The sequence below is a fragment of the Vibrio sp. zbq_1 genome (assembly GCF_043102935.1).
Classification (GTDB): domain Bacteria; phylum Pseudomonadota; class Gammaproteobacteria; order Enterobacterales; family Vibrionaceae; genus Vibrio; species Vibrio parahaemolyticus.
In genome coordinates this window covers 1-57671 of the sequence record NZ_JBICJH010000042.1, presented here as the reverse complement: position 1 = coordinate 57671, position 57671 = coordinate 1, and the positions used below count along the sequence as shown (strand labels likewise).

Below are 57671 nucleotides of genomic sequence, written 5' to 3'. Positions count from 1 at the left end.
CTGTCATTGCTGGTATCGATACCGACCAGCTTTCGCCGCACGTTTTACGCCACGCGTTTGCAACGCATTTATTGAACTATGGCGCAGATCTCAGGGTCGTACAGATGCTGCTAGGGCATAGTGACTTATCGACCACGCAAATTTATACTCACGTGGCGACTGAACGATTGAAGCAGATCCACAGTCAACACCACCCAAGAGCATAATGATGGCTTGCTTCATCCTTTTTGATTGGATGAAAAGAATTTATTTAAAGGTGACTTTAATGAGCGTATTACGCCGACTAACTCTGCTGACTTTACCATTCTTTATTACCGCGTGTGGTGCGGAAGAAAGTCAGGCAAAAACCGAAACTCCTGCACAACAGGCTGCGCCAATGGCGCAACAACACTTTGATGAAGCGGCGCTAAAAGCGAAGTTCTCGAAACTAGGTCTGTCTATTATTGATATTCAACCTTCAGACGTGGCGGGCCTGCTAGAAATTCAAACCAACGGCGGCATATTGTTTGCGTCAAACAATGGCGATCACTTTATTGCAGGTACGCTATACGCGATTGATGACAACGGCGGTTACAAAGACGTACTTGCAGAACGCCAAGCGCCTTTGAATGCTGAGAAAATTGCTAAGTTTGCAGACAGCATGATCGAATACAAAGCGGACAACGAAAAGTACGTGGTGACGGTATTTACTGACATCACTTGTGGCTACTGTGTTCGTCTGCATAACCAAATGCAGGGCTACAATGATCTAGGTATTACTGTGCGTTACATGGCATACCCTCGCCAAGGTGCGACAGGGCCTGTTGCTGAGCAAATGGCAACGATTTGGTGTGCAGAAGATCCAAAAGCGGCGATGCATAACGCGAAAGTGAGCCGCACTTTCGATAATCCAGCGAAAGATCTTGAGCAATGTAAAGAGACCATTCAAGCGCACTACAACGTTGGTCGTCAGTTAGGTATTTCAGGTACGCCTGCAATCTTCCTTCCAAACGGTGAGATGGTTGGTGGTTACTTACCGCCAGCTGAACTACTGAAACGTTTAGAGCAACTGTAATCCTTTAAGGAGCAGAGCCGACGCAATAGTCGGCTCTTTTCAAGCATGATAGAAATTCAACGACGTCCCGAACCGGATCTTTCCCTTCTCCCAGATTCCATTCCTCCGATCTTAAAACGCATTTACATCAATCGCGGTATTACTGACATCGCGCAGCTAGAAACCTCTGCTCGTGGATTGCATTCGTACCAAAAGCTTGGCGGCATTGAGCAGGCGGTTGAGTTGTTGTTCCAAGCGATTCAAGAGCAAAAACGCATCATCGTGGTGGGTGACTTTGACGCAGATGGCGCAACGAGTTCTGCTCTTTCTGTATTGGCATTGCGTATGCTTGGCAGCAATAACGTCGATTACTTGGTGCCGAACCGCTTTGAAGATGGCTACGGTTTGAGCCCAGAGGTGGTCGATCAAGCATTGGAACTTGGCGCAGAAATGATCATGACGGTCGACAATGGCGTATCGTCGATTGAAGGTGTGCGCTACGCCAAAGAGAATGGCATTACCGTATTGGTGACAGACCACCATTTGCCAGGACAAGTTCTACCAGAAGTGGATGCGATGGTGAACCCAAACCTCGACAGTTGTGCGTTTCCTTCTAAAGCGTTGGCTGGCGTTGGTGTGGCGTTCTATCTGATGATGGCGTTGTGCGTCCACATGCGAAAACACAACTGGTTTGCTCAGCAAGGCATGCAAGAGCCGAAACTGATGGAGCTGATCGACCTTGTCGCACTGGGCACTGTTGCTGATGTTGTGCCGCTTGATGAGAACAACCGAATTCTGGTGCATCAAGGTTTGCAACGCATTCGTGCGGGGAAAGCGCGCCCAGGTATTCAGGCACTGATTGAAGTGGCGAAACGCGATGCGCGACGTTTGGTGGCATCGGACTTCGGCTTTGCATTGGGGCCGCGTATTAATGCCGCTGGCCGTTTAGACGACATGTCTTTTGGTGTTGAGCTGCTGATGTGTAACAACATCCACGCCGCACGTCGCATGGCCAGTGAGCTTGATGGACTCAATCAGACTCGTAAAGAGATTGAAGAAGGCATGAAGCAAGAAGCGATGGCGTTTTGTGAACGTTTGCAGTTTGGCGAAAACAGCGAGCTGCCATACGGCTTATCGCTGTTCCAGCGCGATTGGCACCAAGGTGTGATTGGTATTCTCGCTTCGCGTATCAAAGAGAAATTCCATCGCCCAGTCATTGCCTTTGCTGACGGTGGTGAAGGGACGATCAAGGGTTCTTGTCGTTCGATTCCTGGATTACACATGCGTGATGCGTTGGACTTCATCGATACGCAAAATCCAGGTTTGATCATCAAGTTTGGCGGTCACGCGATGGCGGCAGGCTTAACCATCAAAGAGCAAGATTTTGAGCGTTTCAGTCGTTTATTCGATGAAGTGGTGAAAAAAGAGCTCGACGAAGCGGCTCTAAAAGGCGTGATTCTTACTGATGGCGAGTTAAAACCGGAAGAGTTTTCTATGCACATTGCGGAGCAGTTGCGCGCTGGTGGGCCATTCGGACAAGCTTTTCCTGAGCCAATCTTTGATGGTGAGTTTAAGGTGTTGCACCAAAAATTGGTGGGAGAAAAACATCTTAAACTGATGTTGGAGCCTTTATACAAAGGGCATCCGACCAATGTGATGATTGATGGAATTGCATTTAACGTCGATTTACGCCGTTGGCCTGACGCATCGGTCAAAACTGTACGTTTGGCCTACAAGTTGGATGTGAATGAATTTCGTGGTAACCAATCATTGCAACTGATGATTGACCACATTGAAGCCAAGTAATACCTAAGCTTTTCTTAAATATAGAGTACGGTTGCCCTTAAGCGGGTGTAAAATTTTATGACCGTGCTCTTTCGAAATTAGATTGCGGAGATATGAAGGTATTACTTTGCTGATACAATTCTGCCTTATGGTTAGTCAGTATAATTAATATTAAAGGCGACCAAGCTAATCATATTTTTAATAAATTATATTTAAATTTCGTATTTTACAAAAAAGATCTCATTTATTTGTATGAAAAAATAAAGTCTTATTTTTTGTGTGTATAGTAAAACTTTGTTGATTGTTTTGAGTTGAATATGAAAAATAACATAGCTTTTTTAAGTCTTATATTAAGTGTTCTAAGTTACGATGCTATAGGTGGCCTTGAGGGGCAAACGGTAACGTTCCACCGAGATTATGCTGGAAAGAATTTTGGTCAACCTAAGACTATTACCGTTGTCGATGGGGACTCAGATATCTTTAATGTTCAGCATCACGAAAAAATAAATATCGATAACAACAAAATTGCTATCAGATACATCAATAATAATCAGTTTGGTATTGAAGAAAAAACTTTTAATGGCTACATTTTGCGAGGCTATCAAGGTGAAGTTGAAAGTGTAACTCTACTACGAGACGATGCTGGGATTTATAAAAACTCTTGGTTTGACGATGATGGTATTCATATTAATTTGGGGGGACCATTCAGTCGGGGTGATATTCTAGAGTTTGAAATCTTATTAGTTGGTGATAATGATGTTAGTTTAGAACGCTGTGAAGTTAAGATCACATCGCAATCGAATGAGATTAATAAGGATGGGGGTAAACTATATTTTGATACTTCTGCTAGTTCATTAAACTTAGTAACGTCTAATGAACTGTATAAATACTTAAACTTCCCAACAGGTGAAGTTTTAACAATTGATACACCACAGGAGTTTAAGCTTTCAGATATTCCTATAAAAGAGTTAGGTTGGACTCTAACAATTCCAGAGTGGTATCCAGCAGGAATTTATACCGTTAATTATGCAGGTATTAACCTTAAAGATGGTTCGATTTGTAAAGATTCCGTTAGTTTTACAAAACGACACTATTAGCAAAATTTTGCGTAATTGAATGTAAAGTAGACTAGGCGCTAGCATTTTTAAAGCATACATTCACTTTAATGACTAAGGTTAAATGAGTTTTTCACGTGTAAATGTAATGTTTGATGCCGTGATCGATGGGGCTCTTTAAGGTGTTTTTCCTATTGTCCAGCGTTTGCATGTTGTTTAGGTAAACGCTTCACTGCTCATTTTATTAAAAAGTTGTGACTAGTAAAAATAAGGTTCCAGCCCCTCTATAGAGTACGGTTGCCCTTAAGCGGGTGTAAAATTTTATGACCGTGCTCTCTCTAATCGTAATCTGATTTCTCAGCCGAAATTTTCCTGTATCTCCGTCACATTTTTCAGTAGAATTTCTCGGTTAAATTCTATTCTAAAATGTTGAGCAAACATGTTTGAAATCAATCCAATTAAAAACCGTCTTCAGGACGTGTCTGAGCGCACGAATGTCCTGAGGGGGTATCTTTGACTATGACGCGAAGAAAGAGCGTCTAGAAGAAGTCAACGCAGAACTTGAACAGCCAGATGTATGGAACGAGCCTGAACGTGCACAAGCACTAGGTAAAGAACGTGCATCACTTGAAGCCGTAGTTGAAACTATTGATCAACTAGAGCAAGGTGTAGAAGATGTTGATGGTCTTCTTGAACTGGCTGTTGAAGAACAAGACCAAGAAACGTTTGATGAAATCGAACCAGAACTTGCAGAGTTGGAAGAGAAGCTTGCGCAGCTAGAATTCCGCCGTATGTTCTCTGGTGACCACGATAGCTCTGATTGCTACATTGACTTGCAAGCAGGTTCAGGTGGTACTGAGGCGCAAGACTGGACCAACATGATGTTACGCATGTACTTACGCTGGGCAGAAGCGAAAGGCTTCAAGGCGGAAGTAATCGAAGTATCTGAAGGTGAGGTTGCGGGTCTTAAATCTGCAACGGTTCGTATCTCTGGTGATTACGCTTACGGTTGGCTACGTACAGAAACTGGTGTTCACCGTTTAGTACGTAAATCGCCATTCGATTCAGGCGGCCGTCGTCATACGTCTTTTGCGTCTGCGTTCATCTACCCAGAGATTGATGAAAACATTGCTATCGACATTAACCCTGCTGATCTGCGTATCGACGTTTACCGTGCGTCAGGTGCGGGTGGTCAGCACGTCAACACCACTGAATCTGCGGTACGTATTACGCACGTACCAACGAATACTGTGGTGCAGTGTCAAAACGACCGTTCTCAACATAAGAACAAAGATCAGGCAATGAAACAGCTTCGAGCGAAGCTATTTGAGCTTGAATTGCAAAAGCAAAACGCGGAAAAACAAGCTAATGAAGACGCTAAGTCTGACATTGGCTGGGGTAGCCAGATCCGTTCTTACGTATTGGATGATTCACGCATTAAAGACCTCCGTACGGGCGTTGAAAACCGTAATACTCAAGCGGTTCTTGATGGCGATCTGGACAAATTTATTGAAGCTAGCCTGAAATCAGGCCTATAAAGCTTTTCACCGACAAAAACAGGATACATCGAAAATGACTGATGCTGTTCAAAACGAAACTGTACAAGAAGAAAACAAGCTGATTGCTGAGCGCCGCGCTAAACTGGACGAAATCCGAAAGAGCTGCAAAGCAAACGGCCACCCAAACGACTTCCGTCGTGACGCACTAGCGGGCGACCTTCAAAAAGAGTTCGGTGAAAAGACTAAGGAAGAGCTAGAAGAGCTTAACCACGTAGTAGCGATCGCTGGTCGTATTATGGCAAAACGTGGTCCATTCCTAGTAATTCAAGAAACATCTGGCCGTATCCAAGCTTACGCAGACAAAGAAGTTCAAAAAGAACTGAAAGAGAAATACCAAGGTCTTGATATCGGTGACATCATCGGTGTTAAAGGTGCGCTACACAAATCTGGTAAAGGCGACCTATACGTGAACATGGAAGAGTACGAGTTGCTAACAAAAGCACTTCGTCCACTTCCTGAGAAGTTCCACGGTCTGACTGACCAAGAAATGCGTTACCGTCAGCGTTACGTAGACCTAATCGTTAACGAAGATTCTCGTAATGCATTCGTTGTACGTTCTAAAGTTATGTCTGCAATTCGTAACTTCATGATCTCTAAACAGTTCATGGAAGTTGAAACGCCAATGATGCACGTGATCCCTGGTGGTGCAAGTGCACGTCCATTCATCACGCATCACAACGCGCTAGACATGCCAATGTACCTGCGTATTGCGCCTGAGCTATACCTGAAGCGTCTAGTTGTTGGTGGCTTTGATCGCGTATTCGAAATCAACCGTAACTTCCGTAACGAAGGTCTTTCTCCACGTCACAACCCAGAATTCACAATGATGGAATTCTACATGGCGTACGCGGATTACAAAGATCTAATGGACTTCACTGAGGAACTACTAAGCTCTGTAGCACTAGAAGTTCTAGGTTCAACATCAATGCCTTACGGTGAAGATACTGTTGAGTTTGGCGGTAAGTACGCTCGCATGAGCATGTTTGAAGCAATCAAACACTACAACCCAGACCACGCTCAAATCCAAGCGCTAACGGAAGAAGATCTACAAAACCGCGAACTAATGGTTTCTATCGCGAAATCTGTTCACGTTGAAGTAGAACCTTTCTGGACTTGTGGTCAGCTTCTTGAAGAGATCTTCGGTGAAACTGCAGAACCTAAACTAATGCAGCCTACGTTCATCACTGGCTACCCAGCGGATATTTCTCCACTGGCACGTCGTAGCGATGACAACCCATTCTTCACAGACCGCTTTGAGTTCTTCATCGGTGGCCGTGAAGTAGCAAACGGCTTCTCAGAGCTTAACGATGCAGAAGACCAAGACGCGCGCTTTAAAGCACAGGTTGAAGCAAAAGAATCTGGTGATGACGAAGCGATGTTCTACGATGCAGACTACATCACTGCACTAGAACACGGTCTACCACCAACAGCAGGTCAAGGTATCGGTATCGACCGCCTAGTTATGCTGCTAACTAACACGCACACCATCCGTGACGTGATCTTGTTCCCTGCAATGCGCCCACAAGCGTAATTCTTTGCTGAACAATGACAAAAAAACCACCTTCGGGTGGTTTTTTTGTATCTTTAATTTCCTAAAATTCAATAGGTTGCATTTTGATTTTGATGGCATATGCAAATAAGTATTCGCCAAATCTCAATCTATTGCATAGTCTTAATATTGAGACAGACTTCGAGCGTCGTAGTCTCGATAATGTTACCCGTTCGCAAAGATGGGTTTGTGGCGCGAAATTTCTATCAACAAAAGAATAAGGGTTAGAGAATGGCTGGGCAGTTTAAGATGGATTCCATCCCGGGATCGCTTGTGGTAGTTGGCGGTACTTATGAGCCTTGGTTATCAGTACTGGAACAAGTTGGCTGGAAGTGTCACCAAGTAGGCGACTTACGCAAAGCTAACACGTTATTGGAAGATATTGGGCCTTGTATCGGTATCGTTGACCTGAGCCATGACGAGTTTAGCTTGAATGGTCTGGCAAACTTAGTGAGTTCTCATAAGCACGTGCGTTGGCTGGCGTTTATTCGTGAGTCTCAGCTCGGCACAGACACCATCTGCCAGTTCATCGTTAACTTCTGTATCGACTTTTTTACTGCCCCAATCCCAGATGCCCAACTGTTGAGTACCATCGGCCACCAACTTGGTATGCTCAAGCTAGAGAAAAAAGTTTGGCCAAGCTTTGGCAATAGCCTCGATATGGGGCTGATTGGCGAATCTATCCCGATGAAGCGCTTACGCGATCAAGTTAAGCGAATTGGTCCTACGGACGTGAGTATTCTGATCTCTGGCGAGAGCGGTACTGGTAAAGAAGCGGTTGCTCGTGCAATTCACAAAGTATCTTCCCGTTCTCATAAGCCCTTTATGTCGATTAACTGCCGCGCTTTGAATGAGCAACGTTTCCAAGCGGAAGTCTTTGGTATTGCTGCGGATGCTGAGATGGGCCCAAGTCTGTTGGAACAAGCAGATGGCGGTACTGTGTTGTTTAATGACATTCTGACCATTTCGAAAGACCAGCAAATGAACCTGTTAAGGTTTTTGCAAGAGGGCACGATTGAAACGCGCGAAGGTGTGAAGAATGTGAATGTGCGTATTCTTGCTGCTAACTCGTCAGACGTAGAAAAAGCTTTGATTGATGGCGACTTCAACGAAGAGTTGTACCATTACATCAATGTACTTCGTATCAACGTACCAAGCTTGAAAGAGCGCGCGAGTGACATTGCACTACTAGCTCGCTTCTATCTGCAAGAGTTCTCTAAAGAGTACAACTCTCAAGCAAAAAGTTTCTCTGAGGACGCTTTGAAAGCTCTGACTCGTTACTTCTGGCCTGGTAATGTTCGCGAGTTGATGAACCAAGTTAAGCGTGCGGTGTTGATGTCTGACAGCGTGATGATTGAAGAGCATCATCTCGATTTGCCGCAACGTAATGATTCAAAACGCAGTTTGAAATCAATTCGAGAAAAGAGTGAGCGTGATGCGTTATTGGTCGTGTTGGAATCGCACTCAGGTCAAGTTTCCAATGCAGCGAAAGAACTTGGTGTGTCGCGTGCAACTATGTATCGACTACTTAACAAGCACAACTTGATTTCCGATCAAGCGATGTAATTCAATGAGTGAATCGAATTGAAAGAGCGACCTTGCTGGTCGCTCTTTTTCGTTGTATACGTTCTGATTTATAAAACTCGAAGTTTTATATATTCCCTAGATGAATATGTTATATGAAAAAACATATGCAACTTATCTTCAGGGTATTGATTTGTTTTTTATCGAAAGCATAGAAATTGTTTGATATATATTCATCAACGCTTACAATTTAGCCATAACTCGTTGAGTTATATCACTTCACACACGGATTATTTTTTTAGCTAGGAGGCGCAAGATGAAACATTACGTTGTTAACACCACTGCTTGCGCTGATCGTATGTCTAAATCTCCGATAGCTTTTAAATCGGATATTAACGATACCACTGGCTCACAAGATAAAAATTAATCCGTAACCTAATTTATGTTTACTAGGCTGCGGAAAAGTAGCGGCTTAGTCTCAACAGATCTCTCTGTGTCTCTGCGTACTATTTTTCCCAGTCGATCATTTATCGTTTAATTGGAGAAAAATTATGCGTCACTCAATTTACTTAACATTGGCGACTTTGCTTATTAAAGCGGATTTAAAACGTGAAGAGAGAGAATGGCAACGTACCGTGCGCCGCAGTTCTCATGATGTTCCATGGACCAATGTTCATTTATTAAGGGATATTGGTTTAGATCGTGAAGGGCGAGTTACTCAAACCAGCATGCCTGAAGCGGTTAAAGTTGAACGTCGAGTTCGTCATCTTCGTCGAGTGCTAACTGCGCGAATACCGACGTAATCTATAGCGTGTTGAGCTTCCAACATGATGCTTTAGTTAACCCTAAAAGCTCAACACGCTGTAAACGCATATCGAAATAGATTTGTTCTAAGTGCTATTAACAGGCAGACCTATGTGGTCAGCCTGTTTGCTTTTATGGACATGGGTTAGAGTAGGTAGTACCGATCGCTTGAATGTCTGTTAACAGCTCATCACTAAGCTTGATATCGATGCTGTCAATGTTGGCTTTAAGTTGATCAAGGTTGGTCGCACCGATGATATTGGAAGCGACAAATGGACGTTGATTGACGAACGCCAATGCCATTTGCGCAGGATCTAGGCCATGCTCACGTGCCAAGTTCACGTATGCTTCTGTCGCTTTGACGCCTTGAGGTGTGAAGTAACGAGCGAAACGCTCCCACTTAGTACAGCGTGCACCTTCTGGTTTTGCGCCATGTAAGTATTTACCACTCAAACAACCAAACGCCAGAGGTGAATACGCTAACAGTTGGACACCTTCATAATGGCTGATTTCAGACAAACCCACTTCGAAGCTGCGGTTGAGTAGATTGTATGGATTTTGAATTGAAACGATACGCGGTAAATCATGCTTCTCCGCTAAACGAAGCAAAGACATCACCCCCCAAGGTGTTTCGTTAGATACGCCGATGTAACGCACTTTACCCATCTTAACCAGTTCAGTTAATGCTTCTAGGGTTTCAATTAACGTCACTTCTTCTTGCTTGTCTGGGTAAGGGTAGTTGAGTTGGCCAAAGCAGTTAGTTTGACGCTGTGGCCAGTGAAGTTGGTACAAATCTACGTAATCGGTTTGGAGTCGTTGAAGGCTAGAGTCGATGGCATCATGGATATTGCGACGATTTAAACTCATGTTTTCACGGATGTGAGGCACATTGCGCGGCCCTGCCACTTTCGTCGCTAGAACGACTTTTTCTCGCTTGCCGGATTTTGTCAGCCAGTTGCCGATGTATTGTTCTGTTAGGCCTTGTGTTTCTGCTTTTGGCGGAACAGGGTACATCTCTGCGGTATCAATGAAGTTCACCCCATGATCGACAGCAAAGTCGAGCTGCTCAAAAGCTTCCTGTTCGGTATTTTGCTCACCAAAAGTCATAGTGCCGAGGCAGATTTTACTGATCTCGAGTGATGAGTGCGGTAGTTTGGTGTATTGCATTTCACTTCCTTGAAAAATAGCCAACTGAATAGGTTATCCATCAATATATGGGATTTTTGGTCGCTATCGCAAATCATTTACGTATAAGCGCAAGTGTGGCTCGAAAGGTATTCATCCCCCAACTACACTAAAAAGATCTTGTGAAGGAGGTGCACTATGCAGAAGCATCAACTGGACATGTGGCTACATGGTCAACATAAAGACACCTATACGTTACCCAAAGTATTTGTCATTGGGTGTTCCGATGTCTCTGACTATTTGCTAGCTGTGGAATACAAGCACCAGCTAGAGCCGATTAAAGATGGAGAGGAACCGCTTCATTTTGGTTCTTTAGATTTGGTGAAAGAAGAGCTGCTCAGGTTAGGTATCGACAAAGCTTATTTGCGGTTACACAACGCTTACGATGAGTGCGGTAGTGAGGGTACTGCCTCTTACTGCGATATCGAATTATCGTTGGTTACCCATTAGAGTGAACAGATGAGTTACTCAGATTGCACATTGATATAGTGCTTCAGTAAGATCTGTTCGGTGAATTGTGTTCGCAGGTAAAAGCCTCGTGGTAGCGTCTTCATTGGTTTCCCGTTGGAGCTATAGGCTTCAGTTAGTGCTTTGGCATTAGCGGCCTTTGGGCGTAAGTGAAGCGCTTCGCCATGTCTGGCTGAAATTTGATCAAATTTGCCAAAGACGATCATTTCCATCAGTTCTTCCCAGTCATTTCGTAAGATCTGCTCTTCTTCTTTATCTGGCGACCAAATAAGAGGTGTCCCTACACGACGCTCGGCAAGGGGGATTTCTCGTTCACCTTCTACAGGAACCCACAATACGCGCGAGAGCTTATTGCGCACATGGCTGGTTTCCCATGTCAGTCCTTGAACACCAGTTAAGGGTGCAACGCATACAAATGTAGTTTCTAACGGTCGTCCGTTGTAGCCAATTGGAATGCTCTTTAACTCGATACCAAGTTTGGAAAAGTCTTGTTGAGGTTTGCTACCCGCAGGAGCGCCCAAATGCCATTCCAGCAATTGTCCCACCCAGCCTTTATCGCGTTTGAGGTTTTCTGGAACGATCATCTCTGCTTCGTCCGCTAATTCCGCAAAACTGAGTCCGGCAATATCGTGAGCGCGTTCCATTAACTCCGCTTCTGATTGTGGTTCTGGTTTCATAATAACTGCATGACAATGGAAAAATCCTAGTCTAACAAATTTCAACAAAATCTACTGTCCAAGATTTCATCGAGATGGATTAAGAATGATCAATTCATAACTTATCCACAGATATAGGTGCATATAAGTGGATCTACTGATGGGCTGGATGAATAAACAGGGGTTTTGAAACGTTTTTAGGCTTGATTTTATGTAGATGTCATGAAGTTAGAGAATGAATGTGTGGATAAATAACCGATCGGTTGATCTTTGACCGATCTGAGTTTGGTGAAAAGATCATCAGAATTGACAAGATCGTTTTATCACCAGGTTTGTTTTTAAGTTTATATTTATCATTGAGTTATGGTTGGTCGTTATTTTTATTGATGAGTAAGAGAATAATGCTTTTGATTGAAAATCGGAGTTGATATGGAATTCTTCACAAAGTTATTCACAGAAAAGGTGAATAAATGTGGGCAATGTCTCACTCTTGTGTTGATAAACTTTAATTTGATTAAAAGATATCCAATAACGGTGAAAAGGTAATAAATCTTGCTCATATCACATCAGTAAGTTTGCTAGTAATGGGGATATGTGGAAAAATCACGGTAATAAAAAATTATTCATAGAGGTTAGCCAGTGATAGATGGCGATGGTTACCGACTGAATGTTGGTATTGTGATATGTAATAACCATGGTCAGGTCTTCTGGGCTAAACGATACGGGCAACACTCATGGCAATTTCCACAAGGTGGGATTGACGAAGGTGAAACACCTGAACAGGCGATGTTCAGGGAGTTGTATGAAGAAGTCGGATTAACGAAAAAAGACGTTAAGATCATTGCAACAAGTCGTCATTGGTTAAGATATAAACTACCAAAGCGATTGGTGCGTTGGGACTCCAAGCCTGTTTGTATCGGCCAAAAACAGAAATGGTTTCTGCTGCGATTGGAATGCGATGAATCGCGCATCAATATGCAGCGCGGGAAATCCCCTGAATTTGATGGTTGGCGCTGGGTGAGCTATTGGTATCCAGTTAGGCAAGTTGTTTCTTTCAAGCGTGATGTTTATCGTCGAGCGATGAAAGAGTTTGCATCTTTAGCCATGCCTTTTCGAGAGAGAAAAGCGAAAGGGAAAAGAAAAAAGCAACAACGTAGAGGATAGTCATGCTCAGCCAGCTAAGGGAAATAGTTGAGAAAGTCTCCAGAGTCGATGATGTGCATCTGGCACTCGATATATTGGTAAAAGAGACTTGTGCCGCCCTTCGCACTGAGTGCTGTACTATCTATCTCGCCAACGAAGAAATGCAGCGCCTTGAGTTGATGGCAACTCAAGGCCTTATTTTTGAAGGCGATAGCATCCACATTAATTTCAATGAAGGTTTAGTTGGTCTCGTTAAACGCAGCGCAGAACCTCTTAACCTCGCAGAAGCCTCAAAACACCCTGAATTTAAATTCTTCCCGCAGCTTGGTGAACAGGTTTATCACTCTTTCCTCGCCACTCCAATCATCCATCGCAAACAAGTATTAGGTGTATTAGTCATTCAGCAAAAGACGCCACGATTGTTTAGTGAGATGGAAGAATCTTTCTTAGTGACCTTATCTGCACAGTTAGCCGTGATCATCGCTCACGCGCAAAGTTTAGGTCATTGGCAATTAGCCTCAAAACCGACGGTTCTTAAAGGCTTGCCTGCATCAACGGGTGTCGCCATCGGAGAGTTTTGGTTTGACAACACGCAGCCGAGTTTGTCGGACGTATTCCCGTCTTCCACGCTGGATAAAGAGCGAGAGCAAGAGCTGCTGTTGGTAGCGATTGAGCGTGCGCTGAATGACTTCCGCCGGATGCGGAAAAAGTTCGACAGCGAAATCAATAAAGATGCGTTAGCGATATTCGATTTGTTTACCCATTTGCTTAATGATCCAATGCTGCGCGGCGATCTTAAGAAACAGATTGAAAAAGGCGATCGAGCGGATTGGGCGCTGCGTCAGGTAGTCGAAACTTATTCAAACCGCTTTGCTCGTATGTCAGATGTCTATTTGCGTGAACGAGCACAAGATATCCGAGAGTTGGGGCAAAGGTTGCTGTATTTTCTACACAACAGTGAGCAAGAGAATGCGGCCATCGATCGTCCTATCATCTTAGTGGCCAATGAGCTTACTGCGACTTTGTTAGCATCGGTGCCGAAAGAACATTTATTAGCGGTTGTTTCGCTTGAAGGGGGCGCAAACTCACACGCTGCAATTCTTTCGCGCGCATTGGGTGTGCCGGCCGTTATGGGCGCTAACATCAATACGGATGTGGTTAACGGCAAATTAGGCATCGTTGATGGCTATACGGGCGAGATTTTTCTTGAGCCCAACCGCCAGCTGTTGCGTGAGTATCGCAGTTTAGTTAGTGAAGAGTCAGAGCTCTTCGCGATGGTCAATAAAGATCTCGCGTTACCTGCCGTAACGTTAGATAACCAGCACATTGAAGTGATGCTGAATGCGGGTCTCAGTGCCGATAGCAACATTGCCATTAATACGGGCGTCGATGGTGTCGGTTTATATCGAACTGAAATTGCATTTTTACTTCAACATCACTTTCCATCGGAAGATGAGCAGTATCATCAATATCGAGCAATATTAAACAGCTACTCGAGCCAACGCGTGGTGATGCGTACTCTGGACATCGGTGGTGATAAACCATTGCCATACCTGCCAATCGAAGAGGACAATCCGTTTTTAGGTTGGCGCGGGATTCGCTTTACGTTAGATCATCCTGATATCTTTTTGATTCAATTGCGTGCGATGCTAAGAGCCAGTGCTGAAAGTGGTAATTTAAGTATCTTGTTACCCATGGTATCTGGTATTAAAGAGCTGGATGATGCGATGACGCTGATCAACCAAGCCTACAGCGAAGTTGTCTTGCTTGATGAGCGTATCCAGGCTCCAAAGGTCGGGGTGATGATCGAAGTACCATCGATGGTATATCTGCTTCCTGCCATCGCGCATCGAGTGGATTTTGTCTCTGTTGGTACTAACGACTTAACTCAGTATTTACTGGCGGTGGATCGGAACAATTCCCGCGTCGCTGATGTCTATGAATCCATGCATCCGGCAGTGCTGTTAGCACTCAAACAGATTCATGACGTGTGCGATAAATATCATGTGCCAGTGTGCATCTGCGGTGAATTAGCCGGTGATCCATTTGGTGCACTCTTATTACTTGGGTTGGGATACACCAGCTTAAGTATGAACACATCTAACGTGGCTAAGGTGAAGTATTTGATTCGTCATAGCCAACAACAGGAACTAGAAAAACTAGCGGAACAGGCGATGACAAAATCGTACGGAGAGGAGATTCATCAAATGATGCATGATTTCTTTATCCAACAAGGTTTTGCAGGCTTCGTTCGTGCAGGGAAAAAGTAGGTAATCGTGACCGTCTCTTTATTTTTGTTATTGCTGGCGCTGGGCGCTTTTGTTGGTGTGATGGCGGGGCTACTCGGCATTGGGGGCGGATTAATCGTCGTACCTGCGTTGTTATTTTTGCTGCCTTGGGCGGGCATTTCTCCAGAAATGAGCATGCACATGGCGCTTGCGACATCTCTGGCAAGCATCATCGTCACATCAGGTTCTTCTGCTCTCAACCATCTTAAACTTGGCAACGTAGATATGTTTGTTGTGAAGTGGCTAATGCCCGGAGTGGTGATTGGCGGTTTTGTTGGTGCCAACATTGCCGAATGGATCCCAACTCATTACTTGCCGAAAGTATTTGGTGTCATTGTACTGTGTCTAGCTGTACAGATGTTCCGATCCATTAAAGTAAAAAGTGAGAAGCCAATGCCGAGTAGTCCGGTCACTATGATGTACGGAACGGGAATTGGTGTGGTTTCGAGCTTAGCTGGTATCGGTGGTGGTTCTTTATCGGTGCCTTTTCTCAACAAGCACGGCGTAGAAATGCGTAAAGCGGTCGGCTCATCGTCAGTTTGTGGCTGCATCATCGCCATCTCTGGCATGATCGGCTTTATTTTGCACGGCTATAAGGTTGAAGGCTTACCTGCGTACAGTATTGGTTATGTTTACCTTCCTGCGTTACTTGCGATTGCGATGACTTCGATCTTGACCACGAAAGTGGGGGCGAAGCTCGCGACCAATCTTCCTACTGCGGTATTAAAGAAAATATTCGCAATATTCTTGATGTTTGTTGCAGCAACAATGCTGCTGTAAGTTTATTCCCAAGTTATTCACGCTGAACCGAGCATTTGAGGTGACTTGGGTATATTGGTTTTATTTGTAAATAAGAAGAGAATGATTTATGTCTCAGGGATACCTTCAATTTCCCAATATTGATCCGGTTTTAGTCTCTATTGGTCCTGTTTCAATTCGTTGGTACGGTTTGATGTACCTCGTCGGTTTCATGTTTGCATTGTGGTTGGCGAACCGCCGTGCTGACAAACCAGGCAGCGGCTGGACTCGAGAGCAAGTCTCTGATCTACTTTTCGCGGGCTTCTTAGGGGTCGTCATCGGTGGTCGCGTCGGTTACGTTATCTTCTATAACTTTGAACTGTTTTTAGATGATCCTTTGTATCTCTTCAAAGTTTGGACTGGCGGTATGTCGTTCCACGGTGGTTTGTTGGGTGTGATTACGGCGATGTTCTGGTATGCACACAAGAACGGTCGTACCTTCTTCGGCGTTGCTGACTTTGTTGCGCCTCTTGTGCCATTTGGCTTGGGTATGGGCCGTATGGGTAACTTCATGAACAGCGAGCTTTGGGGGCGTGTAACAGATGTGCCTTGGGCTATCATTTTCCCAAATGGCGGGCCTTTACCACGTCACCCATCGCAACTGTATGAAATGCTGTTAGAAGGCGTAGTGCTGTTTTTCATCTTGAACTGGTTCATCAAAAAGCCTCGCCCATTGGGTTCGGTATCAGGGCTATTTTTAGCTGGATATGGTACATTCCGCTTCTTAGTCGAGTTCGTTCGCGAACCGGATGCTCAGCTTGGTCTATTTGGTGGTTATATTTCGATGGGACAAATTCTATCAACGCCAATGATCGTGTTGGGCATTCTGATGATGGTTTGGGCTTACAAACGTGGTCTTTACCAAGACAAAGCTCAAGTTAAAACGAAGTAAGGTATTGGTGTGAAACAGTATTTAGATTTGTGTCAACGCATCGTTGATCAAGGTGTTTGGGTTGAAAATGAACGTACAGGTAAACGTTGCCTGACGGTAATCAACGCGGATTTAACCTACGATGTTGCGAACAATCAATTTCCATTGGTAACGACGCGTAAAAGTTTTTGGAAAGCTGCAGTGGCTGAGCTACTTGGCTACATTCGTGGTTATGATAATGCTGAAGATTTCCGTAAATTAGGCACCAAAACGTGGGATGCGAACGCCAACCTAAACGACGCTTGGTTGAATAACCCATACCGTAAGGGTGAAGACGACATGGGCCGTGTATACGGCGTTCAAGGTCGTGCGTGGGCAAAACCTGATGGTGGTCATATCGACCAGCTACGCAAGATTGTGGATGATTTGACTCGCGGTGTTGATGACCGTGGTGAAATCTTGAACTTCTACAACCCTGGTGAGTTCCATATGGGGTGCTTGCGACCTTGTATGTACAGTCATCATTTCTCGCTACTGGATGACACTTTGTATCTCAACAGTACACAGCGTTCGTGCGATGTGCCGCTTGGATTGAACTTCAACATGGTTCAAGTTTATGTGTTCTTAGCGATCATGGCGCAAATTACGGGCAAGAAGCCAGGCCAGGCATTCCATAAAATCGTTAACGCGCACATTTATGAAGATCAGCTTGAGTTGATGCGTGATGTTCAGTTGAAGCGTGAACCGTTACAAGCCCCAACATTCCATATCAATCCGGAGATTAAATCTCTAGAAGATTTGGAAACTTGGGTGACACTGGATGACTTTTGGGTAGAAGGGTACGAACACCACGATCCAATTCGTTATCCATTCTCAGTGTAATCACGCTGGTTCTTGATACTACAAAAAGCTCCGAATGGAGCTTTTTTGCTTTTGCGATGCGTTTGAGTTTCGTTACTTCAATGCGCTAACGATATAGCGATGAATCGGGTTAGTTTGCTTCGGAGTCGATAGTGCAGGGCTAATGAACTTCGGTTGAGTGAAAATCCCTTTATTAACGAGAGAACGGATCAGATCGAAATACTTTAATTCCGTTTTACCACATAGCAGCAGTGAAAAATCATCCCCTAGCTTATCGTACGCGTTGAGCACTTCTCTAAATCCTCTCAGGTACAAATAATCTTTAGTTAAGCCACCACCGCGGTATACGCGCGAAGTAATGGTAAAGGCTTGAACGTCAGACGCTTTGTACTGCTCCTTCAGCAACATAAAGGTGTGGCGGAAATCGCGCTCTTTAATCATGGATTCTACAGCAAGCACGCGAAGAGCTAAGGTTCTTAAACGTTTGATACTGAAGTGTCCAGAGAGGTACTCACACAAAATTGCCAACCCTTCCTGCGTATTGGTATTGGCAGGGCAACCTAAACTAAGCACTTTAAGTGGCTGTTGACGGCCATTAAGCGTAGTTAGCAAATGCACGCCCATCTCGTGGTGTGCCAGCGCTTCAAGCTCGTCAGTTGTGATGTGCGCAGCGCTGTTAATCTTCACTCGAGAGCCTGACACCAAAGCGTTTGCTAGCATGCCATCTAAGATTTGAATTTCACATTCATACCCATTTTTATCGGCGAAGCTTTGCATGAAATGAGCAATGGAGCGGCTATCATGCTCTGGTTTGCTCTCTTCTTCTGTCGGCAGATGCAAAATGAAATGTGCGTTCGCAATGTCTTTCGCACTTGGCTCACCGTAATAGCGCAGAGAGTTGTATAGGAACTCTTGCGTACCTATGGTGTTGACTTGATCAAGTTTGTCGGCGTAAGACTGAATGACATCCTCATAAAGCTTTTGTAACTGAGCATCTTCGATGTGTTCCAAAGGCAATTCGTACAAACGGCGTTTTGACTGATGAGTGTCAAGAGGCGCTTTCTGGTACTGAAAGTTAGGTTCTTGCGAGTACTTATTACTGATGAACCTTTCTCGCTCTTGGGCGTAATTAAGCGGGTTTACGCTGCTAAGAATATCAATATCAGTGACTAATTGAGTGAGGTTTTCATCTATTGCTAATAGCTGGCTAGAAATTGGTTCATTAAACTGAGCCATGTCGTTCAACTCCATGTGAAGGTAAGACCTTTTCAACTAAGCGCAGAGTACCTGTCAGTCATCGAAGACAACTATGGGAGGCAAGAGCCGTTATCCACTGTGTATATGACCGTCTCTGTACTTTTGGCTAACGGTGATTGTATTGAAAGAGGTGGAGCCAAACTATCATTGAGTGTTTGGTTTGAACAACAAATATTTCTCAGTCTCAATCGGAGTTACATCAGCTCTCATTTTTGCATCATGATTACAGATACAAAAAAGGCCCCACAACGTGGAGCCTTAAACAATAAGCGATGGTTGGTATTATCAGGTTGTCAGAGCTAGGATTGCGCCTGGCAGAATGATGAATACAGACATCAGGTAGCCACCCACAACGGCTTTGTTTTTGATAGCAAGCTCTGAAATCATTTCAGCGCCTTTTACTGGGATTTCACGTAAGAACGGAATACCAAAGATAAACAGTGTCGCCAAAATATTAAAGGTTAAGTGTACTAGCGCAATCTGAAGAGCAAACACAGCAAACTCACCAGATACGGCGGTAGCTGCAAGTAGCGCAGTGATACACGTACCGATGTTCGCACCTAGAGTGAATGGGTAAATGTCACGAACTTTAAGAACACCAGTACCTACAAGTGGAACCATCAAGCTTGTTGTTGTTGATGAAGATTGTACCAACACCGTCACGATCGAGCCTGATACGATACCGTGGATAGGACCACGACCAATTGCATTCTTCAGAATATCGCGAGCACGGCCAACCATTAGGCTCTTCATTAGCTTACCCATTACTGTGATAGCAACGAAGATTGTAGCGATACCTAAAGCAATTAGAGCCACGCCACCCATGGTGTCACCAAATGTTGATAGCGGTTCTTTGATAGCAGAAACAACAGGCTTAGTGATTGGCTTGATGAAGTCAAAACCCTTCATGCTCATGTCGCCAGTGTTCAATAGTGGCGAAACCAACCAGTGAGAAATTTTCTCTAGAATGCCGAACATCATTTCCAAAGGAAGGAATATCAGAACAGCAAGAAGGTTAAAGAAGTCGTGGATCGTCGCACTAGCAAATGCGCGCTTGAATTCTTCCTTACAACGTACGTGACCTAGTGAAACCAAAGTATTGGTCACTGTGGTACCAATATTGGCACCCATTACCATCGGAATCGCTGTCTCTACAGGTAGACCACCTGCAACTAAGCCCACAATAATAGAAGTTACAGTACTTGAGGATTGGATTAGGGCTGTTGCTACTAGGCCGATCATAAGACCAGCGATAGGGTGAGATGCAAACTCAAACAATACTTTTGCTTGGTCGCCAGTTGCCCATTTGAAACCGCTACCAACCATAGATACTGCTAGAAGAAGCAGATACAGCATGAATGCCAAGTTAGCCCAGCGTAACCAACGAGTCGTGCTCGAGATAGGCGCTGCTGTTGAAGTAGCTTGGTTCATCATAATTTTCTCCGTTGACCTTTAAGTTCGTTTTTCGGTCTTAAGTTGAAACTTCGGGCGATGTTAGAGAACAAATATTTCAGTAATATTACAGATTGATTTCTGTGGGCACTTTTTATTGTGCTTTTTAATAGTTCAAAAAAGATAGCGGATTATCCTGTTTTAATTTATTGAAAAATATAGGCTTTATTGGTTTTATAAACTGAGATTTTTTTGATGAGAATTCGATAAAAAGTGCGTTTTACTTCAAGTTTTATGACAATACTGAGATTGTATTTTCGGTAAAACTTAATTTTAGTTGGTTAAAGTGATGGTTTTGCCGAGTATCTTGTCTGTCTCTGTCACATTTGGTATAAAAAGCATCACCTTCTTTTCTGGAATTGGCCGATGTCACATCTAAATTACAACCATCTTTATTACTTCTGGATGGTGTGCAAGCAAGGCTCTGTTACCAAGGCCGCGGATGCGCTTTTTCTCACTCCTCAAACGGTGACCGGGCAAATCAAAGCGCTTGAAGAGCGGATGAAAGGTAAGCTAACCAAGCGAAACGGCCGTACTGTCGAACCAACAGAACTCGGACAATTGGTCTTCAAATATGCGGATCGTATGTTTGGTTTAAGCTATGAGATGCTTGATATTGTGAACTACAGTCAGCACTCCAACATTTTGTTTGAAGTTGGTGTAGCCGATGCGCTGTCAAAACGGCTAGTTAGTAAAGTACTGATGACAACCGTGCCTGAAGACAACAGTATCCACTTACGTTGTTACGAGTCGACGCACGAACTGTTATTAGAACGGCTATCGCAGCACAAGTTGGATATGATTCTTTCTGATTGCCCGGTGGACTCGACGCAAAGCCCAGGCCTTTATAGTAAGAAGCTTGGCGAGAGTAGCATGAGTTTCTTTGCATCTTCTGACATTCCAGACGTCAAGTTCCCTGAAATTTTGGAAAAGAAAAAGCTGTTGATCCCAGCAAGTCGAACGGCGATGGGGCGAAAAGTCATTCAATGGTTTGATCGCCAAGGATTACAACCAGATGTCTTGGGAGAGTTTGATGACGTCGCGTTGATGAAAGCCTTTGCGAGATACCGTGATGATGTAATCTTTTTGGCGCCGACGGTTTACATGTCAGAAATCGAAGATGACCGCAGCTTACAGTTGATCGGTCATGTTGAGGATTTGAAAGAAGAGTATTACGTTATTTTCGCCGAGCGAATGATTCAGCATCCTGCGGTAAAAAACGTATGTGATGCTGATTTCAGTCAAATGTTTGAGTAAACCCGTATCGTTGCTCAAATAAATAGATTACTATCGATAAAAATATAAATCTAAATGATACCTAAGTAATTCAAGATACTTGGTTTAGTGAGCAAAATTATTTCTCGTCGATAAAGCCCCAGTGAACACTGCTGGTGGGTTAAATTGATGTATCGCTTTAAAGCCAAATTTAGAGGTTCTAATAAAGAAGGCTCTGGAGAAGAATCTTGATGTCCTTAGAGATATTAAATCAGTGCAACACAACAAGCTGGCCAGGGTTGGAATAAGTAAGTTGTAGCTAGAGGTCCAACACATGAATCTACAAGAAATGGAGAAAAACTCCGCAAAAGCCGTCGTGTTGCTCAAAGCGATGGCAAACGAAAGACGCCTACAAATTCTTTGTATGCTGCATAACCAAGAGTTGTCCGTTGGGGAGCTGTGTACCAAACTGGAATTAAGCCAGTCGGCGTTATCGCAACATTTAGCTTGGCTTCGTCGTGACGAATTGGTCGCGACGAGAAAAGAAGCGCAAACGGTGTATTACACGTTAAAAAGTGATGAGGTGAAGACATTGATTCAAACCCTTCACGGTCTTTATTGCGCAAACTGATCGCACAGACTGAAATGCGTTAGGGTTATCTGTGTTGTTTAGGCAACGGTAGGTAACTGGCAGATTTGAGTCGTTCTAAATAACAAAAGCTGGCAGTGCCAGCTTTTTCTTATCTTGGATTCGTGATTTGACGAATTTTAGATATAAAAAAACCGACATAAAGCCGGTTTTTTCTTCACTGTAAAATCAAGTGTCTATTAAAGAGCTTTGATTTGTGCAGCGAAACGAGACTTATGGCGAGCTGCTTTATTCTTGTGAATAAGGCCTTTAGTTGCCATGCGGTCTAGGATAGGTGTAACTACAGCGAATGCAGCAGTTGCAGCTTCTTTGTCGCCTGCTTCGATAGCAGCAACAGTTTTCTTCATGTAAGTACGCATCATTGAGCGACGGCTAGCATTGTGCTGACGACGTTTCTCAGCTTGGATAGCGCGCTTCTTAGCAGATTTACTATTTGCCAAGGGTCTAACTCCCAAAAACTTAGTTCTGTGACAATTTAAGGGCGAGGAATATCCCTCATTTGCGCCTAAATGTCAAATGATTTGTGCAAAAACCCATCTAAACCAAAACAAATTTTGGTATGAAAGGTTATCGCGGTTAAGATGGCGGGGATTCTAACAGCATTTTTATACCAATGCTAATAATTATCCGCTTAGAACTAACAATAAACGGATATATTTTTGACGTCTATTTAGAGCCTCCACGAGCTTAACAGTATAGGGTTGGCTGTCTTATAGTGATATTCCGAGGTTACAGTGAGTAAACGACTACTCAAGTCAGGCATGATCGTCAGTGCTATGACATTAATTTCCCGCGTTCTGGGTTTAGTTCGCGATGTTGTAGTGGCAAATTTAATGGGGGCAGGAGCAAGCGCTGACGTCTTTTTCTTCGCCAACAAAATTCCGAATTTCTTACGACGTTTGTTTGCTGAAGGGGCTTTTTCTCAAGCGTTTGTCCCTGTTTTAACGGAGAATCACGCTCAAGGTGATATGGATAAAACACGCGAGTTGATTGCTCGTGCTGCCGGTACGTTAGGGGTTATTGTCTCTATTGTTACCGTGCTGGGCGTGCTGGGCTCTGGTGTGGTAACCGCGCTGTTTGGTTTTGGCTGGTTTTTAGATTGGATACATGGTGGGCCGGCCGCAGAGAAATTTGAGCTAGCCAGTCTGATGCTCAAAATTACCTTCCCTTATTTATGGTTCATCACTTTTGTTGCGCTTTCCGGAGCCATTCTTAACACACTCGGCAAGTTTGCCGTCTCCTCATTCACTCCGGTCTTTTTGAATGTCATGATCATTCTGGCGGCTTGGTTTATTTCGCCACAGATGTCTCAACCGGAAATCGGTCTGGCTATCGGTGTGTTTTTAGGTGGTTTGGTTCAGTTCTTATTCCAAATTCCTTTCCTTATTAAAGCGGGCGTGATGGTTAAGCCTAAGTGGGGGTGGCGCGATCCTGGGGTGGTAAAAATCCGCACGTTGATGATTCCCGCTTTGTTTGGCGTCTCTGTCAGTCAAATCAACCTGCTATTTGATACTTTTATTGCCAGCTTTCTACAAACTGGCTCAATCAGCTGGTTGTATTATTCCGATCGTTTGTTGGAGTTCCCGCTGGGGCTGTTTGGTATTGCGATTGCGACGGTGATTTTGCCTGCGCTGTCTCGTAAACATGTGGACTCGCAGAGCGAAGGTTTTGCACATACCATGGATTGGGGCGTTCGCATGGTAACGTTGCTCGGGATTCCGGCGATGTTGGGTTTGATGGCGTTGGCGAAGCCGATGTTGATGGTGCTATTTATGCGCGGTGAGTTCTCTCCACAAGATGTGCACCAAGCGTCTCTGTCGTTGCTCGCTTACGCATCTGGCCTATTGAATTTCATGTTAATTAAAGTGTTGGCGCCAGGCTATTACTCACGTCAAGACACAAAAACGCCAGTGAAATACGGCATCATCGCGATGGTGACTAACATGGTGTTCAACGCAATTTTCGCCTATTTCTACGGTTACGTCGGTTTGGCTATTGCTACGGCATTGTCAGCGTTCGTCAACATGGCGCTGTTGTACCGAGGTCTGCACATTGCAGGTGTCTATCAAATCACTAAGCGTACCGTCTTCTTTATTATACGTTTGGTGATTGCTGGCGCTGCGATGGTCGCTGCGATCTTATGGCAATTGGAAGACATGTCGGTTTGGCTTGAGTGGAGCTTTGCTCACCGTAGCGGCATGTTAGGAATGTTAATTGGTCTAGGCGCCGCAGTTTACCTGGCGGTTCTATTTTTGACAGGCGTACGTTTAAAAGACCTAAAAGCTGGGACAGATTGAGGTTGATTAGTATATAATCCGTCAGTTTCACACAGTGCAAAGTAAAAACAGAGGCAGAACGCAGTATCCAATGGAACTGATTAGAGGCATTCATAATATCGCACCACACCATTATGGTTGTGTGTTGACGATCGGCAATTTCGATGGCGTACACAAAGGCCATCAACAAGTATTGCAGCAAGTGTCTGAGCAAGCGGAGAAACTTTCGTTACCGTCGGTTGTGATGACCTTTGAACCTCAGCCAATGGAGCTGTTTGCCAAAGACAAAGCGCCCGCAAGGTTGACGCGACTGCGCGACAAGTTCGTTCAATTAAGCAAGCTCGACATCGACCGTTTGCTTTGCGTCAACTTTAATCGCCATTTTGCCAGCCTGACAGCGGAAGAGTTTATCCGCGACTTGTTGGTCGAGCGTTTGGGTGTTAAGTTTCTTGTCGTTGGTGATGATTTCTGCTTTGGCAAAGGCCGTTTAGGTAACTTTGCTATGTTGCAGGAAGCAGGGGGAAAATACGGCTTTGAAGTCGTCAGTACCCAAAGCTTTTGTTTACAACAGTTACGAGTGAGTAGTACCGCGATTCGCGAAGCCTTAGCTCGTGACGATTTGCATGCCGCACAAGAGATGCTGGGAAGAGATTACAGCATCAGCGGTCGCGTTTCACACGGAAGAAAGTTAGGAAGAACCATTGGATTCCCGACGGCCAATATTCCACTGAAACGTTGTGTTTCTCCGGTTTCCGGAGTCTATGTTGTTCAAGCGCTAGGCTTGGGTGATAAGCCAGTCGGTGGCGTGGCTAATATTGGCCAACGACCTACAGTAAATGGCGTTCGCCAACAGTTAGAAGTACACTTATTTGACTTTCATGCCAATTTATATGGCAAGCAACTAGAAGTGGAACTTTTGCACAAACTTCGAGATGAGCAAAAGTTTGAGTCGTTTGAAGCACTTAAACAACAAATCGAATTGGATGCTGAAGCAGCAAGGGTGTGGCTGCGTCAGCTTAAGAGTTGAACGGTTTATTCCACCGTTCGACATAATGTCTAATTTTCGCCCAATATAACGGAATTAAGAATCGATGAGTGAGTATAAAGATACCCTGAACTTACCTGAAACAGGGTTTCCAATGCGCGGCAACCTGGCTAATCGTGAGCCAGAAATGCTTGAGCGTTGGTACAAAGAAGATCTTTACGGTGAAATCCGTAAAGCTAAAAAAGGCAAAAAGTCATTCGTATTGCACGATGGCCCTCCTTACGCAAATGGTGACATTCACATTGGTCACGCACTAAACAAGATTCTTAAAGACATTATTATTAAATCCAAAACACTTTCAGGTTTTGACGCACCTTACATCCCAGGCTGGGACTGCCACGGTCTGCCAATCGAATTGATGGTAGAAAAGAAAGTAGGCAAACCAGGCCAAAAAGTAACGGCAGCGGAATTCCGCGAAAAATGTCGCGAATACGCAGCAGGTCAGGTTGAAGGTCAGAAAGAAAGCTTCAAGCGTCTTGGCATCATGGGTGAGTGGGATAAGCCATACCGCACTATGGATTTCGCAACTGAAGCGAACATTATTCGTGCGCTTGGTAAAATCGCAAGTAATGGCCACCTATTAAAAGGTTTCAAACCTGTTCACTGGTGTACGGATTGTGGTTCTGCACTTGCAGAAGCAGAAGTAGAATACAAAGATAAAGTATCGCCATCTATCGACGTACGTTTTAAAACAGCGGACGAAGCTGCGCTGCTATCTAAATTTGAATTGACGGAAGGTCACGAAGGTAAGGGTGACGTTTCAATCGTTATCTGGACAACCACTCCTTGGACTCTGCCTGCAAACCGCGCAGTATGTCTACGTGATGATCTTGAATACGTGCTAATCCAAGTTGAGGGTGACAACCCTGAGCGTATTATCGTTGCTGCTGAATTGGCAAAAGATGTGATGGATCGCGCGGGCATCGAGCACTTCCATAACCTTGGTTTTGCGAAAGGTGCGGCTCTAGAGCTTTCTCAGTTCCAACACCCATTCTACGATTTCACAGTTCCGGCGATCCTTGGTGATCACGTGACGACTGACTCAGGTACTGGTGTGGTTCACACGGCACCTGGCCATGGTCAGGAAGACTTTGCGGTTGGTCAGAAGTACAACCTAGAAGTGGCAAACCCAGTGGGCTCAAACGGTGTTTACCTACCAGACACTGAGCTTTTTGCTGGCCAGCACGTATTCAAAGCGAATGACGCTGTAGTAGAAACGCTAAAAGAAAAAGGCGCGCTACTACATCATCACGCTTACGAGCATAGCTACCCACACTGTTGGCGTCATAAGACTCCAATCATCTTCCGCGCAACACCGCAATGGTTCGTATCAATGGACCAAGCTGGCCTACGTGCAAAAGCACTAGAGTCAATCAAAGGTGTTCAGTGGATGCCTGAGTGGGGTCAAAGCCGTATCGAAGGTATGATCGAAGGTCGCCCTGAGTGGTGTATCTCTCGTCAACGCACTTGGGGTGTACCAATCGCTCTGTTTGTTCATAAAGAAACAGCAGAACTTCATCCAAACACGTTAGAGCTAATTGAAAAAGTAGCGAAGCTTGTTGAAGAAAAAGGCATCCAAGCATGGTGGGATGTAGACGCAGCTGAACTACTAGGCGATGAAGCAGAGCAGTACGAAAAAGTACTCGATACGCTAGACGTATGGTTCGATTCAGGTGTTACGCACTTCTCAGTTGTTGATGCTCGTGAAGAGTACAACGGTAACAGTGCCGACCTATACCTTGAAGGTTCTGACCAACACCGTGGTTGGTTCCAGTCTTCTCTAATTTCATCAATTGCGATGAAAGGTGTAGCGCCATACAAACAAGTTCTGACGCACGGTTTCGTGGTTGATGGTCACGGCCGTAAGATGTCTAAATCTATCGGTAACGTGGTTGCACCAAAAGACGTAACGAACAAACTTGGTGCAGACATTTTGCGTCTATGGGTTGCTTCTACAGACTACACTGGTGAAGTTGCGGTTTCTGATGAAATCCTAAAACGTTCTGCAGATGCGTATCGTCGTATCCGTAACACAGCGCGTTTCTTCCTTGCGAACCTAAATGGCTTCAACCCAGCAACAGACATTGTTCCTGCTGAAGAAATGGTGGCGCTAGACCGTTGGGCGGTAGGTCGTGCACTTGCTGCGCAAGAAGAGATCATCAAAGCGTACGATGAATACAACATCCACGCCGTAACTCAGCGTCTAATGCAGTTCTGTTCTATCGAGATGGGCTCATTCTACCTAGACGTAATCAAAGACCGTCAGTACACAGCGAAGCAGGGCGGCCACGCTCAACGTAGCTGTCAGACTGCACTTTACTACATCGTAGAAGCACTAGTTCGTTGGATGGCGCCAATCATGTCATTCACCGCAGATGAGATCTGGAACGAGATGCCAGGCGAGCGCGAAAAATTCGTGTTCACAGGTGAGTGGTTCGATGGTCTATTTGGTCTAGCGGAAGGTGAAGAGCTGAACAACGAATTCTGGACTGAAATTCAGAAAGTTCGTGGGGCGGTGAACAAACTTCTTGAAGCGGCGCGTGCAGAGAAAACCATCGGTGGTGCACTACAAGCTGAGCTAACTCTATTTGCTGATGACGCACTAGCGGCGAAAATCAACAAGCTAGAAGACGAGTTACGCTTCGTGCTACTGACGTCTGCAGCAGCAGTTAAGCCTTTAAGCGAGAAATCTGACGCGGCACAAGCAACAGACATCGAAGGTCTGTTTGTTGAAGTGAAAGCGACAGAAGCTGAGAAGTGTGATCGTTGTTGGCACCACACGCCAGACGTAGGCACAATTGCGGGTCACGAGAAGATTTGTGGTCGCTGTGTATCTAACGTTGATGGCGAAGGTGAAGTACGTAAATTCGCGTAATTGCCTAGAACGACTGAACTTTTTTTAAAATTAACAGCCCCAGTATTTACTGGGGCTGTTTGTAGGTAAAGTAATGAGTGAAAAAGCACTGACGTTAAAGCAATCAGGTGTACGTTGGCTGTGGCTAGCGATTGTGATTTTTTTGGCCGATATAGGCATTAAATACGTTGTCATGAACAACATGGGATATGGCTGGGCAAACCGAATTGAAATTTTGCCTTTCTTCAATCTTCTCTATGTTCACAACTATGGCGCAGCTTTCAGCTTTTTGAGCGATCAAGCGGGTTGGCAACGTTGGTTGTTTACCGGTATCGCGTTTGTAGTCACAGGTCTTTTGACTTATTGGATGAGTAAGCTTCCTGCAAAAGAAAAGTGGAACAACATTGCTTACGCCATGATTATTGGTGGTGCCGTTGGCAACGTATTTGACCGCGTGATCCATGGTTTTGTGGTCGATTACTTAGACTTCTACTGGGGCAATTATCACTGGCCGGCATTTAACCTTGCTGATATGGCGATTTGTCTTGGTGCGGCGATGATTATCCTAGACGGCTTTCGCAAGAAAGACACAGCAAAAGCCTAAATCGTGGCCATGTATATTGGAAAAGTCGAATAACCCTAAGCGTCGTCCGTTGATTCGTACGACGCTTTTTATTATGTTGGAGCGCAAATCCGCACATCAGTGTATAAAAAGACAAAGCGGATAGACGTAATGACCCAAGAACAAGGAAGCAGTAACGTGACAACAATAACGAATGATTCGGTAGTAACCCTGCACTTTACGATCAAAATGAAAGATGGTTCGGTGGCTGACAGCACTCATAATATGGGCAAACCAGCGAAATTTGTGATGGGTGACGGCAGCCTGAGTGAGAACTTCGAGCAGTGCTTGGTGGGGCTCCAATCTGGTGAGAACAAAGCGATTGAACTCAAAGCGCAAGATGCTTTTGGTATGCCTAATCCAGACCATATTCATCATATGGATCGCACCAAATTTGTTGGTGAAGCGGAAGTTGAAGTCGGTACTATCATGGCTTTCAGTGGCCCTGATGGTATGGAAATTCCGGGCATCATTACTGAGATTGCTGGCGATTCGGTAACGGTAGACTTTAATCACCCTCTAGCGGGACAAGATGTGACTTTCGAAGTCGAAATTTTGTCAGTAGAATAGCCAACCCAATAAAAGATAATTTCCATGAGCAATGAAATGAAAATCCTATTAGCTAACCCACGCGGTTTTTGTGCTGGTGTTGACCGTGCGATTAGCATCGTAGAGCGTGCGCTAGAGCTGTATCAGCCGCCGATCTATGTTCGCCATGAAGTGGTTCATAACCGTTTTGTGGTTGAAGGGCTAAAACAGCGTGGCGCTATCTTCGTTGAAGAGCTACATGAAGTGCCTGACAACAACATCGTGATTTTCTCTGCTCATGGTGTATCGCAAGCGGTTCGCCAAGAAGCAAAACAGCGTGATCTGACGGTATTTGATGCAACCTGCCCATTGGTAACGAAAGTTCATATGGAAGTTGCGCGTGCAAGCCGACGCAATATGGAAGTGGTTCTGATTGGTCATGCTGGTCACCCAGAAGTCGAAGGTACCATGGGTCAGTACTCAAGCGAAACTGGCGGCATGTACTTAGTGGAAACTCCTGCGGACGTTGAGAAACTAAAAGCGATCGTGAAAGATCCATCGGATCTGCACTATGTAAGCCAAACCACATTGTCTGTCGATGAAACTGCTGATGTGATTGAAGAGCTACGCCGCGTATTTCCTGACATCCAAGGTCCACGTAAAGACGATATTTGTTACGCAACACAAAACCGCCAAGATGCCGTGCGAGAGCTGGCTGGTGATGTGGATGTAATGGTGGTTGTGGGTTCTAAGAATTCTTCAAACTCTACTCGTCTTAAAGAGTTGGCTGAGAAACTTGGCACGCCTGGTTACTTGACTGATTGTCCTGAAGATATCAAGCCAGAGTGGTTTGAAGGCAAGACAAAAGTAGGTGTGACAGCGGGTGCTTCTGCGCCAGAAGAGTTGGTGAATCAGATTCTTGAGCGTATCAAAGAGCTAGTGGGTGCACGTTCAGTCGATGAAGTCTTAGGTCGAGAAGAAAACATGTTCTTCGAAGTACCAAAAGAGCTGCAAATCAAGCAAGTGGACTGATATCCATTTATCGAATATTCAAAAGGCGACCTCAAGGTCGCCTTTTTTGATCGCATGTTTCGCTCATATTCGGCACTTAATGGCTGATACCTAGCATCTCTTTGAGTACTTTGAGGTAACGACGGCTTACTGGAATCTCAAAGCCTGTTTTAGTGATGATTTCGGCTAGACCATTTTCCAGCAGCTTGATTTCACTGATGGCCTTAATGCTCACTAAATATTGGCGATGACAACGCACTAAGGGCGTTTTTTCTTCCAGTGTTTTTAACGTGAGCTGAGTGCTTGCTGTTTGGCTGGTGGAACGTACATGCACACCGCTAATATCGCTATAAGCACATTCCACCGTCTCGGTTGCCATGATCACAATCCGATTGTGTCCAATACAAGGAATTTGATCCAAAGTATCGGGTGTAATCGCAGACAGTTGTTGAGTTAACGCTGATTGACTGATCACCTTGTTTAGGCGCTTAACGGTTTTGTTCAAGCGGCATGGGTCGACAGGTTTGAGGAGATAGTCAAACGCGTTATCTTCAAAAGCTTGGATTGCGTATTGGTCATAAGCGGTAACAAAAACCACATACGGCATGGTTTCAGGATCGAGCATGCCAAGCAGCTCGATCCCGGTCACTTGAGGCATTTGGATATCTAAGAACACCACATCAGGTTTGAGCTCGTTGATTTTTTTGAGGCCCAAGATGGCATTGGACGCATCACCGACCACCTCCACTTGACCTGTTTCATCCAAGAGCTCTGCCAGCTCTTCTCGAGCAAACTGTTCATCATCAATGACGAGTGCGGTTAACATCCAACATTACCTTTATTGCTGCTGATTGGGTTTATGATTTCGGGGGAATGATAAAGCTCATTTTAGTAAATTGATGCGTCACACACGCAATTTTTAGCGCTGAGTCACGCCCAAATTGATTAGTGAGACGTTTGTCTACAATTTCCAAGCCTAAACCTGAGTGGTTGTCTTTTGGTGGCTGGAAACTGCCTGCGTTGTCCTCGACCGTAATCAGGTGTCCTTGAGGGTGCGCTTCGCTGTAAATTTTAACTTTTCCACCTTCAAGCATATTGGAGATGCCGTGTTTGATGGCATTTTCCACCAAGGGTTGAAGTGTGAAACTTGGCAGCTTGATATCGAGCAACTCTGGGTCGATATCTATTTCTACTTCCAAGCGATCCGTGAAACGTGCTTTTTCGATACTGAGGTAAGAATTGACGTGTGCAAGCTCTTCTTTCAGCGTCACCGTATTGATGTTCTGTTTTAAGTTACTGCGGAAGAAATGCGACAAGTTTTGGATAAGCTCACGGGCTTTATCTGGGTCGCGGCGTGTAATTGCACTGATGGTATTGAGCGCGTTAAACAAAAAGTGAGGGTTTACCTGCGCGTGCAGCAGTTTGATTTCTGCCTGCGCTAACAGCGCTTGTTGTTGTTGATAATCGCCATACAAAATTTGGCTGGAGAGCAACTGAGCTATCCCTTCTGCCATTGACATGTTGGCGGTTGAGAACAGCTTACGCTTAGGTTCATAGAGTTTGATTGTTCCGATGACCGCTTTACCCGCACGCAATGGAATGATCAACGCTGAACCGAGTTTGCAATCTTTCGCCAAAGAACACTGATACGGACGCTCTGTACCATCGAGATAGATGATGTCGTTTTTCTCCATCGAATCTAATGTGCTTTGCGATGAAATAGGTGTATTCGGTCTATGGTGGTCATCGCCAATGCCGACAAACGCCAAAATCTTCTCTTGATCAGTAATTGCAACTGCGCCAACCTTGGTTTCTTCGTAAATGATACGAGCGATTTTTTCTGCATTCTCGGTGTTAAAACCGTTGCTCAAAATGCCTACGGATCGATCGGCGATGGTAAGCGCACGGCGTGAAAAGGTAGCGGAGTACTTTTCAAAAATGGTTTTTCTATCTTGTAGGATGCTCATGAAAAGTGCGGCACCGAACGAGTTGGCAATGATCATCGGAGCGGCAATCGCTGACACCAGTTCGTAGGCTTGGTCGAAGGGTTTGGCTACCGCCAACAACAAAATCATCTGCACAACTTCGGCAACAAATGTCACGCTGAACACCACGCTTGGGTTGAACAGCAATGCGCCCTTGTTGCGTTTGATAAGGTAGACATGTAACAAGCCACCAATCACGCCTTCAGCAGTGGTTGAAATAGCACAGGCTAGGTCGGTAAAGCCGCCAAGGGAATAACGATGGATCCCGCCAGTTAAGCCGACAGCAAAACCGACTACTGGCCCGCCGAACAACCCGCCCATGACAGCGCCAATGGCACGGGTGTTGGCGATAGCATCATTGATGTGTAGACCAAAGTACGTCCCGAGGATACAAAAGCCAGAAAAGAGCACGTAGCAAATCAAACGATGGCTAAGGCGAGACGAAATACTCAGTAGCGGTAAGATGATGGGTGTTTTACTCAGCATGTAAGCCAAGACTAAGTAAACACACATTTGCTGCAAGAGAGAGATAACCAGTTCCATAGCGAACCTAACCTGAAATTAATGTTGTTATTGTATACCTAAACAACCTCAAGGTTTTATCGGCCTTTAAAGTCATTTAGGTATAAAACAAAAAGAGCCTGCAAACGGCAGGCTCCTTGTCTTAACCAGTCAATATGAGGTTGGCTTACGCAGTTTCTGTTACTGCTTGTGGTTTTTCTTCATCCGCCAGTTCAGATTCGCCTTTACCTTTAGAGGTTTTGATAACGTAACCTGTAACGACTAGGGAGAAGATGACCCCTGCGATAGTCGACACTTGCATTGGTAGGCCGAAACCTAGTGAGCTGTTGTTTAGGATGAAAGTCACACATACTGTGGTCATGAACATTGCAGGGATAGTTGTAATCCAGTGCAGTTTGTTGTGACGTAGTAGGTAAGCTGACGCAGTCCACAACATCATTACTGCGGTTGTTTGGTTTGCGAAGCCGAAGTAACGCCAGATGATGCCAAAGTCTACTTGAGTCAACACACCACCGATAACGAATAGCGGTACAGCCATTAGCAGGCGGTTACGTAATGTTTTCTGTTCCATGTTGAAGTATTCAGCAAGGATTAGACGGCTTGAACGGAACGCTGTGTCACCTGAAGTGATTGGTAGGATAACCACACCTAGGAAAGCAATGATACCGCCGAATACACCTAGTAGACCAAATGACGCGCTGTATACCACGTTACCAGGACCACCGTTTTTCACTGCTTCAGAAAGCGCTTCTAGAGAACCGAAGAATGATAAGGCGATAGCACACCAGATTAGAGCGATAACACCTTCACCAATCATTGCACCGTAGAATACGAAGCGACCGTTTTTCTCGTTTTCCATACAACGTGCCATTAGTGGCGACTGAGTTGCGTGGAAGCCAGAGATTGCACCACAAGCGATAGTGATGAACAGTGCAGGCCATAAAGGCATGTCATTTGGGTTTAGGTTAGAGAACATGTCTGTTACTTGGAAATCACCCATCACTGTGTGCTCGCTAGATAGAGCAACCGCAGTCATTAGACCAACCGACATGAAGATAAGTAGTGCGCCAAATAGAGGGTAGAAACGACCGATGATCTTATCTACTGGAACGATTGTCGCGATGATGTAGTAAGCAAAAATAACCACAACCATTGTTGTCATGCTTACGTTTAGGCTGGTTTGATCATTGATTAGGTTTGTGATCATGCCCGCTGGCGCTGATACGAATACCACACCAACAAGAAGCAACAGGACAATGGCAAAGATATTCATAAAGTGTTTTGCGCCATTACCTAGGTAGCGACCAGTAATCGTTGGCACTGATGCACCGCCGTTACGCACTGAAAGCATACCTGAGAAGTAATCGTGTACGGCACCTGCAAAGATACAACCTACAACAATCCAAAGCATTGCGGCTGGGCCGTAAAGTGCACCCATGATTGGGCCAAAGATAGGACCTACACCAGCGATGTTAAGTAGCTGAACTAGGTAAACCTTCTTTGTTGACATTGGAACAAAGTCAACACCATCCGTTTTGGTGTGTGCAGGGGTTTGGCGTTTCTCATTGATGCCGAAAATTTTCTCAACGAAAGCGCCGTAGATGAAGTATCCGCCGATGAGGGCAGCGACACAAGTTAGAAACCACATCATAGCAATTGTCCTTGGTTGGGTAGGGTAATTTTTTAATCTCAGGGTGCATGTTATGCGGCACTTGTGTTAAATGCATTCGCTTAGTAGATGAGTGGTCGAATAGAGTAGCGAGTGGTCGATATACCGATTGAGTGGTTTGTGATGCTAGTGAGTGGCGCGTTTCATCATTAAGTGGTTTAACGGCAGCGTGAGTGGCGAAATCTGGGTGTTGAGCGGCAGATTCTGAGAATTAGTGATAAGCTTGTTTTGAAAACAATCAGTTAAGGAAGAGTTATGAAAAAAGCGACGTTGGGGTTGGCGCTGGTATTATTGGCTGGGTGTGCTGCAACCACGGAAGATCTCGCCAAATCGGGTGATTGGTATCAGATTGGTTATCAAGATGGCATCGCAGGGCACACTTCTCGTAGTGTAAAAGAGCTGAAAACGTTGGGCACTGCTAACCCTGGTGATTATGACCGTGGCTATTTGGAAGGTGTCGCTGAATATTGCAATCCAGACTTTGCTTATCAAATGGGTCTATCTGGCCAATATTATGAGGGTGTCTGTGAGGGCACTGAGCAAGCGCAAAAATTCCGTATGGAATGGCAACGAGGCTGGAACGAATACAGTAATTAATAAATACAGCAATTAACGACAAGGCTCATTCTGTTTCATAATCAAGACGATAGTTTGGCTTGTTGAACTTCTGACAATTCTATCGGATCGCTTTGGTCTACTTGGCTCATTGAGATTGAGTAATAAGTGATATTGAAATATGAAAAAGTACTTTTTAGTTGCGTTAGTATTACTGCCGCTAACCGCAAGTGCCAGCAATGTGCTGAAAGACACGATCAAAGCGAAACGCAAATACGACCATAACAAACATCAGATTACGAATACGCTCAATAATACCAAGCGGGATATTGAAGATCTCACCAACGGGACTTACGTGCAAAACAAAATGAAACGGGAAGTAAACGAGGCGACAAGCCAGTACACGAATAAAGTGGAACGCGTTAAAAATGCCACTGACCCAGACCAGATCAAGCGTAAGGTGAATAACGAGTTAAATCGTGAATTTGATGAGTGGTTGTATGACGAGGATTGATGCTTGATGTGTCAGCTCCGGCAAAAAGAGAAGGTGGCCCATGAGCCACCTTTTTACTGTCCAACCTTCTTACATTAGGTCAGTTCGATTTATGGCTTTCTACCGCTTTACGCAAGAAGCCGTCTTGATGATGAAGGTGCTGACGTGCGGACTCGATATCAAGATCGGTCAAGATCATTAAGATCGCCAGTTTCACCTCATAATTGGTCTGCTTAAGTACCTCGGTTGCCTCTTCTTTAGTGCACTCCGTCGCCTGCATAACAATGCGAGCAGCACGCGCGACCAATTTGTTGTTGGTCGCTTTCACGTCCACCATCAAGTTTTGGTAGCTCTTACCTAAACGGATCATACTTGCTGTAGTGAGCATGTTGAGCACCAACTTTTGCGCGGTGCCTGATTTTAAGCGAGTGGACCCCGTCAAGGCTTCAGGGCCAACAACGGGGCTTATTGCGATATCGGCAATATCTGCGATAGGAGAATCCGGATTGCACGACAACGCAACGGTAGTTGCTCCAATCGTATTCGCGTATTCCAAACCGCCAATCACATAAGGTGTACGACCACTGGCTGCTATTCCTACCAGTACATCATTGCTGCTGAAGTCGATATCCTTTAAATCTTGCTCACCAAGTTGAGGTGAGTCCTCTGCACCTTCTTTGGCTTTTAGTATCGCTTCTGGGCCACCAGCGATAAGGCCGATCACCATTTTGTCCGATACGCCAAACGTTGGTGGGCATTCCGAGGCATCCAGTACACCTAAACGGCCGCTCGTGCCTGCACCCATATAAATTAAGCGTCCACCCACTTTAAAGGCGTCGGTGATCTTATCGACCGCTTGAGCAATTTCAGGCAGCACTTTTTCAACGGCAAGCGGAACGAGTTTGTCCTGTTGGTTGATGCGTTGAACAATATCGAGAGAAGGCAGCAAGTCGATGTCCATGGTATCTGGATTTCGCCCTTCAGATACCAGATGGGATAAAGCTGCGATAAGTGCATCGTTCGTCATAATGAATTAAGCCTTTTTGTTTAGGGTCTATTGCCCTTAATTTTTTGAATAGAGCACACCAAGTGAAGCGAGGCGACTTGCCCCTGTGACTTCCGGTAAATTGCTAGGGAGGCCATGAATATGGCGCTGCGCAAGCCAAGCAAACGCCATTGCTTCCATGTAGTCGCCATCAACGCCTTTATCGGTAGTGGTTGTCACATGCCATTGGGGGAGAAGTTCCGCTAAACGTTGCATCAATAGTGGGTTGCGTGCACCGCCGCCGCAAACCAACAGCTGAGGTGTCTCGCCATACGTGAACTTTGTTACGTCATGCGCAATAGTGATTGCGGTGTATTCGCACAAGGTGCGTTGGACGTCTTCGACGGATACATCGTAATTGGTTAACTGGTGATGTAGCCAATCCATGTTGAACAGTTCACGTCCGGTACTCTTCGGGGCAGACATTGCGAGATAAGGCTCTTTAAGTAAATGAGCCAGCAATGCTTCGTTGACGCTGCCTCGCTGGGCAAGTTGCGCGTCTTTGTCGAAACCGTGACCTGTATGTCGCTCACACCATGCGTCCATCAACATATTGCCCGGCCCTGTATCGTAGCCGTGCACGGGTTGCTGCGGATGCAAAACCGAAATGTTGGCAATGCCGCCGATGTTTAGCACGACCGTTGTGGAATCTTGCATGGCAAAGATGCTTTTGTGAAAAGCGGGAACCAGTGGGGCACCTTGTCCACCTAGCGCCATGTCTTTACGACGAAAATCCGCTACCGTATCAATGCCTGTTTTGACCGCGATAATGTTGGCATCGCCCAATTGAGTGGTAAAGGGTAACTCTCCAGTAGGTTGGTGGAATACCGTTTGACCGTGATTACCAATCGCACGAATTTGTTCTGCGACGTAACCAGACTTATTGAGTAGCTGCAACACGGCATCTGCAAATAGGTGGCCGAGCTGGTGGTCAAGTTCACCGATGGCTTTTAAGTTTGTCGCTTGACCGGTACAAACCGATAACAGCATTTCTTTCATCGCCGCAGGCATTGGATAGTCGTCGTGCGCAATTAAGCGAACGTGATTATCTGTAATCTCAACCAGAGCGGTATCAACGCCGTCCATACTGGTTCCAGACATCACACCAATGTACAGTTCGTTAAATTTCATAGCCGATCTCGTCAATTCTTCATTCACTTATTGTAAAGCAAATCTGAAGCGAATAACCTCATCGAATACGAGATATTCAGCCGATTTTGAGGAGAAAAAATGGGACCGTTATGGGTTGACGTTGCGGGTTATGAACTGACCGCAGAAGACAAAGAAATTCTGGAACATCCTACGGTTGGTGGCTTGATCCTATTTACTCGTAACTATCATGATAGTGAACAGCTTCAAGCACTTACTCAATCTATCCGCAAGGCGGTGAAACGCCCATTCCTGATTGGTGTGGATCAAGAGGGCGGGCGAGTACAACGCTTTCGTGAAGGTTTCTCGTTAATCCCTGCCGCCGACGAATACGCCAAACATCAAAATGGCGAAGAGCTAGCACGTATGGGCGGTTGGCTAATGGCAGCCGAGTTGATTGCTCACGACATCGATTTAAGCTTTGCACCCGTGCTCGACAAAGGTCATCAATGCAAAGCGATCGGTAACCGTGCATTTGGTGAAGATGCCGATACCATCCTTCGTTATAGCACCGCTTATATGCAGGGTATGAAGAGCGTAGGAATGGCGACGACCGGAAAACACTTCCCAGGTCATGGTGGTGTGATTGCTGACTCACACTTAGAAACGCCATACGACGAGCGCAGCGACATTTTTGAACAAGACATGGCTATCTTCAAAGCGCAAATTGATGCCGGTATTTTAGATGCCATGATGCCTGCTCACGTGATTTTCCCGAACTACGATTCTCAGCCCGCAAGTGGTTCTGAATACTGGTTGAAACACGTTTTACGTCAACAGCTTGGTTTTAAAGGCTTAATTTTCTCCGATGATTTGACGATGGAAGGCGCAGCGATCATGGGCAGCCCAGCTGAGCGTGGGGCTCAAGCCATGAAAGCCGGTTGCGATATGCTATTGATGTGTAATAAGCGTGAAGCACAAGTTGAAGTGTTGGATAACTTGCCTGTTTCAACCGTGCCACTGGCGGATGCGTTACTCAAAAAACAGTCGTTTTCTTTAAGCGATCTCAAATTGTCTCATGAGTGGAAAGCGGCGAGTGAAGCGATGAAACGCTTGACCAGCTAAACCTCTTGTAAACTGTTAAAAACACCAATTAGAAGCCAAAGCTCATTAGACTTTGGCTTTTTCTTTGGGTGTAAATTTATGTTTACATTAAATGTTTTTTATTGTGTACGCTTGTTTTTCTTTTTTAGCCTGTTATCTTGTCGTTAAAGCTTAGTTGTCTCGCCAAGGATTTGGTTGGGTGTAAAAATAAATATACAGGTTTGAATTATGCAAAAAAGTGAATTGAGCAATATTAACATCAGCGATGAACAGGTTCTTATTACGCCAGATGAGCTAAAAGTGAAGCTTCCTCTTAGTGAAAAGGCGCGCCGTTTTATTCAAGAATCTCGCCAAACCATCGCCAACATCATTCACAAAAAAGACCATCGCCTACTTGTCGTATGTGGACCATGCTCTATCCATGACATTGAAGCCGCAAAGGATTACGCGAAGCGTCTAAAAGCTCTTTCTGAACAACTAAGCGACCAACTGTATATTGTAATGCGTGTTTACTTTGAGAAGCCGCGCACCACGGTCGGCTGGAAAGGCCTGATCAATGACCCACACCTAGATGGCAGCTTCGACATTGAACACGGTCTGCATGTAGGACGTGAACTGCTGGTGGAACTGGCGGAAATGGAAATCCCACTTGCAACCGAAGCTCTTGACCCAATTAGCCCACAATACTTAGCCGATACTTTTAGTTGGGCAGCGATCGGCGCACGCACAACAGAATCACAAACACACCGTGAGATGGCTAGTGGTCTTTCGATGCCGATTGGCTTTAAGAACGGCACAGATGGCAGTTTGGCAACCGCAATCAATGCGATGCAGGCAGCCTCTTCTAGCCACCGCTTTATGGGTATCAACCGTGAAGGTCAAGTTGCGTTGCTCACAACCCAAGGTAACCCGAATGGCCACGTGATCCTACGTGGTGGTAAACAGACGAACTACGATTCAGTATCCGTTACGGAATGCGAACAAGAAATGGCGAAATCAGGTCTTGAAGCGTCATTGATGGTGGATTGCAGCCATGCAAACTCACGCAAAGATTACCGTCGTCAGCCATTGGTCGCAGAAGATGTGATTCACCAAATCCGTGAAGGGAACAAGTCGATCATCGGTTTGATGATCGAGAGCCACATTAATGAAGGTAATCAATCTTCTGATCTGGCGTTGGATGAGATGAAATACGGCGTATCTATCACTGACGCTTGTATTAATTGGGAGTCAACTGAGGCACTATTACGTCATGCACACGAAGAGCTGGTGCCTTTCTTAGAAAACCGCCTTAAAGGCTAAAACGGAACTTATTTAAGGAACATCAATGGCAGTTGAACTTAACGCATTACGCGATCAGATTGATGCAGTCGACAAACAAATGCTTGAGCTTTTGGCTCAGCGTTTAGCGCTGGTAGAAAAAGTTGGGGAAGTAAAAAGCGAACACGGTTTGCCTATTTATGCCCCTGATCGTGAAGCGGCGATGCTGGCGTCTCGCCGAGCAGAAGCTGAGAAAATGGGTGTCCCACCTCAGCTTATCGAAGACATTCTTCGTCGTACCATGCGTGAGTCTTATGCCAGCGAGAAAGATTCCGGTTTTAAGTGTTTGAACCCAGAATTACGCTCAGTGGTCATTATTGGTGGTAATGGCCAGTTAGGCGGTCTGTTTGGCCGCATGTTCAAGCTATCAGGTTACCAAGTGAAAGTTTTGGGTAGCAAAGATTGGGATCGTGCAGATGAGATTCTCAAAGACGCAGGCTTAGTGGTTGTCACCGTACCGATTCACCTGACGGAAGGGGTGATTGAAAAACTGGGCAACTTGCCACAAGACTGCATTCTGTGTGACCTGACGTCTATCAAGTCAAAGCCGCTGCAAGCGATGTTGAATGTGCACACTGGACCTGTGGTTGGTTTACACCCGATGTTCGGCCCTGATGTTCCTAGCCTTGCCAAGCAGGTGATTGTGTACTGTGATGGGCGTGGTAACGAGCAATACCAATGGTTGTTACAACAGTTTGGTATTTGGGGCGCGAGCTTGTGTCAGATTGATGCGCAAGAGCACGATCATGGCATGACGTTAATTCAAGCGCTGCGCCACTTCACGTCATTTGCTTACGGAATGCACCTTAGCAAAGAGAACCCGAATATTGAGCAACTGTTGAAACTGAGCTCGCCAATCTACCGTCTTGAATTGGCAATGGTGGGGCGTCTGTTTGGGCAGGATCCAAATCTATACGGTGACATCATTCTCGCATCGCAAGAGAACATCGATATGATCAAACGTTTCCATCAACGCTTTGGGGAAGCGCTTGCGATTTTAGACAGCAAAGACAAGGCCAAATTTGTAGAAAGTTTTGAGCAGGTGAGTGATTGGTTTGGCCAATACTCTCAGCAATTTATGAACGAGAGCCAAAACTTACTGAAACAGGCGAATGACAATATCCATCGTGGATAATGTTATCCTCTTAAAAGAAAAGAGCAGCTCTAGGCTGCTCTTTCTATTTAAAGGAATGACATCAGTTAATAATCGTTTCGTTGTTGTCTTCACTAGAAACAGTATTAATCGTTGTGTCGCGGTAGGGTGAGTTAGTTAAGTTGATTTGTAGCCGCACTACATTATCAATCAACTGAACTAATGGACCCCATTTCACCATCTTCTCTCTCTCAAACACGTAGTTGAAGTTTTCTGGCGTCCACTCCATTAGTGATTGAGGGTTAAGTGTGCGACCAAGAAATCTCACTTCATAGTGCAAATGTGGGCCGGTTGAATTTCCTGAGTTACCACATTGCGCAATGACATCACCTTTACTAACAAACTGGCCGCTTTTGACATTGAACTTGTTCAAGTGAGCGAAAGAGCTAGAGAAACCAAAAGAGTGACGAAGGGTGAGGTAGTTACCATAACCTTTGTTTCCTGGACGTACGGTTTCAACCACACCGTCTGCAGGCGCGAGGATTTCTTCACCGCGCTTACAGGTCAAATCGATACCAGTATGCACGTGTCTTCTGCCTGAGATAGGATTGATCCGACTGCCGTAAGAAGAAGAGATTCGTTGATACGTCACTGGGCTGTCATTCGGAATCAAACGGAACATGGTCGCACGAACCGCAGAATCTATAGCTGCCGCATCAATTCGCTCTTCTAAGGCGAGGTTGTTCTCATCGATAGACAGCTCTTCATCAGCAAGGCCGAGTACCGATTCCACATCAAATACGCGCTTTCCGAGCAGCTGAATCTGGTTGTTCTTGTCCGTCAAAGCTTGAGAGAGTGAGTGGTTGGTATCCAATTGCTCTTCATAGAGCGCTGTGATTTCCGCTTTCTCGCTTTCTAGTTTGGTAATGGTTTGCGCCAGCGTTGTCTGATTATGAATCTGTTGCTGGTTCAAATACCAAGCCCCACCGACAACGGCAGGTAAGGCGATGATCGAAGTCAATATGGTTAGGACCGAACCGCGGCCCAAATAAAATTGCTGATCACCGTTTTTAGTGGGGATCTGCATGATGATTTTTTTAGACATAATTATTGTTACTTAAATAGGCGTTGATTTATTTTTCCCCTAAATCGGAAAGATGGTCTAACTCTCGATTCAGAAGTTCGTTATTGCCTACATTCAATTCGATAAATCGTTTTAATTGGCTAATGCTTTCAATGCCGATGTTGGTGATCTTGAGCCGTATTTGGTCTTGAGTGACGTCTACGATCTGTGCCGTTAACGTAATCTCTTGTTCAGACTGGTGGAACGAGAAACCGACATCAACCAAAAGTGCAGGATTCAATGTATCCAAGCCTTCGGCTTGTAAGAGTAAGCCATGCAAGGAAAGATCTTGAATCGTAGCGTTAAGTCTCAAATCACGTTGTTCTAACTGAGCTGGAGCTTGGTAGATGATGCGTGAAAAGCGTCTTTTCTCCGTCATATTGCGCTCTCTAAGGCATTTAAACAGATTGAATAGTATATCAAGAAGAACAAAAAGTGTTCGAATGTTGTTTAAAAACTGTCGAGAACGCTACAGAGTTACGTAAGTGCACGGTCATGTTTTTCACTGACCCAATGACTCTCAAATCATCAAATACCTTAATAACGCCAATCAAAATGGCCCAGAAAGGCGCTTTTAACTGGCTGGGGTATACGACAAAGGCCGCTATGATAGCGGCCTTTGTATAAATTACCAACAGACTTTCCAGAAAGCGTAAGTTTCGGTGTCAGTCTGTCGTAATCATTATTTCGCAATACGTTTGTATTTGATGCGGTGCGGCTCTGCTGCTTCAGGGCCCAACGTTTTCTTCAACCAATCCATGTACTCAGTGTAGTTACCTTCGTAGAAGTTAACTTGGCCTTCGTCACGGTAGTCGATGATGTGCGTTGCAATACGGTCTAGGAACCAACGGTCGTGCGAGATAACCATTGCACAGCCCGGGAACTCTAGTAGTGCTTCTTCTAAAGCACGTAGCGTTTCAACGTCAAGGTCGTTGGTTGGTTCGTCGAGTAGTAGTACGTTACCGCCCGCTTTAAGCAGTTTTGCTAGGTGTACACGGTTACGTTCACCGCCAGATAGCTCGCCAATCACTTTCTGTTGGTCTGAGCCTTTGAAGTTGAAACGTGAACAGTACGCACGCGCAGGGATTTCAAAGTTGTTGATCTTGATGATGTCAGCGCCTTCAGAAATCTCTTGGAATACCGTGTTCTTATCGTTCATTGAATCACGGAACTGCTCAACAGATGCGAGTTTCACTGTGTCACCCATCTCAATGGTACCTGAGTCAGGTTGTTCAGTGCCGCTTAGCATCTTGAATAGCGTTGATTTACCCGCGCCGTTGGCACCGATGATACCCACGATCGCACCTTTAGGCATGTTGAACGATAGGTCATCAATCAGAACGCGACCGTCAAACGACTTAGTCAGGTTCTTCACTTCAATCACTTTGTCACCTAGACGCTCACCTGGTGGGATGAACAGCTCGTTGGTTTCGTTACGTTTTTGGTGCTCAGTGTTTTGTAGCTCTTCAAAGCGCGCCATACGTGCTTTAGATTTTGCTTGGCGACCTTTAGGGTTTTTACGTACCCATTCAAGTTCTTTCTCGATGGTCTTTTGGCGAGCGCTTTCTTGTGATGCTTCTTGTTGTAGACGTGCATCTTTCTGCTCTAGCCAAGAGGTGTAGTTACCTTCCCATGGAATACCTTCACCACGGTCAAGCTCAAGAATCCAACCTGCTGCGTTGTCTAGGAAGTAACGGTCGTGGGTGATCGCCACAACAGTACCAGAGTAATCCACTAGGAAGCGTTCTAGCCATGCAACCGACTCTGCATCCAAGTGGTTGGTTGGTTCGTCGAGTAGTAGCATGTCTGGTTTCGATAAAAGCAGACGACAAATTGCTACACGGCGACGTTCACCACCAGATAGGTGAGCGATTTTTTGGTCCCATTCAGGTAGACGAAGTGCATCTGCCGCACGCTCTAGCGTGTTTTCTAGGTTGTGGCCGTCTTTTGCTTGGATCAGAGCTTCTAGTTCACCTTGCTCTTTCGCTAGGGCATCAAAGTCTGCATCTGGTTCTGCGTATGCAGCGTACACAGCATCAAGACGTTTCAGTGCGTCAGCAACGTCAGCAACTGCTTCTTCAACGACTTCACGAACGGTTTTCGATTCATCGAGTACTGGTTCTTGCGGTAGGTAGCCAACGTTTAGGCCCGGTTGTGGACGTGCTTCACCGTCGATATCCGTGTCGATACCAGCCATGATACGTAGCAGGGTAGATTTACCTGCACCGTTCAGACCTAAAACACCGATTTTCGCACCAGGGAAGAAGCTCAGAGAGATGTCTTTAAGAATTTGACGCTTAGGTGGCACAATTTTGCTCACCCGCGACATGGTATATACGTATTCAGCCATTGCCGATCGTTCCTAAATTAACAGTCATTCAAACCCACTATTTTATACCAACTCCCTTTGTTTTGTTACCGGATTGCAAGAATTTCCCTATGGATGAGATTTCTTATTTTCAGCTGACCGGAAACTTACACGGTTAGGGTATACACTTTTGTTATTCGCTTTGATTTTAGGAGCGTCTGCATTGCTTATTGGGAACATCATGCCTCTATTGTCTTAAAAGTTTCACGAGTACAAATTTTAATACACCAAGTTGTTTTACAGTGATAGCCGCATTCCAAACGAATGAATGCATGGATTCAAAGCGCCTTCAAAACACTGAACTCTAAGAAAACTAGGCTTTGGGGCAGTAAATGTCTGGGGAAAATGACACAAATGAGATTCAACGTATCTGAATTGGCTAAAAACGTGTGTTATGCCGCTGCGTTATGTGCAGTGAGCATGACGGCAAACGCGTCGCTCAGCTTAGAAAAGCAGCGCGAAGTATATGAACAAGCTCAAGATTTATTAGATAAGAATGACATTGACGGATACTTATCTATTCGTCCAAAAATTGCTGATTATCCACTGACTCCTTATGTGGATTACCGAACGTTCATCAGGCAGCTATCCATGAAATCACCACAACAAGTGGATGCTTTCATTAATGAGCATGAGGCGTTCCCTTTCTCACGTCGCATTCGTGCGCCTTATCTCGATAACTTGTACAAACAGAAAGATTGGAAAACCATCACTGAGTTTCAAAAAGTCATTCCAAGTGGTGAGCGTTATCAGTGTATTTTTTACGTTGCTCAGTTAAAACAAGGCAAACAAGTTGCAGCCTTTAAAGGCGCAGAAGACATGTGGCTAAGCGGTTCTAGCATCGCGAGTGAGTGTGACCCGTTATTTAATGCTTGGGATAAAGCGGGTGGACGTACAGACGATTTGGTTCTGCAACGCATGTTGTTGGCGTTTGATGCTCGTAACGGTAGTTTGATGGCTTATTTGCAAAAGCTGCCAAGCTCTGCAAAAGCGAAACAACAAGCGCAAGAAATGAAAGCGCTGTTTGATAAACCTGCAACGGTGGTTGAGTTTACTAAGAAAAAGCCAGCCAATGACTTTTATCGTGCTCAGAGTGAATATGCGTTAGAAAAGCTAGCTCGCATGGATGTCAATCAAGCTCAAAAAGCGTATGCGCAAGTCGTGAAAGGACAAAAGTTCTCAGCAGAAAAAGCCCAAGCACTTGCGGACTACATTGCGATTCGTCTGATTCGTACTGAATCCGATTCACTAGCCAAATGGCGAGATGATAAGACGAAAACCAGTAAAAATGTCGCTTTGATCGAAAATCGTATCCGTCTAGCAATTCAAAATGCAGATTGGAAAGGTGTTCAACAGTGGATTGCCGTGCTCAACAAAGATGAGCAAGCCTCGCTTCGCTGGCAATATTGGTTAGGTCGAAGTGAGATTGCGCTGGGTGATGATATTGCAGGCAAGCAGCGATTGGCGACCTTAGTTGGTCAGCGCAATTTCTACAGCGTGGCTGCGGCGAATGCGATTGGTCAGTCAATCAAATATCCATCTCATCGTATTAAGCTCGATACTAAGGTTATTCACCCGTATCAAAACTCTCTCACTCGTATTGAAGAGTTGATTGCGACAGATAAAATTGCGGCAGCGAAAAGTGAGTGGGCGCATTTGCTGAGTAGAGTAGGTAAAGATGAAAAGGCGATGTTGGCGGCGTATGCCTCATCCAAAAATTGGCATCACCTAACCGTCACAGCCAGTATCCAAGCGCAAATGTGGGACAACATTGAACTGCGATTCCCAATTGCGCACCGCTGGTGGTTCAACTTTTATGCGAAGAAGCATGACATCGACCCGATTACGATGATGTCGTTAGCCAGACAAGAAAGTGCATTGGATTCAGAGGCGCGTTCTCCGGTAGGGGCTCGCGGTATCATGCAAATCATGCCAGCGACTGCGAAGTACACGGCGCGTAAATACAAGCTGACTTATCAAGGTAGCGATGATTTATACAACGTCGGCAAAAACATCGAGATCGGTAGCCATTATCTGCAAGGTTTGCTAGAGGATTACGATAATAATCGTATTTTTGCGCTCGCCGCTTATAATGCTGGCCCTAACCGAGTAAAAACGTGGCGAGAGCGAACCCAAGGCAAAGTGGACGCATACGCCTTTATTGAGGCGATTCCATTTAACGAAACTCGTGGGTATGTGCAAAACATTCTAATGTTTGAAACCTACTATCGTGATCTTTTGGGTATCGACGGCGCGTTCTTGAATCAACACGAGATCAATACCAAGTATTGAGTGAGGTAACTTGATGTCACACGAACCCGAGTACAGAGACTGGCAACAGATTGTCGAGCTAATCCGATCCAGCGTGGATAGCCAGCAACATGAGATGTTGTTAACCATGCTGATGACACCTGATGAGAGGGAATCATTAACTGCACGCGTTAACATTCTTAATGAGCTTCTCAAAGGGGAATTATCTCAACGTCAGATCAGTCAGATGCTTGGTGTTGGCATTGCCACGATCACTCGTGGCTCAAATGAGTTGAAGTCGAAATCCGAGGCGGAAAAAGACAAGCTGAAACTCTTACTAGAGCAAGTGGCTCAAGTCGCGAAGTAACAGAAAAGGGCGGAAATATCCGCCCTTTTTCGTATCTGGTAATTCGAATTAAAGATTGGCAGGGAAGTGGTCTGGATTCGTAAATGGAATCAGCGCCAGAATTAATGCTTGATGATACACCGAGCTACGAGTTAATTGGTTTTGGGTCAGCAAGCTGATTGCGCCGCCCTTTTGTTTGATGTTTTCGGTGCCAAATACTTTGTCCATCACATCACCAAGTTCATTAGCATCTGCAAGTTGAGCTAATACTTCTGGCGGTAGCATCAAACTGGCTGAGCGAGATTCTCCACGATGGGTATCTGATTCAATCACCATCCACGCAAACGTCACATTGCCTTCAATTCCAGCTTCTAAGCCAACATAAAAGTCTGCAGTTGGCATTTCCACTTTGGCATTTTTAACTCGATTGACTGCGCCGCGATGGGTCTCTTCGTTAGTCATCGGCTGATCGGCGACTTCACTCGGAACGCTGATGCCGACAAACTCAAAAGCTTGTTGAGGGAATGCGCTTTGAAATGCACTCTTTACCGCATTGATTTTTGCAGGGTTTAGAGAGGCGATAACGACTTTTTGGGTTGCCATGATCTTTTCACTCATCGATGTCTATTAGCTCAATTTCACTTGCGTTGGTTTGATGTTTTCGCTTGGATAACAACCCAGTACTTTCAAGTGTTTAGTGATTTTTGTTAGCTCTTGCAATGCTTGCTGCATTTCGGTTGAGCCTAGGTGTGCTTCTAGATCAACGTAGAACATTTCTTCCCACGGATTACCCATGATTGGACGCGATTCTAACTTAGTCATATTGATGCCGTAGCGTTGCAGTACCAGTAGAGTTTCAACCAATGAGCCCGCCTCTTGGGAGGTCGACATAATCAACGTCGTTTTGGCTGGAATTTGTGTTGAGACTTCAACTGGTTTACGCGCGACGACAATAAAGCGTGTGTGGTTTTCGGTTTGGTTTGCGATGTTGCCTTGGATCGCTTGTAGGCCGTACAACTTACCACTTGAAGCATTACCAATTGCGGCCACATCATCACGATTCATCTCTTGGACTTTTTGCATCGCGTCTGCTGTGCTTGCGCAAGACTCAAGTTTCACGCCTTTCATACGGCTTAAGAATTCGCTGCACTGTTGGTGCGGTTGCGGATGCGAGTACAGTGTTTTGATGTCTTCGAGGCGAATGTCTTTCGTTGCAACTAAGCAGTGCTCGATAGGTTGAGTCAGCTCACCAACAATATACAGCGTGGTGTGTTGTAGTAGGTCATATACTTCATTGATCGAGCCCGAGCTGGTGTTTTCGATGGGCAGCACACCGTAATCAGCATGGCCAGATTCCACCGTTCGAGTCACTTCTTTGAAATGCTCACAATTTAGCTCGATAAGCTCGGTATTTTTACGACTGAAATATTCGCGGCTTGCCAAGTGCGAGTAAGAACCTTTGGCTCCCAAGAAAGCGACGCGTGCAAGTGGCTTGCGGCTTTGTTGTGGGTTCACAAGGTTTTGCAGATAACCTTGTTGAAGTAAGACAGAATCTTCAATGATGGTGTGGAAAAGTTTGGTGATGTACTGAGCGTCGAGTTCGTATTTGTCTCGGCCGTTGGAAATCAACTTAACCAACAGTTGTTGCTCTCGAACGGCATCACGAACCGGTTTTGAGGTTTGTACTTTGCTTTTGGCTACTTCAATGCTGAGTTTACGGCGTTCAGACAGCAAGCTAAGGAGCTGGTCATCAAGCTCATTCAAGCGTAAACGAATTTCTTCAAGGGAAATAGGTTGGTCAGTCATCAATTCTTTCCTTATAAAAAAAGCCTCCCGAGTGGGGAGGCTTTCTGTTTGTTTTTGACTTTTCTTTCACAAACGAGTTAGCCCCTCCAACTATGGAAGGAAAAAGAAGTCAAAAATAAACAGTGAGGTTAAGTGCATAAATAGTGCTTAATTTATGAGTGTTTAAACACAATAAGCAAGCAGGCGGGGAGCGTCAAGCAAAAAAATAGCGCCTTTCGGCGCTACTTCCTCAATCTGGTCGGTTTACTCTTCTTCTTCCACTAGCTCAGGCTTATTGGCACGACGAGCTTCAGGTTTGTGGGTCAGCTTATTCAGTTGTCGTTCTAGTTTTTGCTCCACTTCATTGATAGCTGCGTAAAGATCTTCGTGAGTTGCTGAGGCGACAAGTTGGCCTTTAGGAACTTTAATTACCGCTTCGAATTTCTTCTGTTTATTCGGTTCCTCACTGAAAGTTGCTTGGCATCCAATAATGTCGACTTGCCATTTCTCCAGTTTTTTAAACTTGCTCTCAATATGAGCACGGATTGCAGAGGTGATTTCGATGTTTTTGCCAGTGATATTCATTGTCATAAGTGTTTTTCCTCTGTTGCATCCCTCATGGGTTGAGTTCAGATTACCGCTTTAAGGATAAAAGAATGTGATTTAGATCACCTTTTAAGTTGTGTTTTTGATGATGAAAAATGAATGTGATCTCACTCAAGATCTGTTGAGATTTATCGCAAAATTGCTTGTTATCGGTTAGCAAATCATTAGATTGGATAGAGTACTCAGCTGAAAACGCCTTCGTTTTTAGGGACGTTGTTCAGCCTGCTTTTTAGAGTGGTCAAATTTTAACTAGAATGAAAATGTGACATTAATCACTCTGCAATTTCAAAGTACACTGAATAATAAAAATGCCGCTTAATTAACAAGCGGCATTTTTGTATCTGGCGTTTGAGTGATTTTCCTTATTGGTGTCATAAAGACTGGGTCATCAGGAATCAGCAGCACATTTTCTAGTGTTTTGGCGAGGTCTAAGCTCTCTAGTTGCTTATAGATGACGTAGTAACGGTTCACGCTGGTCACATAACTGACCGTTGATCTGAGGCTTTTTCGCATGACCACTTCGACATTATTAAACCAAACGTTGGGGTCGTAGCCTTGCTGTGCGGCTCGCTTGCGCATTTTCTCGACATTACCTGGGCCCGCATTGTAAGCCGCCAAGGTAAAGTAAATTTTGTTCTCAGCCGTAATGGCCTTATCGCCAAAGTACTGCCGACGTAAAAACGCTAAGTATTTCGCTCCTGCGTGGATGTTGTTTTCGAGTTGTCGAACATTTTTGATGTTGATGTTTGGATCGCGCGCTGTGCTCGGTAAGACTTGCATTATGCCCACAGCGCCTCTTGTGCCGACTAAGTTGTTATTAAATCCGGACTCTTTATACGCAACCGCCGCAATCAGCAAATAATCCAAGTCATATTTCTCCCCGTAGCGTGAAAACAGCGCCGACAGTTTTTCTAGCTGGGCAATTTTCTTAGGGTTAAGTGCCTTATTGAGCCAATTGGTATTGTCGATGTATTTGCTATATATGACGTTTCCAAGGAGTGTGCCTGAGCGAGATTTTTGGATGAATTTGTTCACCACTGCTTTGAGTTGAGGACTGTTTTGTCGCATTACCCAAGCGATGTTGCCGTTTTTGCGAAGAGGGACTTTCTTATGCGCTTTGATGTCATCCATCGCATTGAGCCAAAGTTTGGCTTTGTGGCTATCTAAAACAATGGCTTTGATATAGCCATTGTTGAGCATGCCGACGAGTTCGTAGTCTTGCAGAGTCTCTTCGATGAAGTGCACGATAATTGGCGGTAAGCCTTTCTTGTTCAGTGTTTTGTTGACGGCTTGAATACTTTCAAAGTAGCTGGAACTGGCACGTACCCAAATCTCCTTACCGCTCAACTGCTCAAGTTTAGTGATGGTTGAAGTATTTTTGTTGGTGATCACCCACTCTTCGATGCCGGATAAGATTGGGGTACTGAAGTCGACTTTTTGTTTTCGGGCATCGGTGATCGTCAAGTTTGCCACCACTAAATCACCAGAGCCGTTCTCGAGAGAAGGGAGCAATTGGTCTCGCGCTAGAGGGATGATTTGTACGTTCAGTTTGGGTTTGATTTTGCGTAAATCTTTTTCAAAGTGAGCCAGCAGCTCTGCGCCAATCCCTTTTGGTGTTCCTCCTTCGATATAGTAGAAGCCTAAATCGGCAGAAACTAAAACGCGCAATACGTTTTTCTCCTTGATGACATCTAAGTCACCCGTGTACGGAGGCTGTTTTAATGGTGAGATTTCCAAAGCGTAAACGGACGCCGACAACAGAAAGAACAGCATTGCCCAAAACTTAGATATGGTCACGTTCACGTCCAGTTTAATGGTGGAGTAGAACTCTAAGCATAAGTTGTGCTCAAAAAATCATCAAGATTGTTCAAAGAGAAGGAATTGGTGGTAGAAAACAAAACCGCCACAGTTTGAGCTGTGGCGGTAGGCGTTTATTTGACAGGATTTAGCTTAATGAGCGCTTCTGTTCTTGCAACGGCATCTTCTAGTTGCAGCTGCTTGTAGGCTTCCAGCTGAATTTCTAACGATTTGCGAGCAGCTTCTGTATCAGGGAATGATTTTTGAAGCTCTTGGCTACGGTTAATGGCTGCGATCCATGCTTCACGGCGAAGGTAAAAATCAGCGGTAGCTAAATCGTAATTCGCTAAGCGGTTTTTCAAGGCCACCATGCGTTTTTGTGCATCTTCCGCATATGGGCTGTTTGGATAACGTTGAAGCAGCTTCTTAAAGTCATCAAATGCTTTTTTCACGGGCTCTGGGTCGCGGTCGCTACGATCGATGCTAAACAGGTCGTGCATAAAGTTACGATCTTGAGCCATGTGGCTCAGGCCACGCATGTAAAGCACCCAGTCCATTTTTTCATGGGTCGGGTTTAGGCGCATAAAGCGAGAGATGGTTGCTAAGCCTAACGCTAGATCGTCGTTTTTGTAGTATGCGTAAATAAGGTCAAGTTGCACCTGTTCAGAGTAGGCACCAAATGGGTAACGTGAGTCTAACGCTTCCAGTTTCTCAATCGCAGAAAGCCAGTTGCCACTTTGAAGTGAGACTTGTGCGTCTGCATACAGTTCCGAAGGTGGCACATCAGGAACGATTTCTTCTTTGCTTGCACATCCAAACAGAAGAGATACCGCTAAAAGGCCTGTTAAAGTCTGACGTTTCATATCAGGAGTCTGTTCCTTGAATCTAAATATTTCTTAAGCTGCCGTTACTTTCTTTCCAGTAACAGATACAATGACGTAATAGTCTATTTTTCCACAGTCGTGAGCATTAGTCTCACAGTTTTTAAAAAAGTTCGATATGGCTCAGCAGATTGTATTAACAAATACCGTAAAAGATAGCCAGTTAGGTCAACGTTTAGACCAAGCTATCGCCGAATTGTTCGCTGACTTCTCTCGTTCGCGCCTGAAAGAATGGTTGCTGGACGGGAAAGTTCAAGTGAATGGTGAAGTTGTCACTAAACCTCGCACCAAAGTTATGGGTGGTGAGGAAATTACTTTGCAAGCCGAGTTGGAAGATGAAGAACGCTGGGAAGCACAAGATATCCCATTAGATATCGTCTACGAAGATGATGACATCATCGTAATCAATAAGCCTCGTGACTTCGTCGTTCACCCTGGCGCTGGTACACCAGATGGTACCGTGCTGAATGCATTGCTACATCATTACCCAGACATCGCAGAAGTACCGCGAGCGGGCATCGTGCATCGTCTTGATAAAGACACCACAGGTCTGATGGTTGTGGCGAAAACCGTTCCAGCGCAAACTCGTTTGGTTCGTGCCCTGCAAAAACGCAACATCACGCGTGAGTACGAAGCGATTGCAATCGGTCGTATGACAGCGGGTGGTAAAGTGGATCAACCAATTGGTCGCCACTCGACTAAACGCACACTCATGGCTGTAGCTCCTTTGGGTAAACCTGCGGTAACGCACTACCGTGTAGCAGAACACTTCCGTGAGCATACGCGTATCCGTCTGCGTTTGGAAACTGGTCGTACTCACCAAATCCGTGTTCATATGTCTTACCTACAGCATCCTCTGTTAGGTGATACTGCTTATGGTGGTCGTGCACGTATTCCTACTGGTGCATCGCAAGAACTGACGGACATGATTCGTGGTTTCGATCGTCAGGCGCTACACGCCGTAATGCTTCGTTTTGAACACCCTATCACTGGTGAAGAACTGGAATTCCATGCTCCAGTGCCAGATGATATGGTGGCAATGACTGAAGCTCTTCGTAAAGACACTGAAGAATACGGTTTACCAGACGAGTTTTAAAATGAAGGCAATCATTCCTAACTGGTCTGCACCTAAAAATGTCAAAGCCTTTGCTTCTACGCGAGTTGGTGGCTTTTCGACAGGCTCTTATCAAGGGTCAAATCTCGGTGCGCACGTTGGGGATGATGCTTCTATCGTAGCGAAGAATCGTCATTGGTTGGCACAGCAAGCGAATATGCCAAGTGCGCCAATTTGGTTAAACCAAACTCATTCTACTGTCGTTGCCCATGCGAATGCTCCTACGTCAATAGTGCTTGATGCTGATGGTATCTTCACATCGGCGAGTAATGTTGTGTGTTCTGCCATGACCGCTGATTGTTTGCCTGTACTACTGACGAATACTCAAGGTACTCAAGTTGCAGCAGTTCATGCTGGTTGGCGTGGTTTGGCAAATGGTATCGTTGAAAATGCTCTCGCATTATTTTCGGGTGATGTGATGGCATGGTTAGGGCCTGCTATTGGTCCACAGGCGTTTGAAGTGGGCGAAGATGTTCTACAAGCGTTTGTCGATTTTGACTCAAAAGCTCAGCGCGCATTTACCCCTCGTAATGTGGAAGGTAAATGGCTTGCCAACATGTCGCAATTAGCGACGCAGCGTCTCAACAGGGCTGGCGTCTCGCAAGTTTTCGATTCCGGTTTGTGTACTTACCAAGATAAAGAGTCCTTTTATTCTTACCGCCGAGATGGTGTGACAGGAAGGCAAGCTACGTTTATCTGGATTGAAGACTAAGCCCCATAAAGCTCAAAAGAGCTGAGATGCATAGTTCTATTTTTGCAAAGCTATCTTTATTTATTCACTCCCTTGAAATTCCCCCACTGAGTATCCATCTTTCTACTGTCAAAAGAATTCTCTTTAATTGAGGTTAGGAAGGTCGATATGCGTCTTGATAGATTTACCAGTAAGTTTCAAATCGCTATCTCTGATGCTCAATCACTAGCGTTAGGGCGCGATCATCAGTACATCGAGCCAGTTCACTTAATGGTGGCTTTGCTTGATCAAAATGGCAGTCCAATTCGTCCATTGCTGACAATGCTGGACGTGGATGTAACTCATCTCCGCTCAAAGCTGGGCGAAATGCTTGATCGATTACCAAAGGTGAGTGGCATCGGTGGTGATGTGCAGCTTTCTAGCTCGATGGGGACTTTGTTCAATCTGTGTGACAAAGTGGCTCAAAAGCGTCAAGACTCCTACATCTCGTCCGAAGTCTTCTTGCTTGCGGCATTAGAAGATCGTGGTCCTTTAGGGCAACTACTTAAAGAAGTTGGACTGACCGAGCAAAAAGTGAGTCAAGCGATTGAAAAGATCAGAGGTGGTCAAAAGGTCAATGATCCAAATGCTGAAGAGCTACGTCAGGCTCTTGAAAAATTCACCATCGATTTAACTGAGCGAGCTGAGCAGGGCAAATTGGATCCTGTAATTGGTCGAGATGATGAAATTCGTCGCACGATTCAAGTATTGCAACGTCGCACCAAAAACAACCCAGTGATCATCGGTGAGCCTGGTGTGGGTAAAACCGCAATTGTTGAAGGCTTGGCGCAGCGAATCGTTAATAACGAAGTGCCAGAAGGTCTACGCGGTCGCCGTGTTCTATCACTGGATATGGGCGCACTTGTTGCTGGCGCGAAATACCGTGGTGAATTTGAAGAGCGTTTAAAATCAGTATTGAATGAACTTGCTAAAGAAGAAGGCAACGTCATCCTCTTCATTGATGAACTACACACTATGGTCGGCGCTGGTAAAGGTGAAGGTTCAATGGATGCGGGCAACATGCTCAAACCAGCATTGGCTCGCGGCGAACTTCACTGTGTTGGTGCAACAACATTGGATGAGTACCGTCAATACATCGAAAAGGATGCTGCATTAGAACGTCGTTTCCAAAAAGTGCTGGTGGATGAGCCGACAGTAGAAGATACGGTGGCTATTCTTCGTGGTCTGAAAGAGCGTTATGAACTTCATCACCATGTAGAAATTACTGACCCAGCGATTGTTGCAGCGGCAAGTTTGTCGCACCGTTATATTTCGGACCGTCAGTTGCCAGATAAAGCCATTGACTTGATCGATGAAGCTGCTTCAAGCATTCGTCTACAAATCGATTCAAAACCAGAATCATTAGATAAGCTTGAGCGTAAAATCATCCAACTAAAAATTGAGCAACAAGCACTAAGTAACGAGCACGATGAAGCGAGTGAAAAGCGTCTGCAAGCATTGAATGATGAGTTGAATGAGAAAGAACGCGAATACGCAGAGTTAGAAGAGGTTTGGAATACAGAAAAAGCCGCACTTTCTGGTACTCAGCATATTAAATCTGAACTAGAGCAAGCTCGCATGGACATGGAGTTTGCGCGTCGTGCTGGTGATCTGAACCGAATGTCTGAGCTTCAATACGGCCGTATTCCGGAATTAGAGAAGCAACTAGACTTGGCGACTCAGGCTGAAATGCAAGAAATGACGCTGCTTCGCAATAAGGTAACAGATAACGAAATCGCAGAAGTGCTTTCTAAACAAACCGGCATTCCAGTATCTAAGATGCTAGAAGCGGAGAAAGAGAAACTACTTCGCATGGAAGATGTGCTTCACAATCGTGTTGTAGGGCAAAGCGAAGCAGTTGCAGTGGTATCGAACGCGATTCGTCGTAGCCGAGCTGGGCTTTCTGATCCAAACCGACCAATTGGTTCCTTCTTATTCTTAGGCCCAACTGGTGTCGGTAAAACGGAATTATGTAAGACACTCGCGAGCTTCATGTTCGACAGCGAAGATGCAATGGTACGTATCGACATGTCGGAGTTCATGGAGAAACACTCAGTCGCAAGATTAGTGGGTGCGCCTCCAGGTTACGTTGGTTACGAAGAGGGTGGTTATCTAACTGAAGCGGTTCGTCGTAAACCATACTCAGTGATCTTGTTGGATGAAGTAGAAAAAGCACATCCAGATGTGTTCAATATTCTTCTGCAGGTGCTCGATGATGGCCGACTCACTGATGGACAAGGTCGTACGGTTGATTTTCGTAACACCGTCGTGATCATGACATCAAACTTGGGTTCCTCTCGAATCCAAGAGAACTTCGCCACATTGGACTATCAAGGTATCAAGAGTGAAGTGATGGATGTGGTTAGCAAACACTTCCGCCCAGAGTTCTTGAACCGTGTTGACGAAATAGTGGTATTCCACCCACTTGGTCAAGAGCACATTAAGTCCATTGCTTCTATTCAATTAGAACGCTTGGCAAAACGACTAGAAGAAAAAGGGTATCAATTAGAGGTTTCTGATAAAGCACTCGACTTGATCGCCCAAGTCGGTTTCGACCCAGTATACGGTGCACGTCCTTTAAAACGAGCAATTCAACAGAATGTCGAGAACCCATTAGCTAAATCCATTCTTGCTGGTGAAATAGTTCCAGACAAGAAAGTGCAGCTAATCGTTACTAATGACCAAATTCTCGCTCATCAGTAATTGCACTGACACAAAAAGTGAGATTAAAATCACATTTAAGGGGCTTTCGGGCCCCTTTTCTATGCGCTTTTAGTCCGTTTTGGATGTTTTCTATACGAATGAACTAAAAAGGAGAGTTTTTTTGAAAAATAGGCTTGTGTTCCTCAATGAACTCCCTATAATGCGCCTCCGTTGCCAAGGGAAAGCAAGTTAAGCGAAGCCTAGTCAACAAGGTCAGTGAGTTAAGAATTAACTCGCAGATAAATAACTTAAAAAAGTGTTTGACACGATAAGTTATCTAGCTAAAATGGCCGTCCACTTTGAAGAGAACTTCAAAGTGTGCTCTTTAAAAATAAGAACCTATCAATCTGTGTGGGCACTCGTTGATGATAATCCAATTCGATACCTCGGTATCAAATTAGGTTTCAATGAAACGAAGTGACCATTGAATCTTCGGATTCAGCACAGTCAATTCAAACATTACTTTATGTAATGTTCAGTATTCATTGAGCCGAAAAAACTTTAAATTGAAGAGTTTGATCATGGCTCAGATTGAACGCTGGCGGCAGGCCTAACACATGCAAGTCGAGCGGAAACGAGTTATCAGAACCTTCGGGGAACGATAA

At 45.1% G+C, this 57671-nt stretch carries 50 protein-coding genes and 1 other annotated feature (1 of these 51 running past the window's edge); of the genes, 32 read left to right on the top strand and 18 right to left on the bottom strand.

Going from position 1 to position 57671, the window contains the following annotated elements:
- The 8 genes from xerD to ACF8CV_RS19975 all read left to right on the top strand — a co-directional run.
- Nucleotides 1–206, top strand: the 3' end of a protein-coding gene (xerD, locus tag ACF8CV_RS20010; protein WP_020904209.1) for a site-specific tyrosine recombinase XerD. It extends 712 nt beyond the left edge of the window; only the last 206 of its 918 coding nucleotides appear in the window; the start codon falls outside the window, past its left edge; it ends in the stop codon at nt 204–206.
- 59 nt (nt 207–265) lie between these two features.
- Nucleotides 266–1054, top strand: coding sequence for a bifunctional protein-disulfide isomerase/oxidoreductase DsbC (gene dsbC, locus ACF8CV_RS20005; protein ID WP_025524967.1), 789 nt, complete (start codon nt 266–268; stop codon nt 1052–1054).
- Nucleotides 1055–1099: 45 nt separating this feature from the next.
- Entirely contained in the window at nt 1100–2839 is a 1740-nt protein-coding gene (recJ, locus tag ACF8CV_RS20000) for a single-stranded-DNA-specific exonuclease RecJ (RefSeq protein ID WP_005459404.1), read from the top strand.
- A gap of 296 nt (nt 2840–3135) precedes the next feature.
- On the top strand, nt 3136–3915 hold the full coding sequence (locus ACF8CV_RS19995) for a hypothetical protein (RefSeq protein WP_021487234.1): 780 nt from the start codon (nt 3136–3138) through the stop codon (nt 3913–3915).
- A gap of 397 nt (nt 3916–4312) precedes the next feature.
- Nucleotides 4313–5411, top strand: a protein-coding gene (gene prfB / locus ACF8CV_RS19990; protein ID WP_097371395.1) for a peptide chain release factor 2 whose coding sequence is annotated in 2 segments (ribosomal slippage) — nt 4313–4387 and nt 4389–5411 — 1098 coding nt in all. Because the reading frame shifts where the segments join, the coding sequence is not laid out codon by codon here.
- 34 nt (nt 5412–5445) lie between these two features.
- Nucleotides 5446–6963: a lysine--tRNA ligase gene (lysS, locus tag ACF8CV_RS19985; RefSeq protein ID WP_005459407.1), complete on the top strand. Its 1518-nt coding sequence runs from the start codon at nt 5446–5448 to the stop codon at nt 6961–6963.
- 249 nt (nt 6964–7212) lie between these two features.
- On the top strand, nt 7213–8547 hold the full coding sequence (gene vpsR / locus ACF8CV_RS19980) for a cyclic-di-GMP-binding transcriptional regulator VpsR (protein ID WP_005459408.1): 1335 nt from the start codon (nt 7213–7215) through the stop codon (nt 8545–8547).
- Nucleotides 8548–9056: 509 nt separating this feature from the next.
- Nucleotides 9057–9308 (top strand): hypothetical protein, encoded by a 252-nt coding sequence (locus ACF8CV_RS19975; protein WP_021822653.1) that lies wholly within the window; start codon nt 9057–9059, stop codon nt 9306–9308.
- Nucleotides 9309–9441: 133 nt separating this feature from the next.
- Here ACF8CV_RS19975 and ACF8CV_RS19970 read toward each other — a convergent pair whose 3' ends face one another.
- Complete coding sequence (locus tag ACF8CV_RS19970) at nt 9442–10476, bottom strand: NADP(H)-dependent aldo-keto reductase (RefSeq protein WP_005459412.1); 1035 nt, start codon at nt 10474–10476, stop codon at nt 9442–9444.
- 156 nt (nt 10477–10632) lie between these two features.
- On the opposite strand from ACF8CV_RS19970, the gene ACF8CV_RS19965 reads away from it, so the two are divergent.
- A complete protein-coding gene (locus ACF8CV_RS19965) occupies nt 10633–10944 on the top strand; it encodes a DUF6482 family protein (protein WP_005481791.1) in 312 nt (103 codons plus the stop codon).
- A gap of 14 nt (nt 10945–10958) precedes the next feature.
- On the opposite strand, the gene mutH is transcribed toward ACF8CV_RS19965, so the two are convergent.
- The gene (gene mutH / locus ACF8CV_RS19960) at nt 10959–11639 is read right to left on the bottom strand and encodes a DNA mismatch repair endonuclease MutH (RefSeq protein WP_021450221.1); all 681 of its coding nucleotides are present in this window, start codon (nt 11637–11639) and stop codon (nt 10959–10961) included.
- Between the two features lie 618 nt (nt 11640–12257).
- Between mutH and rppH the strand changes: the two genes are divergently transcribed.
- The 5 genes from rppH to ACF8CV_RS19935 all read left to right on the top strand — a co-directional run bounded on the left by rppH (nt 12258) and on the right by ACF8CV_RS19935 (nt 17600).
- On the top strand, nt 12258–12782 hold the full coding sequence (gene rppH / locus ACF8CV_RS19955) for an RNA pyrophosphohydrolase (protein ID WP_005457789.1): 525 nt from the start codon (nt 12258–12260) through the stop codon (nt 12780–12782).
- Nucleotides 12783–12784: 2 nt separating this feature from the next.
- Nucleotides 12785–15031 carry a phosphoenolpyruvate--protein phosphotransferase gene (gene ptsP / locus ACF8CV_RS19950; protein ID WP_005497165.1) on the top strand — a complete coding sequence of 749 codons (2247 nt, stop codon included), beginning with the start codon at nt 12785–12787 and terminating at the stop codon, nt 15029–15031.
- Nucleotides 15032–15037: 6 nt separating this feature from the next.
- Nucleotides 15038–15829, top strand: a complete 792-nt coding sequence (locus ACF8CV_RS19945; protein WP_138938677.1) for a sulfite exporter TauE/SafE family protein — start codon at nt 15038–15040, stop codon at nt 15827–15829.
- 88 nt (nt 15830–15917) lie between these two features.
- Nucleotides 15918–16739, top strand: a complete 822-nt coding sequence (gene lgt, locus ACF8CV_RS19940) for a prolipoprotein diacylglyceryl transferase (protein ID WP_025441314.1) — start codon at nt 15918–15920, stop codon at nt 16737–16739.
- Between the two features lie 9 nt (nt 16740–16748).
- A complete protein-coding gene (locus ACF8CV_RS19935; RefSeq protein ID WP_005481388.1) occupies nt 16749–17600 on the top strand; it encodes a thymidylate synthase in 852 nt (283 codons plus the stop codon).
- A gap of 72 nt (nt 17601–17672) precedes the next feature.
- Here the strand turns inward: ACF8CV_RS19935 and ACF8CV_RS19930 are convergent, their stop codons facing one another.
- Both ACF8CV_RS19930 and ACF8CV_RS19925 read right to left on the bottom strand, forming a co-directional pair.
- A complete protein-coding gene (locus tag ACF8CV_RS19930) occupies nt 17673–18815 on the bottom strand; it encodes a flavohemoglobin expression-modulating QEGLA motif protein (RefSeq protein WP_021487239.1) in 1143 nt (380 codons plus the stop codon).
- 306 nt (nt 18816–19121) lie between these two features.
- The gene (locus tag ACF8CV_RS19925) at nt 19122–20270 is read right to left on the bottom strand and encodes a Na/Pi symporter (protein WP_005497177.1); all 1149 of its coding nucleotides are present in this window, start codon (nt 20268–20270) and stop codon (nt 19122–19124) included.
- A 384-nt stretch (nt 20271–20654) separates the two neighbouring features.
- Between ACF8CV_RS19925 and nhaR the strand changes: the two genes are divergently transcribed.
- Together nhaR and ACF8CV_RS19915 are read left to right on the top strand one after the other, a co-directional pair.
- Nucleotides 20655–21545 carry a transcriptional activator NhaR gene (gene nhaR, locus ACF8CV_RS19920; RefSeq protein WP_005457134.1) on the top strand — a complete coding sequence of 297 codons (891 nt, stop codon included), beginning with the start codon at nt 20655–20657 and terminating at the stop codon, nt 21543–21545.
- Nucleotides 21546–21837: 292 nt separating this feature from the next.
- Complete coding sequence (locus ACF8CV_RS19915; protein ID WP_005461077.1) at nt 21838–22134, top strand: metalloregulator ArsR/SmtB family transcription factor; 297 nt, start codon at nt 21838–21840, stop codon at nt 22132–22134.
- A 197-nt stretch (nt 22135–22331) separates the two neighbouring features.
- Here the strand turns inward: ACF8CV_RS19915 and rpsT are convergent, their stop codons facing one another.
- Complete coding sequence (rpsT, locus tag ACF8CV_RS19910; protein ID WP_005381938.1) at nt 22332–22592, bottom strand: 30S ribosomal protein S20; 261 nt, start codon at nt 22590–22592, stop codon at nt 22332–22334.
- A 294-nt stretch (nt 22593–22886) separates the two neighbouring features.
- Between rpsT and murJ the strand changes: the two genes are divergently transcribed.
- The 6 genes from murJ (at nt 22887) to ispH (ending at nt 30509) form a co-directional block, all read left to right on the top strand.
- Entirely contained in the window at nt 22887–24449 is a 1563-nt protein-coding gene (gene murJ / locus ACF8CV_RS19905) for a murein biosynthesis integral membrane protein MurJ (RefSeq protein WP_025793521.1), read from the top strand.
- A gap of 70 nt (nt 24450–24519) precedes the next feature.
- The gene (gene ribF / locus ACF8CV_RS19900; protein ID WP_025540477.1) at nt 24520–25455 is read left to right on the top strand and encodes a bifunctional riboflavin kinase/FAD synthetase; all 936 of its coding nucleotides are present in this window, start codon (nt 24520–24522) and stop codon (nt 25453–25455) included.
- 64 nt (nt 25456–25519) lie between these two features.
- Complete coding sequence (gene ileS, locus ACF8CV_RS19895; RefSeq protein ID WP_138938678.1) at nt 25520–28348, top strand: isoleucine--tRNA ligase; 2829 nt, start codon at nt 25520–25522, stop codon at nt 28346–28348.
- 73 nt (nt 28349–28421) lie between these two features.
- Nucleotides 28422–28931 (top strand): signal peptidase II, encoded by a 510-nt coding sequence (lspA, locus tag ACF8CV_RS19890; RefSeq protein WP_005460289.1) that lies wholly within the window; start codon nt 28422–28424, stop codon nt 28929–28931.
- A 156-nt stretch (nt 28932–29087) separates the two neighbouring features.
- Entirely contained in the window at nt 29088–29519 is a 432-nt protein-coding gene (gene fkpB / locus ACF8CV_RS19885; protein ID WP_011105680.1) for an FKBP-type peptidyl-prolyl cis-trans isomerase, read from the top strand.
- Between the two features lie 24 nt (nt 29520–29543).
- Nucleotides 29544–30509, top strand: coding sequence for a 4-hydroxy-3-methylbut-2-enyl diphosphate reductase (gene ispH, locus ACF8CV_RS19880; RefSeq protein WP_005460282.1), 966 nt, complete (start codon nt 29544–29546; stop codon nt 30507–30509).
- A gap of 76 nt (nt 30510–30585) precedes the next feature.
- Here the strand turns inward: ispH and btsR are convergent, their stop codons facing one another.
- From btsR to ACF8CV_RS19865, 3 genes are all read right to left on the bottom strand, one after another.
- Nucleotides 30586–31314, bottom strand: coding sequence for a two-component system response regulator BtsR (btsR, locus tag ACF8CV_RS19875; protein WP_005460295.1), 729 nt, complete (start codon nt 31312–31314; stop codon nt 30586–30588).
- 31 nt (nt 31315–31345) lie between these two features.
- Nucleotides 31346–33016 carry a sensor histidine kinase gene (locus ACF8CV_RS19870; protein ID WP_005488281.1) on the bottom strand — a complete coding sequence of 557 codons (1671 nt, stop codon included), beginning with the start codon at nt 33014–33016 and terminating at the stop codon, nt 31346–31348.
- A 145-nt stretch (nt 33017–33161) separates the two neighbouring features.
- Entirely contained in the window at nt 33162–34646 is a 1485-nt protein-coding gene (locus ACF8CV_RS19865; RefSeq protein WP_005477897.1) for a carbon starvation protein A, read from the bottom strand.
- A gap of 273 nt (nt 34647–34919) precedes the next feature.
- Between ACF8CV_RS19865 and ACF8CV_RS19860 the strand changes: the two genes are divergently transcribed.
- Nucleotides 34920–35261 (top strand): DUF2799 domain-containing protein, encoded by a 342-nt coding sequence (locus ACF8CV_RS19860; protein ID WP_005460271.1) that lies wholly within the window; start codon nt 34920–34922, stop codon nt 35259–35261.
- Between the two features lie 139 nt (nt 35262–35400).
- The gene (locus tag ACF8CV_RS19855; protein WP_015296261.1) at nt 35401–35733 is read left to right on the top strand and encodes a hypothetical protein; all 333 of its coding nucleotides are present in this window, start codon (nt 35401–35403) and stop codon (nt 35731–35733) included.
- Between the two features lie 79 nt (nt 35734–35812).
- On the opposite strand, the gene murQ is transcribed toward ACF8CV_RS19855, so the two are convergent.
- The gene (gene murQ, locus ACF8CV_RS19850; RefSeq protein ID WP_031857225.1) at nt 35813–36739 is read right to left on the bottom strand and encodes an N-acetylmuramic acid 6-phosphate etherase; all 927 of its coding nucleotides are present in this window, start codon (nt 36737–36739) and stop codon (nt 35813–35815) included.
- Between the two features lie 36 nt (nt 36740–36775).
- Complete coding sequence (locus tag ACF8CV_RS19845; RefSeq protein WP_025631969.1) at nt 36776–37888, bottom strand: anhydro-N-acetylmuramic acid kinase; 1113 nt, start codon at nt 37886–37888, stop codon at nt 36776–36778.
- 99 nt (nt 37889–37987) lie between these two features.
- On the opposite strand from ACF8CV_RS19845, the gene nagZ reads away from it, so the two are divergent.
- The 3 genes from nagZ (at nt 37988) to tyrA (ending at nt 41405) form a co-directional block, all read left to right on the top strand.
- The gene (gene nagZ, locus ACF8CV_RS19840; protein WP_021454358.1) at nt 37988–38971 is read left to right on the top strand and encodes a beta-N-acetylhexosaminidase; all 984 of its coding nucleotides are present in this window, start codon (nt 37988–37990) and stop codon (nt 38969–38971) included.
- A 207-nt stretch (nt 38972–39178) separates the two neighbouring features.
- Nucleotides 39179–40252, top strand: coding sequence for a 3-deoxy-7-phosphoheptulonate synthase (locus ACF8CV_RS19835; protein ID WP_005488320.1), 1074 nt, complete (start codon nt 39179–39181; stop codon nt 40250–40252).
- Nucleotides 40253–40277: 25 nt separating this feature from the next.
- Nucleotides 40278–41405, top strand: a complete 1128-nt coding sequence (tyrA, locus tag ACF8CV_RS19830) for a bifunctional chorismate mutase/prephenate dehydrogenase (RefSeq protein ID WP_086590735.1) — start codon at nt 40278–40280, stop codon at nt 41403–41405.
- A 61-nt stretch (nt 41406–41466) separates the two neighbouring features.
- Here the strand turns inward: tyrA and ACF8CV_RS19825 are convergent, their stop codons facing one another.
- From ACF8CV_RS19825 to ettA, 3 genes are all read right to left on the bottom strand, one after another.
- A complete protein-coding gene (locus tag ACF8CV_RS19825) occupies nt 41467–42468 on the bottom strand; it encodes a M23 family metallopeptidase (RefSeq protein WP_069536130.1) in 1002 nt (333 codons plus the stop codon).
- 28 nt (nt 42469–42496) lie between these two features.
- The gene (locus tag ACF8CV_RS19820) at nt 42497–42865 is read right to left on the bottom strand and encodes a PilZ domain-containing protein (RefSeq protein WP_005460291.1); all 369 of its coding nucleotides are present in this window, start codon (nt 42863–42865) and stop codon (nt 42497–42499) included.
- 303 nt (nt 42866–43168) lie between these two features.
- Nucleotides 43169–44836 carry an energy-dependent translational throttle protein EttA gene (ettA, locus tag ACF8CV_RS19815; RefSeq protein WP_005460278.1) on the bottom strand — a complete coding sequence of 556 codons (1668 nt, stop codon included), beginning with the start codon at nt 44834–44836 and terminating at the stop codon, nt 43169–43171.
- 363 nt (nt 44837–45199) lie between these two features.
- On the opposite strand from ettA, the gene sltY reads away from it, so the two are divergent.
- Together sltY and trpR are read left to right on the top strand one after the other, a co-directional pair.
- On the top strand, nt 45200–47146 hold the full coding sequence (gene sltY / locus ACF8CV_RS19810; RefSeq protein ID WP_392417395.1) for a murein transglycosylase: 1947 nt from the start codon (nt 45200–45202) through the stop codon (nt 47144–47146).
- A gap of 13 nt (nt 47147–47159) precedes the next feature.
- Entirely contained in the window at nt 47160–47471 is a 312-nt protein-coding gene (gene trpR / locus ACF8CV_RS19805) for a trp operon repressor (RefSeq protein ID WP_005497218.1), read from the top strand.
- A gap of 48 nt (nt 47472–47519) precedes the next feature.
- Here trpR and yjjX read toward each other — a convergent pair whose 3' ends face one another.
- From yjjX to ACF8CV_RS19780, 5 genes are all read right to left on the bottom strand, one after another.
- A complete protein-coding gene (gene yjjX, locus ACF8CV_RS19800) occupies nt 47520–48053 on the bottom strand; it encodes an inosine/xanthosine triphosphatase (protein WP_021450232.1) in 534 nt (177 codons plus the stop codon).
- Between the two features lie 24 nt (nt 48054–48077).
- A complete protein-coding gene (gene pheA / locus ACF8CV_RS19795) occupies nt 48078–49256 on the bottom strand; it encodes a prephenate dehydratase (RefSeq protein WP_005468591.1) in 1179 nt (392 codons plus the stop codon).
- A 13-nt stretch (nt 49257–49269) separates the two neighbouring features.
- Nucleotides 49270–49392: a sequence feature (Phe leader region), on the bottom strand.
- A gap of 107 nt (nt 49393–49499) precedes the next feature.
- Nucleotides 49500–49826, bottom strand: coding sequence for a ribosome hibernation-promoting factor, HPF/YfiA family (gene hpf, locus ACF8CV_RS19790; RefSeq protein WP_005468590.1), 327 nt, complete (start codon nt 49824–49826; stop codon nt 49500–49502).
- Between the two features lie 330 nt (nt 49827–50156).
- Nucleotides 50157–51638: a lytic transglycosylase F gene (locus ACF8CV_RS19785; protein ID WP_328287968.1), complete on the bottom strand. Its 1482-nt coding sequence runs from the start codon at nt 51636–51638 to the stop codon at nt 50157–50159.
- Nucleotides 51639–51772: 134 nt separating this feature from the next.
- Entirely contained in the window at nt 51773–52501 is a 729-nt protein-coding gene (locus tag ACF8CV_RS19780; protein WP_005460312.1) for an outer membrane protein assembly factor BamD, read from the bottom strand.
- 136 nt (nt 52502–52637) lie between these two features.
- Here ACF8CV_RS19780 and rluD point away from each other — a divergent pair, with 136 nt between their 5' ends.
- From rluD to clpB, 3 genes are all read left to right on the top strand, one after another.
- Nucleotides 52638–53615, top strand: coding sequence for a 23S rRNA pseudouridine(1911/1915/1917) synthase RluD (gene rluD, locus ACF8CV_RS19775; RefSeq protein WP_005460300.1), 978 nt, complete (start codon nt 52638–52640; stop codon nt 53613–53615).
- A 1-nt stretch (nt 53616) separates the two neighbouring features.
- Nucleotides 53617–54345, top strand: a complete 729-nt coding sequence (gene pgeF, locus ACF8CV_RS19770; protein ID WP_138938682.1) for a peptidoglycan editing factor PgeF — start codon at nt 53617–53619, stop codon at nt 54343–54345.
- Nucleotides 54346–54492: 147 nt separating this feature from the next.
- Nucleotides 54493–57066: an ATP-dependent chaperone ClpB gene (gene clpB, locus ACF8CV_RS19765; protein WP_005460310.1), complete on the top strand. Its 2574-nt coding sequence runs from the start codon at nt 54493–54495 to the stop codon at nt 57064–57066.
- The last annotated feature ends 605 nt before the right edge of the window (nt 57067–57671 follow it).

What these genes read in the sequence shown, in the direction of transcription:
- dsbC (WP_025524967.1), top strand. Translation starts at nt 266, where the DNA reads ATGAGCGTATTACGCCGACTAACTCTGCTGACTTTACCATTCTTTATT.
- recJ (WP_005459404.1), top strand. Translation starts at nt 1,100, where the DNA reads ATGATAGAAATTCAACGACGTCCCGAACCGGATCTTTCCCTTCTCCCA.
- ACF8CV_RS19995 (WP_021487234.1), top strand. Translation starts at nt 3,136, where the DNA reads ATGAAAAATAACATAGCTTTTTTAAGTCTTATATTAAGTGTTCTAAGT.
- lysS (WP_005459407.1), top strand. Translation starts at nt 5,446, where the DNA reads ATGACTGATGCTGTTCAAAACGAAACTGTACAAGAAGAAAACAAGCTG.
- vpsR (WP_005459408.1), top strand. Translation starts at nt 7,213, where the DNA reads ATGGCTGGGCAGTTTAAGATGGATTCCATCCCGGGATCGCTTGTGGTA.
- ACF8CV_RS19975 (WP_021822653.1), top strand. Translation starts at nt 9,057, where the DNA reads ATGCGTCACTCAATTTACTTAACATTGGCGACTTTGCTTATTAAAGCG.
- ACF8CV_RS19970 (WP_005459412.1), bottom strand. Translation starts at nt 10,476, where the DNA reads ATGCAATACACCAAACTACCGCACTCATCACTCGAGATCAGTAAAATC.
- ACF8CV_RS19965 (WP_005481791.1), top strand. Translation starts at nt 10,633, where the DNA reads ATGCAGAAGCATCAACTGGACATGTGGCTACATGGTCAACATAAAGAC.
- mutH (WP_021450221.1), bottom strand. Translation starts at nt 11,639, where the DNA reads ATGAAACCAGAACCACAATCAGAAGCGGAGTTAATGGAACGCGCTCAC.
- ptsP (WP_005497165.1), top strand. Translation starts at nt 12,785, where the DNA reads ATGCTCAGCCAGCTAAGGGAAATAGTTGAGAAAGTCTCCAGAGTCGAT.
- lgt (WP_025441314.1), top strand. Translation starts at nt 15,918, where the DNA reads ATGTCTCAGGGATACCTTCAATTTCCCAATATTGATCCGGTTTTAGTC.
- ACF8CV_RS19930 (WP_021487239.1), bottom strand. Translation starts at nt 18,815, where the DNA reads ATGGCTCAGTTTAATGAACCAATTTCTAGCCAGCTATTAGCAATAGAT.
- ACF8CV_RS19925 (WP_005497177.1), bottom strand. Translation starts at nt 20,270, where the DNA reads ATGATGAACCAAGCTACTTCAACAGCAGCGCCTATCTCGAGCACGACT.
- nhaR (WP_005457134.1), top strand. Translation starts at nt 20,655, where the DNA reads ATGTCACATCTAAATTACAACCATCTTTATTACTTCTGGATGGTGTGC.
- ACF8CV_RS19915 (WP_005461077.1), top strand. Translation starts at nt 21,838, where the DNA reads ATGAATCTACAAGAAATGGAGAAAAACTCCGCAAAAGCCGTCGTGTTG.
- ribF (WP_025540477.1), top strand. Translation starts at nt 24,520, where the DNA reads ATGGAACTGATTAGAGGCATTCATAATATCGCACCACACCATTATGGT.
- ileS (WP_138938678.1), top strand. Translation starts at nt 25,520, where the DNA reads ATGAGTGAGTATAAAGATACCCTGAACTTACCTGAAACAGGGTTTCCA.
- lspA (WP_005460289.1), top strand. Translation starts at nt 28,422, where the DNA reads ATGAGTGAAAAAGCACTGACGTTAAAGCAATCAGGTGTACGTTGGCTG.
- ispH (WP_005460282.1), top strand. Translation starts at nt 29,544, where the DNA reads ATGAGCAATGAAATGAAAATCCTATTAGCTAACCCACGCGGTTTTTGT.
- btsR (WP_005460295.1), bottom strand. Translation starts at nt 31,314, where the DNA reads ATGTTAACCGCACTCGTCATTGATGATGAACAGTTTGCTCGAGAAGAG.
- ACF8CV_RS19870 (WP_005488281.1), bottom strand. Translation starts at nt 33,016, where the DNA reads ATGGAACTGGTTATCTCTCTCTTGCAGCAAATGTGTGTTTACTTAGTC.
- ACF8CV_RS19865 (WP_005477897.1), bottom strand. Translation starts at nt 34,646, where the DNA reads ATGATGTGGTTTCTAACTTGTGTCGCTGCCCTCATCGGCGGATACTTC.
- ACF8CV_RS19860 (WP_005460271.1), top strand. Translation starts at nt 34,920, where the DNA reads ATGAAAAAAGCGACGTTGGGGTTGGCGCTGGTATTATTGGCTGGGTGT.
- ACF8CV_RS19855 (WP_015296261.1), top strand. Translation starts at nt 35,401, where the DNA reads ATGAAAAAGTACTTTTTAGTTGCGTTAGTATTACTGCCGCTAACCGCA.
- murQ (WP_031857225.1), bottom strand. Translation starts at nt 36,739, where the DNA reads ATGACGAACGATGCACTTATCGCAGCTTTATCCCATCTGGTATCTGAA.
- ACF8CV_RS19845 (WP_025631969.1), bottom strand. Translation starts at nt 37,888, where the DNA reads ATGAAATTTAACGAACTGTACATTGGTGTGATGTCTGGAACCAGTATG.
- nagZ (WP_021454358.1), top strand. Translation starts at nt 37,988, where the DNA reads ATGGGACCGTTATGGGTTGACGTTGCGGGTTATGAACTGACCGCAGAA.
- ACF8CV_RS19835 (WP_005488320.1), top strand. Translation starts at nt 39,179, where the DNA reads ATGCAAAAAAGTGAATTGAGCAATATTAACATCAGCGATGAACAGGTT.
- tyrA (WP_086590735.1), top strand. Translation starts at nt 40,278, where the DNA reads ATGGCAGTTGAACTTAACGCATTACGCGATCAGATTGATGCAGTCGAC.
- ACF8CV_RS19825 (WP_069536130.1), bottom strand. Translation starts at nt 42,468, where the DNA reads ATGTCTAAAAAAATCATCATGCAGATCCCCACTAAAAACGGTGATCAG.
- ACF8CV_RS19820 (WP_005460291.1), bottom strand. Translation starts at nt 42,865, where the DNA reads ATGACGGAGAAAAGACGCTTTTCACGCATCATCTACCAAGCTCCAGCT.
- ettA (WP_005460278.1), bottom strand. Translation starts at nt 44,836, where the DNA reads ATGGCTGAATACGTATATACCATGTCGCGGGTGAGCAAAATTGTGCCA.
- sltY (WP_392417395.1), top strand. Translation starts at nt 45,200, where the DNA reads ATGACACAAATGAGATTCAACGTATCTGAATTGGCTAAAAACGTGTGT.
- trpR (WP_005497218.1), top strand. Translation starts at nt 47,160, where the DNA reads ATGTCACACGAACCCGAGTACAGAGACTGGCAACAGATTGTCGAGCTA.
- yjjX (WP_021450232.1), bottom strand. Translation starts at nt 48,053, where the DNA reads ATGGCAACCCAAAAAGTCGTTATCGCCTCTCTAAACCCTGCAAAAATC.
- pheA (WP_005468591.1), bottom strand. Translation starts at nt 49,256, where the DNA reads ATGACTGACCAACCTATTTCCCTTGAAGAAATTCGTTTACGCTTGAAT.
- hpf (WP_005468590.1), bottom strand. Translation starts at nt 49,826, where the DNA reads ATGACAATGAATATCACTGGCAAAAACATCGAAATCACCTCTGCAATC.
- ACF8CV_RS19780 (WP_005460312.1), bottom strand. Translation starts at nt 52,501, where the DNA reads ATGAAACGTCAGACTTTAACAGGCCTTTTAGCGGTATCTCTTCTGTTT.
- rluD (WP_005460300.1), top strand. Translation starts at nt 52,638, where the DNA reads ATGGCTCAGCAGATTGTATTAACAAATACCGTAAAAGATAGCCAGTTA.
- pgeF (WP_138938682.1), top strand. Translation starts at nt 53,617, where the DNA reads ATGAAGGCAATCATTCCTAACTGGTCTGCACCTAAAAATGTCAAAGCC.
- clpB (WP_005460310.1), top strand. Translation starts at nt 54,493, where the DNA reads ATGCGTCTTGATAGATTTACCAGTAAGTTTCAAATCGCTATCTCTGAT.